This is a genomic window from Paenibacillus sp. DMB20, from assembly GCF_000987955.1.
Lineage (GTDB): Bacteria > Bacillota > Bacilli > Paenibacillales > Paenibacillaceae > Paenibacillus_AQ.
This window is the reverse complement of record NZ_LAZU01000032.1, coordinates 346,030-403,394: the sequence shown is the minus strand read 5'-3', so window position 1 is coordinate 403,394 and position 57,365 is coordinate 346,030. Positions and strand designations below refer to the sequence as shown.

Here is a 57,365-nt window from a genome sequence, read left to right as displayed (position 1 = left end):
AAAGAGGAGAACTTCTCCTTGCCGGACGGGTCGGTTAAAAAGGTACCCATGATGCGCATCGAAGAGGGATTCGGATATAAGGAAAGCAAGGAGTGGCAGGCCGTTAGGCTACCGTACGGGGATGGGAGAATGCATATGCTCGTGATTTTGCCCCGAGAATCGTCGTCTCTTGAACAGGTGCACAAGAAGCTGTGGAAGGACCCTTCCGTGTGGATGGACGATTATTCCTTTGAAACGGTAAAGCTGGGCCTGCCGAAGTTTAAGGCCGAAACCGACTTGAAACTGGAGAAAGTTCTTGAAGGTTTGGGCATGAAATCGGCCGTGGATCCCCAAAGGGCTGATTTTTCCGGCATGATCGACGGCCTGCCCCTGTTCATAGGGGAGGTTAAACATAAAGCGATTGTGGATGTGGACGAGAAAGGAACGAAGGCTGCCGCGGTCACGGCCGTCGGCATGCCGACCAGCGCGGCAGTGCCTATGGAGCCCGTGGAGATGACGGTAAACCGTCCATTTTTCTTTGCCATTGAAGATCGGGACACGGGTACGTGGATATTTATGGGGTCGGTCAATCGTCCGTAGCATATACTAAACCGAAACCATCAAATATTTCCCATAAAATTAGGTAACTTTGTTATAATGGTCCAATAATGAGTTCGAAAAATTAGAGTAACCATTTGAACAACAAGGGGAGTATGCGATGTGCCTATGTCCATACCGAAGCCGAATTTATTCATTGGTTCATCCCGGGAAGCCATCAAATATGCCCGAGCCGTTCATGAGCAGCTGAAGCGCGCCGCTCAAGTCACCCCGTGGTACGGCGGCACCTTCGGGGCCAATATGTACACGATGGAGGCACTGGAGCGGCAGCTTGCGCGAAGCGATTTCGGGGTATTCGTATTCTCGCCCGATGACGTGGCGCTCATTCGCGGAAAGCATGTATTTGTCACTAGGGACAATACGCTGTTTGAGATGGGACTGTTCTGGGGCAAGCTAGGCAGGCGAAGAGTATTCTGCATCATACCGGACCAGGTGGAGCCTGACGACAAGCTGGTCCAGGATATCACGGTGAAAGAATACCACCTGCTGTCCGATCTTCAAGGACTGACGCTGCTGGAATACGAGCTGCGCAGCGACGGAGATTTCAAATCGGCGGTGGATGTCGCCTGCGGCCACATCTTGCACGCGGTTGAAACGGAATCTCTTTTTGAGCATCCCGTCGATATTATCGAGCAGAAGGAGCTGGAGCTGAGGCGCAAACAAAGCGTGCTCCACTTTTTTTTGGGAATACAACCGGAACGTTCATGTGACGGATCAGGCCGAAAAATACCATGCGCTTAGCGAGGCGGTCCGCAATTCCCTGCTCCCGCCGGGACGGGGGGGATTTCAGGGTGACCGGTGCGGCATTTTGGGCAAACACCGGAAAAGATGGAATGGCTCAAATCGGGGGTAATGTAGGGAAGGGGCGTTTTTTTCCGTTTCAAGGAGGCAAAACCGGGAGTACACAGTCCATTTACGTAATCGATGTCTATAACAGCGGAAAATGGGCATTTTATCACGAAGAGGAAGTTGCAGAGGTATACGTGTTCTGTTATCCTTTAGGTGAGAAGCATGTGTTATCCGTACACTTAACGGGACATGTGATTTTGTCCGACGAAGAGCTGGCAGAAGTCGTGGAGCATAACAGCGAGCTGCTTAGAACCATCAGACATTTGGTTGGAGGGGATACCCCATGAACAGGAGTAGTAAGAAAAAGAGTACGGGAAACCTTGGTTCTACCAGCGGTCATTGGGTGATCCGCGGAAACGTGCCGCAGACAGGGAGTTTAAAATCGCGTGAGCGCCGGGTTAAACGCCAGACTAAATCAAGCATTTTTATCGGCCCTTCCGTGGAGGGAACCGACAAGAAATACGTGAAAGTCATCAGCGGCTCGGTGGATGACAAGAAGCCCTCATTTGCATGATTTTTAATTGAACCTATAAGGGAAACCCGCCGAACTAGGCGGTCCTATCCTAGAATTAAGCCGTTCGGCACGTTGCCGGGCGGTTTTTGTTTAAGTGAGGTAATTTTGGCGCAATATTTTGGGAGGTCGGCATGGATACATTAACTTTTTGGGGAACCGGGGATGCGATGGGGGTACCCCGCGTCTATTGTGATTGTAAAGTATGCACGGAAGCGAGAACGACGGGCAGGAACCGCCGATTGCGATCGTCGGTCATGGTTAGCCGCGGAGAGGAGCGCTTTCTGATCGACTGCGGTCCGGATTGGCGTCCGATGATGGAGTCTGCCGGTATCCGCCATATCCGGGACATGCTCGTGACGCATGCCCATTTCGACCATATCGGCGGCCTGCCGGAGTGGGCGGATGCTTGCCGGTGGCTTGGCCGAAATGGGCGGCTGTTTGCCCCGCGGGAGGTGCTGGAACGGATCTCAAGGCAGTACCCCTGGCTTCCCAACCATATGGAGATGAAGGAGGCCGATGATGGCATCCGGCTGTGCGGATGGGATATCGCCTGCTGGAAGGTCAATCACGGCAAAAACGGATACTCTTATGCTTACCGTTTTGAAAAACACGGGTTTGCCTGGGTATACAACTCGGACTCCATCAATCTGAATGCCGAGGAGAAAAAAGCCCCTGCATAATCTCGATCTTCTCGTGTTGGGGACAAGCTTTGTACATGAGACGGCCGAATTTTCAACCCGTTCGGTGTACGACATGAAGGAGGCCGCAGAACTGGTGGCGGAGGTTAAGCCCGGGCGGACGCTGTACACGCATATGTCCCACGACGTGGATCTAACGCAGCCGCTTGGCCTACCCGCCGGAACGGAAGCTGCGTTGACAGGCATGGAAATCGCGTTGTCCAACTAATCTGATATAACCGGTTCTTGTCAAAGCGGAAGCCGCACGCACGTATTCAAAAAAAGCCCGTCAAGTCCTCCGGACCAGACGGGCTTTGGCGTTCCCAAAGCGAAACTTATAACCCTTTATTCAAAACAAATTTCTCGATCACATGTTTAACGCCGTCTTCATTGTTACTGAACGTGACATAGTCGGCGATTTCCTTCAAAGGCTCGATCGCATTGCCCATGGCCACGCCAAGACCCGCACACTCCAGCATTTCGTGATCGTTCCAGGAGTCGCCGATCGCAATCGTTTGCTCCAGCGCGCAGCCGAAATGGTTCGCAAGGAAGGTGAGGGCATGTCCTTTCGTGCCTTCTTTATGCATAAACTCCAAAAAGTGAGGCTTGGATTTGGTAATGTGCATTTCATCTCCAAGCAGGTCCCTGAACACCGGAATCAGCTCATCGAGATAGGAAGGATCGTCAATAATGAGCATTTTCGGCGTCGGTTGGTTCACCATTTTGATGAAATCCGGTTCGATGTAATAAGGAGTGCGGTTCAGGGCGCAATAGTCGATCAGCTTCTGGTTTTCCTCGCGAGCATACAGCTTATCGTCAATGTAGGTTTGCAGGTGCAGGTTATGCTCCACGCAGTATTCAAACAGTTTTTTTTGCCGCATCCAGCGCAACATAGCGCTCATACAGGACCTTTTCGTCCAACAGGTTTTTGATCAGTGCCCCCTGATAGGTAATGATCGGCACGTTCAATCCGGTCTGGCGGGCAATCTTCTGTGCGGACGCGTAAGCCCGGCCGGTAGCCAGGGTGACGACGACATCTTGGGCTACGGCTTGTTCCAGCGCACGCTGCACGCCGGGAGTGACCTCTTTATCGTCATTGATCAGGGTATCGTCAATGTCGATGGCAATCAGTTTGTAAGTAGTCATGGTTTGATTATCTCTCCTTCTCTCTATCGCTCTAATTCTATTGTACCGTCTGCGGTGCCGATTTCAATTCGGCAATGACCATTCCCGCCAAAATAAGCAGGCATCCGAAACCTCCCGGCAAGCCGAGCGTTTCACCGGCAAACATCATTCCCGTCAGTGCGGCGAATACCGGTTCGGTTGCGAAGATAATCGCCACCCGGGAAGGCGTCGTATATTTCTGGCAAACGGTTTGAATCCAGTAGGCAAACGCGCTGGTCGGACCGATCGAAATTAGCAGGGCGGTCAGCACTTCCGGTACCGTCAAGCTCTCGTACAGAACGGAAAGGCTGCCGACACTTTCGGTAAACAAGGAGGCCGTTACGCTGAGAATCCCCACAACGCCCATCTGAAGCGACGCCAGCGGCAGGGAAGGATAGCGGGATGCGTATTTCCCCATGTAGCCGATGTGCAGGGCAAAACCGACGGCACAGAAAAACACGAGCATGTCCCCTTTGTTCCAGTTCACTTCGGATCCTGCAAAGGCAAGGAAGTAAAGCCCCGCTGCCGCAAGCAAAGCGCTGATCCATGTAAAGCGGGATATGGGGTGTTTTAACAGGAAGCAGGAAAGGAACGGCACGATAACGACCGACAGACCGGTAATAAAACCGGTATTTGACGTCGTGGTGTAGAGCAGGCCGACGGTCTGGAAACCAAAGCCGATAAATAAAAAAAAGGCCGAGCAGGCTGCCGTGAAGCAGCATTTTTCCGGATATTTCGCGCCATTGCCTGCGGTAAAACAAGGTGATAATCAGGGCAAGCAGCAGTGCGGCTCCTAGAAAACGGATGCCGTTGAACGCCATGGGCGGAAGTACGCGCACGGCGTGCTGGACGATCAAAAAGGTGCAGCCCCACATCATGGCGACCAGAAGCAGGCTGAGGTCCGCAATACGGGAGCGGGTCAAGTCTTATCCTCCTTTTCTAACATGTACATAAATCACGCAAGTGATCAAATTGTATCCCATTACGCCCCGGCCGACAATAGAAATCGAAAGGCCCAAAGACCTGAGCGGATCCAATCTCAGTGGAAGGGGTAGACAAAAAGAGGTTTTTTTTTGCTATACTTGAATGCCGAACGTATATTCCCATTTTTGTGTTATGAAGGAATGTTTCGGCTTTGACAAGGCACCTTGAGAATGAAAGGAAGAAAGAATCATGATGGGAAGAGCCCACTTGGTAATCGGAACCGGCGTTTCTTTGTCGGTCTTGGGGCTGGCCGGAGTTCCCGTTACCCTCCCCGCGGCGGCGGTTGCCGTTGTCAGCTCGCTGCTGCCGGATATCGACGAGCCGAATTCGATCCTCGTCAGAACGGCAATCCCCTCGGGGCTGCTTCGTATTTTGCAGCTGATCCTGGTTACGGGAGCCGTATTTATTTATTATTACGGACAAGATTACGCACCCTGGAATCTGGCGCTCGCCGGTTTGATTGCGGTCGTGTCGTTTTTGCCCGGAAGGACGCTGCGTCACATCGTCATGTTTATGATCGGTCTGGGATTGCTCCAATTTGCACAAAATTTAAGCCCATGGAATACGATTGCCGGCTGTATCCTGATGATATCGTCCCTCGTGTCCCATCGCGGCCTGACGCACAGCGTTTATGCTGCGGCCGGGTGGGCCGGCCTGCTTTATTACGGCACCAAGGGCTTGCCAGGCAGCGAAAGCGTTTGGCTGGCCGGAGGCCTTTCCTATACGCTTCACCTGGTGGCCGACATGCTGACGAACAGGGGAATCAAACCGCTGCCTCCTTTAAAGTTCCGACTTAAGCTCAGCCTCATGAGCACCGGAACCAAATGGGGGAACCTGGTGGAGAATATCTGCATGGGGCTGACGTTCGTGCTTGTCTGGTACGTGTTTATCGCTTCGAAATAGCCGGGGAGCTTTGAAAGTCAATGGCAGTAAAAAGGCCAACCGGTAACCCGGTTGACCTAATCATGCGAAAGTCGGTCGCCGATATTCTTTTGGGCAGACTTATATTTTGAATTCCTCAAGAAACTACTCTTCAAGAAAGACAAGTCCGACAAGGTCGTCCATTTCCAGGTTGCCGAAATAATGCTTAACGTCGATACTCGACAGAGCTTTTCTTACCTCGGCTTCCTCGTACCGTTTGCCTCTCAACGCATCTTCTATGTCAGCGACATCGCCTACGCCGAAAAAGTCGCCGTAAATTTTAATGTCGGCGATATGCCCGTCTTTCAAATTCATCCGGATGTCGATGATGCCGACCGGGAATTTTTTTCGCGTGTTTCACGTTGCTTTCCGGGGAGAGCCCGTAATTCCAGTCCCAGTTCTGGTAGCGCTCCTTGGAAATTTCATGGATGACCTTCCAGTCCTTGTCCTCCAGGACGTACTGCGGAACCTGATCCGGCTCCATGCCGAAGATCGAGCGCAACAGCTCCGCCCGGAATTGTTCAATCGTCATGTCGGTGCCGAGCAGTTCCTTGATGTTCGCAACCCGGCTGCGGACCGATTTCGTGCTCTTGGATTTGAACTTCTCGGGATTCGCGTTAAGCGAAGCCTGCACGTTGTCCAGGTCAAGGTCGAACATGAGCGTGCCGTGACTGAACATGCGCCCGCGCGTGGAAAACTGGGCGTTCCCCGAAATCTTTTTCTCCCCGACCTGTAGGTCGTTGCGGCCGCTCAGCTCCGCGGGCACTCCCATTTTTTGCAGGAAATCGATGACCGGCTGCGTGAACTTCAGGAAGTTATGAAAGGACTGTCCGTCGTCTCTGGTAATGAAGCTGAAGTTGAGGTTGCCGAGGTCGTGATACACGGCTCCTCCTCCGGACAATCGCCGAACCACTTGAATGTCGTGATTACGGACATACTCCTGATTGATTTCTTCGATCGTATTCTGGTGCTTGCCGATGATGATCGAGGGCCGGTTGATGTAAAAAAGCAGGTAGCTGTCATCCATAGGAAGATGCTTCAGCGCATATTCCTCGATGGCTAGGTTGATGGCGGGATCATGAATTCCCTGGTTATCAATAAACAGCATATGTACGCCTCCGTATGGTTCATTCTGTATCGTAGTGCCTATGATCCATTGTAAACCATGTTCGCCGGGAAGGGCAAAGCCAAGGAATGCAAAAATCGCTCATCTCAAAGCCTGCGTAAGCAAAGGCGCAATGAATTGGCGGAACACATTGGCGGGATGCCGTTCCCTCTTGCGTTTATCGTCGGTGAGGACAACAACGGTCTCCAGGATGGGAACGACATAAATAAATTGCCCTGCGTACCCCCTGGCGTAATAATAGCCGAAAGCAGGCGAGCCAGGGCCGTCTCCATCCGCCTCCGCTTCGTAAGTATCCGTCCACCAATGCCAGCCGTAAAAGCCGCGGTTCGGCGCATTCGCTGGAATGGCGGGCTGCACGGAACGTATGACCCGTTCCTTGGAAATAAGCTGCTCCTGTTCCCAGCGTCCCAGCTGCAGGTAGAGCCGCCCGAACTTGAGCATATCCGCAGGGCGAAGCCACAACCCGTACCCCCCGGTATGTATCCCTTGCGGATCGGCTTCCCACTTATAGTCTTCAATGCCCAGCGGGCCAAACAGTTCCGTTTCGGCAAAACGGGCCGTCTTTACACCTGCGGCTTGTACCAGGATGGCGGACAACAGCTGCGATACTCCCGAGTTGTACTCCATCCGGGTTCCCGGCATTTCGGACATGGGTTGATCCAATACGAAATCGATCCAATGGGGGGATCGGGTCATGCGGGGAAACGATTTTTGTCCTCCGAATTCGGTCCATTGGAAACCGGCGGTCATCGTCAGCAGGTGCTCCAGCGTGATCTCCCGTTTGCGGGGATCGGGGTCTGCGGCAAGCCGCGGAAAAAATTCGGCGATCCGCGTCTTCGGCCCCGGCAGAATCCCCTGATCCATCGCGATGCAAATCAGCGCGGACAGGAAGCTTTTGGTGCAGGAGTTCACTTTGGCGGTTTCCTCAGGCACATGCCGATTCCGGTAATGCTCAAATATAAGCCGGCCGTTCCGGCTGATCAAGCAGCTTCTCAAATCCACCGGTGCGATGGTTGAAGACAATGAAGATAAATCCATCAGAACCTTCCTTTACGTTGGTAGGATAAGTTGAAAACGGGAGGTCCCGTGCATTCCGAATCAATCATACTCATTAGAATACATGATCTAAACCAGAGGTTACAACAAAGGAGGATGCCATGAGCCGGGGAGGACAAGTTTGGCGATCTTCCTTGGCAGCGAATATAATAGAGAGGGATTGTCATGAGAATGGAGGAATCGATGTGTATCCGACCCGATTGCAGTTAGAAAATTATGCCGAGCTTGCCGTCAAGGTGGGGGTGAACGTTCAACCGGGACAAACGGTTGTTGTAATGGCACCGATCGCTGCGGCGGACCTTGTCCGTTTGATCACGCTGAAAGCATATGAAGCGGGCGCGCGTAATGTGCATGTGGAGTACAATGATGAGCAGCTGTCCAAGATCAAATACCTGCATGCTCCGGAAGAAGCATTCTCGGAATACCCGCAGTGGCGGGCCAAGGCAATGGAAGAATACGCGGAGAACGGAGCCGCGTTCATCCAGATTTATTCTCCGGACCCGGATCTGCTGAACGGGGTGGACCCGTCGCGGATTGCGACCGCGGCTAAAACGGCTGCCGCCGCGTTGAACAAGTATCGCAGCTACCTGATGGCGCACGCCAATGCCTGGACGCTGATCTCTTACGCGACGCCCGAGTGGGCTGCGAAAGTATTTCCGGACGACGCGGAGGAAGCGGCGCTGGAGAAGCTGTGGGAGCGCATTATCGACGCTACGCGGATCAACCGGGAGAATCCGGTTGAAGCATGGAGAGAGCATAATGAAAAACTAAGCGAAATCGTGAAAGTCCTGAACGATAAACGGTACGGCAAGCTTCAATATGAAGGGCCCGGCACATCGCTGACCATTGAGCTTCCCAAGGGCCACCTATGGCTGGGAGGCGCAAAATACAACGCCAAAGGGGTTTTATTTAATCCCAATATTCCGACCGAGGAAGTATACACGCTTCCAAGCAAGGACGGCGTTAACGGAACCGTCCGCAGCACGAAACCGCTCAACAACAACGGGGTTGTCATCGACGGATTCCAGCTGACCTTCAAGGACGGCAAGGTCGTGGATTTCACGGCCGAGAAAGGAGCGGAGGCGCTTAGGAAGCTGCTGGATACGGATGACGGCGCCCGTGCTCTTGGAGAGGTTGCGCTGGTTCCCCATGATTCTCCGATTTCCAATGCCGACGTAATTTTTTACAATACGTTGTTTGACGAGAATGCCTCCTGCCACTTGGCGCTTGGTCAAGCCTATCCGGTCAACCTGGAGGGCGGCAAGGATATGGATGATCAGGAGCTGGCAAAGCATGGGGTCAACAAAAGCTTGATTCACGTCGACTTTATGATCGGTTCCGATCAGCTGTCCATTGACGGAATCACCGAGGACGGACGCAGGGAAGCGATCTTCCGCAGCGGCAATTGGGCCATTTTATAAAACAATTCGCAGCATTTAAAAAACATCAAAAGACAGCGATTCGAATGAGTCGCTGTCTTTTTTGAAAATATAAGAGAGTATAAGCTTCCATTTATATTCGGCTTATATTTCTTGCAGAAATGCTATCGTCCATAAGAAGGCCGCCGAAGTCGTTTCTACTTACGCCGGTTATTTGGCCGCAAGGTTAATATGATCCAGCTCCGTGCTGCTGTTGAAAATAAACTCGAGTTTATAGTCCCCGCGGATGTAAGTCAATTTGGTCTGCGTCGTTTTCCCGTTTTTGAACGTGGTCGTGGAGCTCGGTTTGAACCAGTTCCGTTTCAGCATGTTCATCGTAATGCCGCCGATGTTCGTTTGGCGTTCCACATTGGTGCCGAAGTAGCGCATTTCGCGGATTTTGCCAAGTTTATAATGAAAGGCGTAACCCGGATTCCCCATATTCGCGCCATACAGGTCGAAATCGTCGGCATCCTTTCCGGGCATTTCCGGCTGGCCGATCTTTTGAATGACATCCTGCTTGGTGCTGCGCCCAATCGTGAGGCCGCTCACCGCTCCGGGGAACTGGCCTTTCAGCGCGGGTTTATAAAAGCTGTTCAGCGTCTTGAGGGCCAGCTTGGAAGCATAGTCGTCGTTAGGTGCCGATGCCGCGGCGTCAGCGTGATGCACAGGAAAAGCAATATGGCTCCAAACGCGCCAAGGCCCATAACGCCTGCCATAGCCAAGGCGATCGCCGCTTTTTTTGCCGGTTGTTTTATATTCATGTCATATCCTCTCCTTGTAACATGTATTTACCACATGTTTTCTTCATCCAACCCATACGTGTCATGTTTCTTCTAAATCATAGTAGAATGGGAGAGCGATTGGGTTACGTATCCATGAAGAGGATATGTCAATTTTGACATCGAGGTGGTTTCATCGTTAGCTTAGGGTCATCGTTTCCATTTGTCCGGGCAGAATCCTGGATTCGCCGAGCACAACCGTTCCGTAAATTGAGGCTGGAGCTTGGAAAGCTCGGCGAAATAGCTTGAAATCACATGGTTCGCGCCTAGCGATCCGTTCTGGAATGGCCGGGACGACAAGGTCCGGACATGACTGTAATAGTATCTTTTTTCCCGCTTGGGCAGCTTGTAAACGGAGGGCGGGGCATGCGTAACGACGTCAAACGGATTGGCGGTGCGGCAGCTGTTCGGGACATGCTTGGCAAACGCCTTTGCGAATGCCGGATCGCCTACGCGAGGCGACCCGAACGTAAACAGGAACGGAAAGCGAAAAGAGGTGTTGGCCGCAATATCGATGGCGCACAACGTGGCTAGAGCAGCACCGAGACTGTGACCCGTAATGAATAATGCCTTATCGGGGGACAACTTGGCCAGCGCGGAAATCATTTGGCCGCGAGCGGAATCATAGATGTTTGTAAAGCCCCGGTGCGTAAGGCAGTCTTCCTTGATGTACTTGAATTTTTTCTGGGATGCGATGATGTCGGAAATCCAGTTCGTCGTTGAGCTGGTCCCTCGGAAGGCAATGATGATCTCCTGCGCGGACTCAAGAATAAATCCGAAGCGTTCCCATACGCCGATAATGGATCGCGCTTCTATGGTATCATGGAGCGAATAACGGGCCGGAACGACAAACGAGCCGTCCGCGTTTTCGAATTGCGTGTAGGTCTGTCCACAGATGGCCGCAAGAAAAATGGCCCGTTTCTCCAGATCATCCACCGTGCTCACGTGTATCCCGCCTTTCTCTCCTACACTATATTAGGGGGATGAAGGCGAGGTGCCTGGAGAACAGGCATAATCTCGGTGCATTTTCCGTCACAACCTCAACTTGCGTGTCTGGACCGGTTGCCCCGATAAACAATAACCCGCAAGAGGGTAACTTTTTTCAAAGTTTCCTTCTTACGGGTCACGGTTCAATGAACCTGCAGAGCATCCTTTTTCAAGTTAAAACGTTCGTCATGGAATTACTTTACAGGGACGGTCATTTCCAGTTCTTCAATGTAGTTTTTGACGACTTCACCGTTGTTGTCGACCTTGAATGCGCCGTGTTTTGCATTCGGCTCTTCAAATTCGGGGGTAAACGGCTTGATTGTAATCGACGTGGCGTCCTTATCCAGAGCGGCAACAATGAAGTCGTAGTAAAAGTCGCCGTTGGCGTTGTTCTCGTCGGTGCCGATTCCTGTTATTTGGTCAAGCATGTTTCCTTGATCATCGACAAATTCATAGAGGATGGTTGAATCCTCGTTTTGGCCCTTCAGAACCATTTGCAACCTTGTGGAGGAGGAGGTCATCTTCACGTTTTTCAGCGTCATGCCGAGGCCGTTCCATTTTTTCGTAAGGTTAGGCTGTAAGGCAACCGCTTTGTCCGCTGTTTTTTGGACCGGAATCTCGAGGTTATATGGTTTATCTACGCCTTCCAGGCTGATTTTGGCCGTAACCTTGAACTTGTCGGGGAAAGTCTCGAGTTTGCCCCCAAGCTGGGAAGCATCGCTCAGAATGATAAACGCATGATTCGCGTCAGCGCCCGGTGTCATGCTTAAGCTTGGTCTTTGTGCCATACGATCCCCGTACTCGTATAAGGATTTGCCGTTGATAAAGACGTCCATCTTATGGATCATGCCTTTCTCCTGAACGAACTCGTTGGCCTTATCATCCCATTTCCCTCCGATCATGCCGCCAATAAGCCCCTTGCCGCTCCGCTCCATTTGAATGCTGACACAGTTTCCGTCATATAACGCCTTGGACAATCCCAATGTGATGCCGTCTTGAGTAACGCTGGCCGTCTTGGATTTGCTCTGCGTCGAGCCGCTCGCGGTTACCTTATCTTTAGTCGCGGATGGGCTGGCCGCTTGAGCGGTCCCCAAAGCCGCACCTCCCAAAATCATGGCAGCCAGCGTCATCGTGCTCATAACTTTATATATTTTTTTCATGTCCATGTCTCCTTGTCATTTTTACTTTATCGGCCTTGATCTGTTCGGAACTGCTGGATCCGCATCTTTTGGTCAATTCTTTATTGATGACTGTCGTACAGCTTTTCCAAGCTTGCGCGATCCACCGGAATGGTGATTTCCAAGTCTTTCAGGTACTTCTTGACAATATCCCCGTTGCCGTCGACTGCATATAGGCCGCCATTGGCAGAAGGATCCTGAAATACGGGCAGGAATGGCTTAAGCGTAATGGAGCTCGTCGTTTCTTCAAATCGCTCAAAAATCAATTCCGTCCGCTGTTCTCGTTGCGAATCGTCCTTGTATATTCCCATGCCAGTCACCAAACCGAGTATCCTGCCCCGGTCATCCCGCACCTCGTAAAGCAAATCTTTATGATTGCCGTCTTCCGGGTTGCCGATTTGCTCGGCATGAATGATGAGATCGGTCGTGATCGGAGTGAATTTAAGCTGCTCCAACGTTAATTTAAGGCCGCCCCACTCTCTTGTCTCACCGGATTTTACGACGATTTGGTTTGAGCTTTTGCGAACGGGAACATCGATGATATATGGCTCTTCAATTCCTTCAAGCGTGATTTTTGCCGTTAACAGAAATTGATCGGGCAGCATCGGAGCTCCTTCGCCCAGATGGGAATAGCCGGTTAATTGGTACAGAACCACATTGGGGTCCGATGTCGGATTCCCGATCAGCCCGGGCCTTTTCCCTCCGTTATAGTCATAAATGGAAGTGCCGTCAATGAACATCTCAACCTCCGTTATGGCGCCTCTTGGGTATATATGATTGGTAGAATCGCCTTCCTGTACCACCTCATAATCCGATATGCCGCCAATAAGTCCTTCGCCCTCCCGCTTAACGGCCAGGGATAGACGGGTTCCGTCATATACGACCTCGGGTATGCGGAGGGTCACCCCTTCGTGGGTGGCACCGACGTTCGGTTCAGCCACCAGCCCGCGCTCCTCGGCTGTCTGAAGCCCCAGGTCGTCCGCCAGCTTGAAGATGCTGCCAATCACTGGAATGCTCTTTAGGGACTCCGCCATAATCGGTGACACATAGGCACTGCTCATCACGCCGATGAAGGCGGCTGCGGCTGCGGCTCCCGCATATCCGCGTATTTTTTTTGGAGCTGTGTGTTCGCCCGGTTCGGGTCTGCATCGGGAGGTCGGATAATGAAGCATAGACCTCATCCTGACGCTGACGGATCATATCCGGAAGCTCGGCCGCCAGCTTCCTCCCGGTCTCCCGGAGTTCTTTATCCAAGTCAAAAGGATTCATACGCCAGCTTCCCCTCCCGTGTTTGCTTTACTTGGTCCGACAGTATCCCGCGTGCTCTGTGGAGGCGGGCCCTGACGGCACCTTCCGAGATTTCCAGCACGCCGGAGATTTGTTTGATGGGCAAATCTTGATAATAAAATAAATGAATGACGATACGAAGCGATTCATCCAAGTTTTCTACCGCTTCACGAAGGTCAAGCTTGCGGCTGTCTTCGTAATAATGGGCGGACCTTGCCGTTTCCGGCACTTCAGCCATGGCCACGGTTCTTTCGCGGGTTCGAAGCAGCTGATTGCATTCATTGATCAAGATCCGAATCACCCAGGTTTTAAAGTATTGGGGTTTTTTCAATGTCGACATTGCTTTATATGCCTTGAGCGTTGTTTCCTGAAAGACATCCGCACAATCTTCATCGCGTCTCACAATGGACTTCGCCAAGCCGTACAGCTCGGGCTCCAGCCTCCGGAAGAGCCGGATAAACGCTTCGCGATCTCCCCGCTGCGCTCTCTTGACTTCGAGTTCCATATCCTGCACGAAATTTCATCTCCTTTTGAGGGCCCTCTATAAGATTAGATGGACGAGTATGCCAAAATGTTATATTACACGATAAAAAAAACAAATTGCCCGATTCCATGAAGAATCGGCTGCTTATCCGATGTACGTACATGCGTCACCGAGACATTTAGTTGTAAGCCAAGGAGATATCTCATATAATCGTCAACAGAGAGGCAAGCTTGAAAACATACCATATCTTACTCGCGAGGTCCCGACTGCGAAGCCGATTTACGGCAGCCATTCGGGTTAAAAGGGAAGCCGGTGCAAGTCCGGCACGGTCCCGCCACTGTAAAACAGGGATATCCTCCACACTGCCACTGGCCTGGTCACAGGCACGGGAAGGCGGAGGTTTCGTCACAACCTGTAAGTCAGGAGACCTGCTTCGCGTGATGATCTGACGGTCCTTCGAGGAGAGGATTGCGTTTGGAGAAACCCTGACGTGAAGCCCGAAATTTGCGGCTTGCTGGTCCAAGGGTTGTCGGTTATCCCATAACGTAGCCCCTGATTCTTCTTGTTGAGAGTCGGGGGCTTTTTTTTAGGGAGACATGGCCGTCAGATGCCGGTTTATGGAGTACTGAAGACAAGCCGTGTTCTCAATTTAGGGTTAGGAGAGAAATCGAGATGAAGAATTGGATGAAGTCCTGGTCTGCTCTGCTGGCCATGCTTCTGTTGGTCCTGTCACTGGCTGCTTGCGGCGGAGATGCGACACCGAAGCAAAGCGCGCCGGCACCTACCGATCAGGGGCAAAAGTCTGAAACGCCCGATGTCGCCGATAACGCCAAAACCGCTTACCCGCTGACGGTTAAAGACGCCACCGGCGAAGAAATGACGTTTGAGAAGGCCCCGGCGAAGGTCGTGTCCCTGTCGCCATCCGAAACGGAAAAATTGTTCGCGCTCGGTCTGGACGAGCAAATCGTCGGCGTTTCCGAAGTCGACGACTATCCGGAAGCCGCGAAAGCGAAACCGAAGATGGGCGGTTATGAAATGGACGTGGAGGCGATCATCGCTTCGGGGGCGGACGTGGTATTCACCGCGGCCATGAACGAGCAAAACATTCAAAAACTCCGCGGGCTGGGCGTAAAGCTGTTCGTCAACGATCCGAAAACGATTGCGGAAGTGATGGATAATATCAAGCTGGTCGGCGAAATCACCGACCGTCAGGCCGAAGCCCAAGGCATCGTGGATCAAATGCAGAAAGAGCTCGATTCGGTGAAACAAGCCGTGAAATCCGTAAGGGCCGAGGAGAAAAAGAAAGTCTATGTGGAATTCTCCCCGGGCTGGACGGTGGGAAAAGGAACGTATATGGACGAAATGCTGAATCTCAGCAATGCGGTTAACGTTGCCGCCGACACCGAGGGCTGGTTTGAAGTGAGCGAAGAAAAAATCATCGCCGAAAATCCGGATGTCATTCTTTATTCCGGCAACGTTGTGGATGAATCCACGAAAAAAAACGCTGGACCAGTTGATCAAAGAGCGCAGCGGCTGGGATCAGATCGAGGCCGTGAAAAACGATAAGCTTGCGAAGCTTGACGACAACCTGATCAGCCGTCCGGGTCCCCGCGTGACAAAAGGGCTTATCGAAGTCGCGAAAGCCGTCTATCCGGAATTGATGGCTCCATGAGCAAAAAGCTTGCAGGGTACGGTGCGGCGGGGCTTGCGCTTTTACTGCTGACGGTTGTCGCGAGTCTCGGCATCGGCTCCGTCCATCTGCCGGTCAATCAGATTGGAGCCATGCTGCTTCATAAGCTGCCTTGGCTAGGAGATTCCATTGTACCGAATTGGGAGACGGCCTCGGAGCAAATCATTATGAAGGTTCGGTTGCCGCGGATTCTGCTCGGCATGTTGGTAGGAGCCTCGCTCTCGGTGGCGGGAGCCGCTTATCAAGGGGTGCTGCGGAATCCGTTAGCCGATCCTTTTACGCTTGGCGTGGCTTCGGGGTCTTCCCTCGGGGCTGCTTTGTTGATTTTTTACGGGCTCCAGTTCTCCTTTGCCGGCGTATGGACATTGCCGCTCGTCGCTTTTTTTGACGGGAGCGGTTACCCTCTGGATTGTGCTGACCTTGGCGCGGGACAATGGAAAGCTGCCCACGCACGGGCTGATTCTGGCCGGCGTGGTGATGCAGTCCTTTTTGGGGGCGGCCGTTTCCTTTTTGACGGTCATGTCGAAAGATACGCTGACCGACATCTTGTTCTGGACGATGGGCAGCTTCAGCCTGCGCGGCTGGTCCTATATTGCCGTTTTGCTGCCTTATTTTGCGGTCGGTTTTATTTATCTGTGGAGCCGTTCGCGCGCTTTAAACCTGCTGTCGCTCGGTGAGCGGCAGGCGGCCCATATGGGGCTTCACGTCGACCGGTTGAAGACGAGCGTTCTGGTGGTGGCGACCCTGCTTACCGCGGCGGCGGTATCGGTGTCCGGCGTCATCGGCTTTGTCGGGCTTGTCGTGCCGCATATGATCCGGCTGGTGACGGGCTCCGACTACCGCATCATTATCCCTCTGTCCGCGCTGGGAGGCGCGATATTCATGGTATGGTCCGATACGGCCGCAAGAACCCTGCTATCGCCAACCGAAATTCCGATCGGGGTGGTCACGGCGTTTGTAGGGGCTCCGTTCTTTGCCTTTTTACTCTATCGGAACAAGAAGAAACGCTGGGAGGGGAGCCTATGATTTCGCTTCAAGGCGTGAGCAAGCGGTTTGACCGGGTCGACGCTCTTGCCGGGATTGATTGGGAGATTCAAGGAGGGGAATGGTGGGGCATTATCGGCCCTAACGGCAGCGGCAAATCAACGCTGCTTCAGATGTTGTCCGGAGTGGAGGCCCCGACTGCCGGCAAGGTGACGATCCACGGCAGGGACGTAAGGGATTACGGCCGGAAGGAGTTGGCCCGAACCTTGGCCGTTCTGCAGCAGGAGGGGCTGGGCCCGACGGATTTTACCGTGCGCGAAGTGCTGGAAATGGGACGCTACCCGTTCCAGAACTGGTTTGGCCGGGAACCAAGCGACGCCGGGCCCCTGCTTGATTCGATCATGGAGAGGCTGGAGCTGAAAAGTCTCGAATACCGGCGCCTGGATCAGCTGAGCGGGGGGCAGCGGCAGCGGGCCGCCCTTGGCAAGGTCATGGCCCAAGAGCCCTCGATTCTTCTGCTGGATGAGCCGACCACGTATCTGGATATCCGCTATCAGCTGCAATTCATGGATATGGTGGCGGATTGGCGCAGAGATACGGGGATTACGGTAATCAGCGTGCTCCATGACCTCAATCTGGCAGCCCAGTTCTGCGATCGGCTGCTCGTTCTGCACGAAGGGAGAATGGCAGGAAAGGGTTCTCCGGAAGACATGCTGACGGAGAACAACATCCGGCGGATTTTCCGGGTGGATACGTCGGTGGTGGCCCATCCCGCAAACGGCTCGCCTCAGGTGCTGTTAACGGCTGGTGCAGGGAAGTCCGAAGAAGGACGGGAAGAGGCATACGCCGGCGCCGAACAATGATCATGCAGGCAAACGCCAGTTGTTTTTGCAACCCATAAACTTAGGATTTGGACGGCTAATAAGCCGTCTTTTTTTATGTAATTTTTTTAACTATTGTAAGCCGGAAGGATATCTCTTATAATCTTAAACACAGCGGAAAACTTGGAATAAAGCTTTATGCAGCACTCACGCAGTCCGTCAAAGCAGTTGAAAAGGACTCACGTCCGATTTTATAGGAATGCCGTTTTTATCTATTAGAGACGATGCTTGGCTTCGAAGTGGATATGCAGGGTAATGTTTAAAGTGGGGAATAATTGGAATGAATACGTAGTAGTGCACTTATTAAATATAGAGGAGGTTTTAGGGATGGAAACATTTTTAATCATTGTGAATGTCCTGATTCTGGCTTTGCTCATCGGCGTTTTGTACTGGATGCAGAAAAAGCACTATTCGTTCACGAAGCGGGTGTTCGCGGGGCTTGGGGCTCGGGGTGCTATTTGGGGCAGTGCTGCAGTATGTGTATACAGCGAACTCCGATGTGATATCCAAGTCTACGGACTGGTTCAATCTTGTCGGTTACGGCTATGTCCGGCTGCTGCAAATGATGGTCATTCCGCTCATTATGGTTTCGATTATTTCCGCAATCATGAATTTGAAGGGCGGGCGCAATCTCGGCAAAATGAGCGGGCTGATCATCGCCGTACTCATTTTGACGACGGGGGGTGGCCGCGTCTGTCGGCATCGCGACGGCGCTGACGTTTGACCTTTCGGCGGAACATATCCAAGCGGGAGCCGCGGAACACGAGCAGGGTGCTTTGCTGGAGGAGAGGCTGGGTGACGTCGAGGATTTGACGCTGCCTCAGCAAATTCTGGAGTTCGTTCCGGCGAATCCTTTTGCGGATATGACGGGAGCCCGAAAATCTTCTACCATTGCGGTCGTAATTTTTTTCGGCTTTCATAGGCGTTGCCGTTCTCGGCCTTGACCGGAAGCATCCGGAACAAGCGGAGACCTTCCGCGGCATGATCCGCGCGCTTTACGGAATCGTGATGCGAATCGTCACGCTTATTCTCCGTCTGACGCCTTACGGCATTTTGGCCTTGATGGCGAAAACGATTGCGGGGACGGACCTGCAGGTCATCCTTGACTTGATTGATTTTGTGCTGGCCTCGTATGTGGCGCTGATCGTCATGTTTATCATCCACCTGATACTGCTGTCCTTGTTCGGATTTAATCCGGTTACTTACCTCCGCAAGGTGGTGCCGGTGTTGACATTTGCTTTCACGTCGCGTTCTAGTGCGGCCACGATCCCGCTGAACGTGCAGACGCAGAACAAAAGACTGGGCGTACCGGAAGGGATCGCGAACCTGTCCGCTTCGTTTGGAGCCACGATGGGGCAGAACGGCTGCGCCGGCATTTATCCGGCAATGCTTGCGGTAATGATTGCGCCAACGGCTGGCATCGACCCGACCGACTGGTCGTTTATCCTGATGCTCGTTGTCGTGGTCATGATCAGCTCCTTTGGAGTAGCCGGTGTCGGCGGGGGCGCTACCTTTGCTTCATTGATCGTTCTGTCGACCATGAATCTCCCGGTGGCGCTGGCCGGCCTGCTCATTTCCGTGGAGCCGCTGATCGATATGGGCCGGACGGCGCTCAATGTCAACGATTCCATGACCGCCGGCTTGATAACCGGGAAAGTCATGAATGAAGTGGACACTTCGGTGTACAAGAACCGGAATCAGGACATTGATGTGATGCAGGCATAAAGGACGTTTAAAGCAAGTAATGGTACAGCTAGGGTTGAATAAAGAAGGTAGTGCCCCAGGTCAATTGACCTGGGGCACTACCTGTTTAGATAAGCGGAAAGCTTGATCATGGTCTCAGAATAACAATAGCATTTAATTTTGTATTCGTGGACTAGCAGCCGATAACCGTAAGCTGTTTAGGGAAAGAAGTGAGCACCTCCGCACCAACATCCGTAACCAGCACGTCGTCTTCGATCCGTACCCCGCCCAGACCGGGCACGTAAATGCCGGGTTCAATGGTAAAAACCGCGCCGGGCTGCAGCAGATCGCCATTCAAGCCGTGGACCGACGGATATTCATGCACATCCATGCCGAGACCATGGCCCAACCGGTGCACAAATGCCTCTCCGTAGCCGGCCCGTTCTATGACGGAGCGAGCGGCCTTATCGATGGACCCGTAAGTAACCCCCGGTTTGACGGCACGAATGCCTGCTTCATTTGCCGCGAGTACCGTGTTGTAGATTTTTTCCGCTTCGGGACCGATGCCGCCTACGGCAAAGGTTCGGGTGATGTCCGAGGCGTAACCGCCTGAGAAGACGCCGAGGTCAAACATAAGGAGATCGCCTTCCCGGATTCGGCGCGATCCCGGCACGCCATGAGGCAGCGCGGTATTCGGACCGGCCAGCACCATCGTCTCGAAGGAAGGCCCGTCGGCGCCCAATTTTTTCATCAGGTATTCAAGCTCGGCGACAAGCTCGATTTCCTGAACCCCCGCCTTGACCTGTTTTAGTCCCTCGGAGAGGACTTGCTCAACAAGAACGGCGGCCTGCTTCATCGCCCGGATTTCATCTGCGGACTTGCGAACGCGCATCTCCCGGAGGATTTCACCGGCGTCCACGTACCCGCGTGCCGAAAAATGATGCTGAAGCTGCTCGTACCGGGATACGGTGAGCTGGTCCTTTTCCAATGCCAGGGTACCGATGGAACCCGGTATATGTTTGCGCAAAAGCTCGTAAGGCTGATCGGTATCCTGATGCGTCGCGATATTCGTTACCGAAGAGGCTGCGGCGGCAGCTTCTGCATCGAGAGCGGGAACCATCAGCAGCGGCTCTTCTCCCCGGAATAGCGCAAGACCTAGAAAACGTTCATGAGGGTCGCAGGCAAAGCCCGTTAAATAGTACACATGCTTGGGATCGGTAATTAAAAGCAAATCCCAGCCGCGGCTGTTCATGGCTTCGGTTATATGTTGAAGTCTGTCATTCATCATGCTCCATCCTTTCGCATCAAAATACGATTTTTTCCATAAGTTTAGGTTAGCTCTTTCCGGAAATGAAGTAAAGAAAGTCTTTTTTTTCGGGGGTTGTCTTGTTATATAATGGCTCAGATACAATAAATACATAATATGGAATTGAAAGGAGTTTCTTCATGGATTCAAATCCAATGCACGGAAGTCCGGCTCCGCAAGGACAACCCTCGACGAGATACAAGAGATTGGAGGGGCTGGGCGGCTGGTTGATCCTTGTCCAGGTTTCCGTTTACTTATCTCTTATTTCTGTCGCTATCATGCTGTTCAATAACGTCATTCCCGCCTTTAAACCGGAATTTTGGAATGTCCTTACCGCCCCGTCTTCGCCCGTATACGATCCTTTGTGGAAACCGATGCTCATCTTCGAAGCTGTGGGCAACTCGGTGCTGTTGCTTTTCTTGATTGTCATTCTTGCTCTTTTGTACGGCAAAAAGAGAGCATTTCCCAAAACCATGATAACGCTCATGATTGCAAGCCTCCTGCTGGCCGCTGTGGATTACGCGATGGCTAACCAAATTAAGTTTATCGCCGAAATGGAAGGCGTGAACACGCCGAGGGAAATCGTGCGGTCGATCGTTTACTGCTGCATCTGGATTCCCTATTTCCTGCGATCGGAGCGTGTACGCAACACATTCGTGAAGTAAGGCAGCCGAAAGCACAAACCGTAAAAAATAAAGCGTTTCGGATCATCCTCCGTTAAAATAGAGCTAACCCGGAAAACACATCATCGGAGGAATAGCCATGGCACAATATGAACAAATCGAATTTGCCCGGAAAGAAGATTTGCAAGCGATTGTAGATATTTACAACTCTACCGTCTCCGGAAGAATGGTGACCGCCGATCTGGAGCCGGTTACTTTGGAAAGCCGGATAACGTGGTTCGAGGAGCATGATCCGGATCGCCGGCCTTTATGGGTGTTGCGGGACGGCGGGGAAATTGCGGCCTGGATGAGCTTTCAATCGTTTTATGGCCGTCCGGCATACGATGGCACCGTAGAGATCAGCATTTATGTCCACGAAAAATACCGCGGCGCCGGCGTAGGCGGCGTGATGATCGAGAAGGCTCTGGCGGAATGCCCGCGTCTTGGGGTGAGCAATCTGGTCGGCTTCGTGTTCGGACATAACGAGCCGAGCCTGAGGCTGCTGCGAAAGTTCGGCTTTCAGCAGTGGGGGCTTCTGCCGGGCGTTGCCGAGATGGACGGCGTCAAGCGCGATCTCGTCATTGTCGGCCGGGCGGTATGACCGGCGAATAAAGCAGCAGTTCCGTTATTCGACTTCTTCAAGCCAGCAGGATGCCAGCAGCCGAATTCCGTCATCGATATCCTTCTCCTGAATGCCGCCGAATCCGACGATAAATTCTCTTATACCGGAGCCTTTGGAGGAATCCTGGCTATGGAAACGGGTATAGGCAGCAGAATGAATCCGGATTCCTTGTTTCTCCGCCCTCAATTCAAGCTCGGCCTCGGATAAGGGATGACGGAGCGATAACATAAGATGAAAGCCTGCCCCCGTCCCGGATACGAAAGCCCTTTTTCCAAAATGCCGCCCAGCGGAGGCCATTAGTTGATCGTGCTTTTTCCGTAGAATCGCCCTCATCTTCCGGAGATGCCGATCGACGTACCCTTCGCGCATGAAACGCTCCAACGTATGCTGGTGCAGCCGGGAAGCGGTGCATTCAAGAAACAGCTGATGTTTCAGATGATGATAATCCTCAAGCAGCACGGACGGCAAGATCATGTATTGGATGCCCAGCGCGGGCGAAAGCACCTGCGAAAATCCTCCCAGATAAATGACCCGGCTATCGGGTATCAAACCCTGCATGCAGGGAATCGGCCGTCCGTAGTATCGGAATTCCCCGTCGTAATCATCCTCGATCAGAAAGCCGCCGGATTCCTGAATCCACTGGAGCAGGGCAAGCCGTTTGGAAAAAGGCATAACCATGCCTGCAGGAAACTGGTGCGACGGAGATACGACGGCCAGTCCGGCATGGCTTCCGCGCAAAAGGTCCAGGTCGATCCCGTCCTCCTTTAGCGGGACGGGAATCACTTGATATCCGTTCCGGCGAAAAACCTCGGGGTATTGAGGATAGCCGGGGTCTTCCACCGCAATAACATTGCCGTAGGGGCGAAGCAGCCGGCATATGATATCCAGAAGAGGATAAGGGTCCGAGGCGATGACCACCTGTTCCGGGGAGCAGGAGACGCCCCGCACGCTTCTTGCATATTTGGCAATTTCGTAACGAAGTCCCTTTTCGCCCTGCGGATCCCCGAAAAACAGCAGCTCGGCCGCGTTTTCATGCCGGAGGGTGCGGTTATACGCTTTTCTCCATTCTGCAATCGGAAAATACCCGTATTCATTTTTGGACATGTGAAAATCGTACCGGAAGGAATGGTGCCGTCGGAGCAACTGCCTTTCGGTGCTTCCGGCTCGGGCGGGAGGGGAATGGGGGGAATCCGCCAGCTTCCGGACAAAATAGCCGCTTCGCGGGCGGCTAAGAATAAAAGCCTTCGGCCAGCAGCTGCTGATAGCACATCTCGATCGGAGTTGTGCTGACGCCCAGAAGCTCGGCAAGCTTGCGCACGGAGGGAAGACGGGCCTCGGCCTTCCAGCGGCCGCAGGCGATTTCCTTTTTCATGTACTGGTACAGCTGAACGTATAAAGGAACGGAGGGATCGGCCAAAGCCGGGCTGATTCCGTTCAAATGGATGGAAACTTGATTCATGTCAAATCTGTCCTTTTTAAAAGATAAAAACTGCATATTTGTAGATGGTCAATTTCTTGCTATAGTATAGGGGATTTGATGGAGATTTAAAACAGGAGGTAACGATGAGCACAACATTATGGAACCCGAAACCGGTACGTTTTTTAGAAGGGGAACGGATCTATTTAAGACCGGTGGGGCAGGAGGATGCCGAAGGGTATTTTCGGATGCTGTTCAATCCTGAAATGCGGCGACTGACGGGAACCCGGCAAGCTTTAACATTGGAAGGAATCCGGCGTTACATTGACGGGAAAACGGGCGATGCTTCGACCGTGCTGCTCTTGATCGCATTGCGCGACAGCGACGAGGTGATCGGAGACATTGCCCTTCAGGATATCGATCCGGCAAACCGGAATGCGAACATCCGGATTGCCATCGATTCGGAGGAGCATCTGGGCAAGGGCTTCGGCCCGGAGTCGATGCGGCTTCTGCTGGAATACGGCTTCGGCATTCTTAATCTGCACCGGATCGAGCTGCAGGTATTCGGTTATAACGTGCGGGCGATCAAGGCTTATGAAAAGGTGGGCTTCAAGCGGGAAGGGGTGCAGCGGGATGCGCTTTACTATAATCACCGGTACCATGATTCGGTCATCATGAGCATGCTGGAAGACGAGTTTAGGGCGCTTTATCATCAACAAGCGGAATGACTTTTTTCTTGAACGCAAGTATCATTATGTAGACCGTGGCCATAGACCGCGGACTGTTCACTTTGACCCGGCAGCTTCGCCTCTTGGCATGAGCTCCGCATCGATAGGAATGTAACCATCTGGAATAACCCGAAGAACCCACCTTTGCCAAAGGCGGGTTCTTATGTTATTACGGCTGCTTTTCAGGTTCGCTTGCCGCTTGCTTGAGAATAACGGGTATCCATATTTCGCTTTTGAAAGTGGGGGAGGTGACGTCTTTTATTCTCGTTCCACAGCATTTCCGGACCTTCGACCTGTTGATAGTTTGAGGAGGGAAACCACTCGGAATAGATGCGTCCCCACACATCCTGCAGCGCGTCCGGAAACGGCCCCTTGGCTTCGAACACGGCCCAAGCGGAGGCGGGAACTTCAAGCTGCACCAGGTTATCCGGGCATGTTTTTGTGGTTGCCGCGCCAATGTAATGATCCAGTTCCCCTTTTTCTTCCATTCTGCCCTCGGAAAAATTCGTGGATGCGCTGATCAGCCCTTTGGGCTCGACATTCGAGAGAGCCTTTAGCTTTTGAATCGTTTCAAGATCCAAACTTTCCCACATCGAAGCGATTTCCGGATTAACGCCATTAAAAATAATGGGCACTCTTTTCTTGATCCCCACGATTCGGAAAGCTTCTTTTTCTTCGATTCGGTAATTCATTTCGCTTCCTCCTTTGATGGATAGCTGGAAGGTCATTCGCGGATAAGCTTTAAGCGGGCGGCCGCCCGCTCTGGCTTCGGACGGCGTGATCCCATGCAATTGCTGAAAGGCCCGCGTGAAAGAATCGGGCGAGTTATACCCGTATTTCACCGCAAGGTCAATGATCAGGAGATTGCCGTCTCTAAGCTCAAATGCTGCGAGCGTTAGCCGTCTGCGGCGAACGTATTCTGAAAGCGAAATGCCCGCAAGAAACGAAAACATTCGTTTAAAATGATATTCGGAGCAGAACGCCAGCCTTGCCGCTTCCTTATAGTCAATATCGTTCGCAAGGTTTTCTTCGATGTACTCCAAAGCTCCATTCATATGTTTAAGCAAATCCACTATATGACCTCCCTTTACCGATAGCATAGCATGGACCAAACGGATTCACCCGACATTTCGTGCACGATTATGCAGGGTCGACGGTGACCTTAAACAACGGGAAAGCGGGTGCCTATAAGTTTATAGCCAGCGAGTCTTGGACGGATGCCAAGAAAATGCGTTACGATGGAAACGGTTCGTTGAATATGTTCCAAGGTGGCTTGTTAAATATGATATCTTCCTTTTTGTCAACGCTGTACAGCGTATTTTTGCCGATTTCGCTTCCGGTGATCGGAGGCGGCTTGTTGAAGCGGTTCAAAGGATTGGAGACCAAGCCGTTATCCGCGCTTTCATTATATGTCATGAGTCCGGCGCTTATTTTTGAGACGCTTGAACGGGCTTCCATTACTTCAGGCGACATCGCGGTGACCGTGGCTTTCTGCCTTCTGAATATGCTGATCCTCTGGCTGCTGTGCGGCTTCGCGGGGAAAATGCTTAAGCTGTCTCAGCCGGAACGCTCGGGCCTTGCTTTAACGACACTGTTTACGAACAGCGTTAATTACGGCTTGCCGCTTGTTCTTCTCGCATTCGGGCAGGCCGGTCTCGACAAGGCTTCCGTTTACGTCATCGTCCAGATTATGATCATCAACACGCTTGGCGTTTATCTGGCGGCCCGTTCCCACTTCTCGGCGGCAAAGGCGGTAAAATCGGTATTTACGCTTCCGTCCGTGTATGCCGCCGCTCTTGCCGTGCTGATCCGGATGACCGGAGCGGCCCTGCCTGGAGCCCTGGAAACCGGAATCAGCATGCTTTCGGCCGCTTACGCACCGCTTGCGTTGGTTATTCTGGGCGCGCAAATGGTAGGGGTTAGGGACGGCCGCGAGGCCTCGCCCGTCACCCGGCGCGGGTTTTGGTCAGGCATGGCGATGCGTTTGGCTGTCGCTCCTTTGATCGCCTGGGCGATTTTGGCGGCATTATCCGTGGAGGGGACATTGTTTGCGGTCATTCTGATTTTGTCCTCCATGCCGGCCGCCGTTAATGCGGTGATTCTGGCCGAGCAATATGACGCGGCTCCAAGGCTCGTATCCATGTGTATCCTCTGGACGACGCTCGCCTCCTTTGTGTTTCTTCCGGTTCTGATCGGCATACTGTGAATAGTGCCGACGGGTTTGCCGATGATCGTATGGTTCAACCGTTCCGGTTGCGTGTATAGATAAACAAGCAGCGGATACCCGCCGCCTGCAGCCGCAGGCCAGAAAAGGGAGGTGGAGCATATGAATTCCCGTCGGCGCCACGACAATGTCGAGGTTGAAACGCGCAACGTAGAGGAGCGGAATGACTCCAGTCTCGTTGCGTCGACGCTGATCAAGTATGTTGCCTATCTGATTATCTTTTTCGGATTTCTTTATTTTCTGATCAGGTATGTGTTCCCGATGTTTTAAAGCATGCAGAATAACGATGAAGGCCGGACCCTTGTCCGGTCTTTTTTAATGTGGGGAAACGCGCTTAAAGGCTTTAAATTGAACGGATATGCCAAACGGATAAACCAGAAAGTTCGAATAAGGCGGGAAGCAACATTTTAATATATTGACTTTCTTTTTCTCTGTAACTATAATAATTATATAAAACGAATTCTATGGTATATGCCAAAGTGAATGAAACGTGCGTGTGGATAGAATAATGAATGGATATCAATGAAGGAGTGAACAACATGTCAGCAGTGCTGCATCCGTCTACAGAGCTTGGACAGGTTTCTCTGCGAATCCGCGATTTGGCGGAATCCGTACGATTTTATACAGAGGTTGTCGGTTTGAAGGTACTTCGGCAGCAAGGAAGGACAGCGGAGTTAACGGCAGACGGCAATAATGCGCTGCTCGTTCTTGAAGAAGTGGAAGGACTGATTCGGCAGCGGGAACGGTCTGCCGCCGGATTGTACCATTTTGCGATTCTGGTACCGGACCGGCCAAGCCTCGGGCTTGTCGTCCGCAATCTTGCCGCGTTTAATGTTCCGGTCGGCCAGGGAGACCATTTGGTCAGCGAGGCTCTTTATATCAGCGATCCGGACAATAACGGCATAGAAATATACGCCGATCGGCCCCGGGATACATGGAAGCGGGATGCGAGCGGAGAAATCATGATGACGACCGATCCGGTGGATGTGGAAAGCCTGCTTGCGGTATCGGAAGGAGTGGAGTGGAACGGTCTTCCTGCCGGGACGGTGATCGGCCACGTGCATTTTCACGTGTCCGATCTTCAGGCAGCCAAGCGCTTTTACTGCGACATTATCGGCTTTGAACTGACGGCCCATTACGGCAGCGCCGCTTTGTTTATTTCGGCCGGAGGGTATCATCACCATATCGGGTTGAACGTATGGGCTGGCGTCGGCGTACCGAACACTCCCCGCAATGCCGCAGGCATGAATTATTTTACCGTCGTGCTGCCGGATAAGGAAGAGCTTGCCGCCGTAAGCGACAGGGTCCGAAGCGCCGGCTTGACGGTGCAAGAGCGGGACGGAGCTTCTTACGTGCTGGATCCTTCGGACATTGAAGTCCGGCTGGTTACCGCAAGCCGCTGAAGCAAGACGGCGTAATGACGGCTTCCCAAAATGCGCAGGAGTGAATAACGATACGGGTGGTTAGACATCCGTAAAACTCAGGAACCCTTGTCCTCTTTGAATACTTGAGGCACAAGGGTTCTTTCTCGTCGTCATCCTCTTAAATTCGCGCCAGCTCTTCAAGCGTGCGGATCACGTGATCCACCAGACTCGGAAGATCCGACATGTTGTTTTCATTGATCTTGTGAGGAAATTTCAGCTCGATCCTGTTGCTGAGAACAGCCGGATGATCCCCGAAAACATAACTAAGGGTTTGAATCGGCGGTACCTGGGGCTCCCAGATGACGTTCATCAGCTCTCTAATCGCATTGCAGGCGCTCTGGCCCTCGTCCACTTCCGTATAAAATCGCAGGGATAAGGCGCAGCCCGGAACATCTCCGGGCGTTTCCAAAATTTCCGCAGACAAGTCTTTCAAAAAAGCTTCCAAACGGATTTCCGCGGTAACGCCGGTTGCCGGAACCAGATCAAACCGGATGTTAAACTCCCTCGACATCACGGCCATATCCAGCCGGTCGCTTCTCCCGGTGACTAACACTTTTCCATCCAAATTATCCAGATCATAAATGATATTTTCCAAAGCAACCTTCAAATTTTCAAAAATCGTGGGATCGAACATCGGACCACTTCCTTCTTACCGTGATCAACACAGACTCGTGCATAAATATACCATACCCGCACCGGGGGATGGAACATGCATGGACATCGCTTGTATCCTAAAACGAATCGCATGAAAATTCAACCAAGTTTTGCGGAGATGCATTTGACTTGAACCAAGGAGTTTGATACAATCTTCCGCAACAGTAAAAATAATTTTACCGGTAAAATAATGTGAGGTGAAGGTATGGATATTACGGGAGTCTACAGGATCCAAACGCATGAGCAGTTGAAGGCCATCGCCGATCCCCTCCGGACCAAAATCCTGATGAATTTGGTAAAGAAAGAATACACAGGGCAACAGCTGGCCGAATTGCTGGATATTACGCGCAACAACATCTATTTCCATCTGAAGGAGCTTGAAAAGCATCAGGTCATTCATGTCGTGCGGAAAGAAGAGAAGAATGGAATCGTGCAAAAATACTACCGGGCGGTGGCGAGCCGGTTTATCCCGGACGAGCATCTGCTTCCAAGCGAGGATTTGATCGAGACGTCCAGGCAGGTATTCATGGAAACGGTTGAGGCGACAAGGTCGAAGATTCTGAAGGCGCCTGCCGAGTCTTTTGCGCTGAGCCGTTCGAATGAGCTTTTAAGAAAAAACATAGCAGCCGCCTACGCCTTGCAGGGCGACGAAGAAAATTTTACGGCGTTTCTTCAGGATTTCAAAGACCTGCTGCATAAACACTTCGGCAGCCTGAAGGAATCTCCCGAGGCGAGCGGACGGACAAAAAGCTATTACATCTCGCTTATCGGCTTTCAGGATAACGATGAGGACATTACATTTTCCAAATAAACGGAGGGGATTCCCAAATGAACGAGCTTCATGTGATCATCGACGATCCTTGGTTTACGGTAACCCAAATTGATGCGGACACGTTCGCGATCAGCGAATTCGGCCACTGGGAGAAGGTTCATTCCTTTCTGCTCATCGGTCATGAAAAAGCGGCGCTGATTGATACGGGCCTCGGCATCGACCGGATCAAGCGCATGTCGGACCGCCTTACGAACCTCCCGATTCTGGTCCTGACTACGCATGTCCATTGGGATCATATCGGAAGCCACGGCCAATTCGAGCAGATCTATGTGCACGAAGCCGAAGAGGACTGGCTTGTCAGCGGTATTAAAGGCCTGGGGATAGAGCAGATACGGAAGGATATTTCCAGAGACATCACGAGACCGGTTCCGGACACCTTCAATCCGCTGAACTATACGCCTTATCAAGGCAAACCGGCGGGACTGCTGCGTGACGGGGACGTGATTGAATTGGGGGGCCGGAGTCTGAAAGTTTATCATACGCCGGGACATTCTCCGGGTCATATCGCGTTGTTTGATACCGGCAGGGGATACTTGTTCACCGGCGATCTGCTTTACGACGAAACGCCGGTTTACGCTTATTATCCGACGACGGACCCCGTGGACTTGGTGAATTCGCTGGAGAGAATATCAAACATCGCCGGGGTGAAACGGATTTTCGGCAGCCATAACAGCATCGGGCTGGATCCGGCCTGGCTTCGGGTCGCGCGGAGCGCGGTCAAGGAACTGCGCGAAAAGGATGTTATCCGCCACGGCACGGGCATACATACCTTCGAAGGCTTGCGCATTCAATTTTAGGCGGGGAAAGCATAACAAAAGGGCGATTTGATCCCTGCCGCCACCCCAACAAGATGTTTTGGATGCGTCGAGGTTCCGTAACGAACGGCATGCTGTCACAGATCATGAACAAGCCCGCTTCCCTTGAATATCAGGAGAGGCGGGCTTCATTCGTTAACTCCGGTCGATGTTTTTGCCGTAATAAATTTCGTCCATTTCGAGCTTCAGACGCTCGGTGATTTCCTGCTGTTCCCGGGCAGACAGCTTGTCTTTCGTGTAACCGAACAGATAGTTATCCAAATCAAACTCTTTCAGCTTGCATTTGGTATGGAAAATATTTTCCTGATACACGTTGACGTCAATCATATGGTACAGCTCCTGCACCTCGTCCGGGATGTAGTTTTGAATGGAGCCGATCTCGTGGTCGATAAACAGCTTATGCCCGTTAATGTCCCGCGTAAAGCCGCGTATCCGGTAATCGATCGTCATAATGTCCGTATCGAACGAATGGATAAGATAGTTGAGCGCCTTTAGCGGCGAGATTTCCCCGCAGGTGGACACGTCGATATCGGCCCGGAAGGTGCTGATTCCTTCATCCGGGTGATATTCGGGATAGGTGTGGACGGTGATATGGCTTTTGTCCAGCTGGAGAACGACGCTGTCCGGCAGCGGTCCCGGCGATTCGTCGTATGATTCGTCCGGAACCTCGACGATCGGCCCTTCGGAAACGAGCACCGTGACGCTGGCCCCTTGCGGGACGTAATCCTGCTTGGCGATATTCAGGACATGTGCGCCGATAATATCGGATACGTTTTTTAAGATGCTCGTCAGCCGGTCGGCGTTGTACTGCCCGTCGATGTATTCGATGTAAGCTTCGCGTTCTTCCCTGGTTTTGGTGTAACAGATGTCATACATATTGAAGCTTAAGGTCTTCGTAAGATTGTTGAACCCGTGCAGGGTGATCCGCTCTTCCGATGCTGGTTTCATATGCGATTTCCCCTTATGATCTGGTTTGGATGACGACCGGATGCCCCTATGTTTTCCAATAGATCGCATTCTTAGTCGAAAATAGACGGTGTGAGGTTTCCGTCACCTTCTTCTTGTTCCTTACCCGTTTCACCGGAAAGGTTAACACGAGGGTTAGAGCTCCTGCTCTGCACGGAAAAAGCCGTCTCGCATTTTAATGCGGACGGCCTATATAGATATGCTTGTAACATGATTGCTGTGCTTGTGATGCGCCAACCATGCGGAAGAACCGGTCTACAGCTCTTTAGCGCCGGCTAGGGCCGTACCATGGATGATAAGCGTTTCGTCAGTCCCGACGTTTTGACGGAAGGATAATTCCATGACGTTGTCTTTGAAGGTGACGGCGGTCGTCATGCGAAACGGCGTTTCAACAAACTGCTGCGTGAGCACTAGCGTATCTTCCGATTCCCATCCGGCGTTGGCGGCGACCTGCTCGGGACTTCCCCTCAGCAAGGAAGTGCGGCTTTCCGCCCAACCGTCGGTTCCGTGGACGAGTACGTGCTCCCCGGTTGCATTTTGCATGGTTTCGGTGATACGGCCGTCAGCCGTTTCGAAGGAAAAAGTCTGCAGTCCAAGCCTATTCTCCTCCAACTGGTACGTGATTCCGGACCACTTCTGCGCCAATGGAGATTCAGGCGCATAACGTGGAAAACAATTACAATGACGAAAAGCTCAATCGTGGACACTGGTTCCGTTCATTTCTGTTGTCGAGCGATTTGAGCTTGTTTCGTGACAACTGCTCCGTGATTAGGGCGTTTAGCTGCCTACAAGCCCCTTTTGAAGCCCAATAGCGGAACCAGTGTCACGTTAACCGGTTAAATCCGCGTTTTTCGGGCATATAGCGGAACTAGTGTCAACATTAGCCGTTTTACGCTGCAGGCCGCTTTCCCTTGACAAAACACGAGGGGCGTCCCGGGTCCAAGGCCCTTTGGGGCCGCCCCCTCTTGCACGGAGAATAGCCGACGGCTCGATTCCCGCTTACTCTTTCACCGCGCCGAGCACGATCCCGTGCACGAAGTATTTTTGAAGAAACGGATAAATCGCCAAAATCGGGATGAGGCTGATGAAGATTTGGGCGGATTTTACGGTCCGTTGGGACAGGTTCTTGATCGTCTCGGGATCCATGTTGCTGAAGTCGGTCTGCACGACAATGGTTTGGAGCAGCGTAGCCAGCGGCAGCTTTTCCACCTCGCGCATGTAGATCAATCCGTCGAAGTAGGAATTCCAGTGTCCCACGATGATGAACAGGGTGATCGTCGCGATGGACGGCAGGGAAATCGGAAGATAAATTTTCAGGAACGTCTGAAAATGGTTGGCCCCGTCGATGACGGCGGCCTCTTCCAGCTCCCGCGGGATGCCCCGGAAGAAATTCAGCATCAGGATGATGTTGTACACGCCGACCAGGCCGGGGAGAATCAGCGCCCACAGCGTATTGGTCAGGCCCAGCTTCGTAATGAGAATGTAGGTCGGAATGATGCCGCCGCTAAACAGCATCGTGAAGATGAAATACCACATATACACGTTGCGTCCCCGAAAAATCTTCTCTTTCGAAAGGGCGTACGCGGCGCAAGTCGTCACGGCCATGCTGAGCGTGGTGCCCAGCACGGTCCGCTGGACGGAGACCCACATGGAGTTCAGAAAGTTTGGATTTTCAAATGTTTTTCGGTAAGCTTCCCAAGTGAAATCCTTGGGCCAGAACGTGACGAGCCCGGCGTTTGCCGGTGCCGGCCCGCTGAAGGAAACCGCCAGCAGGTGGACCAGGGGCAGGATGCACAGCATCGACAGAAGGATCAGAAAAAAGTGATTGAATGATGAAAAGACGCGGTACCCGAATGTTTTATGGTACATGTGGGCGTTAACCTCCTCTAAAAACGGCCTGGTTCAAGTAGATTTCTTATTTCTCAAAAAATGCGGTAATTGGCGAACCGGTAAGCCAGCGTGTAGGAAATGATGATCAGGAACAGGCTGATCACCGATTTCAGCAGGCCGACGGCCGTCGCAAAGCTGTATTGTCCGCTGAGCAGGCCTTCGCGGTAGACGAACGTGTCGATGATATCCGCCTTATCGTATACAAGCGAATTGTACAGGTTGAAGATCTGGTCGAAGTTGGCGTTCAATACGCCGCCCAGAGCCAGCGTGCCCACGACGATCAGAATCGGCATCATCGCCGGAATGGTAACGTACAGCGTCTGTTTCCAGCGGTTTGCGCCGTCCACCTCGGCGGCCTCATACAGGGAAGGGTTCACGCCGGCGAGCGCGGCCAGAAAGACGATGGTGCTGAACCCGAATTCCTTCCACACGTCGCTGACGATAATGACCAGCCTGAACCAGTTCCCTTCACCCAGGAAAAAGATCGGTTTGATTCCCAGCAGCCAGACGAGGAACTGATTGACGATGCCGGTTTGTGACAGCATATCCATCAAGATGCCGGCCAGAACGACCCAAGATAGGAAATGCGGCAGATAAACCATCGTTTGAACGGAGCGTTTGATCAGCGATTTCCGCACCTCGTTCAGCAGCAGGGCAAAGATGAACGGCACCGCAAGGTTCAGTACGATTTTGATGCAGGCGAAGAACAGGGTGTTGCCCACGATTTGTATAAAGTAGTCATTCTGAAGCATATAACGGAAATGCTCCAGCCCCACCCATTCCGATCCGAAAACTCCCCGCTTCGGCTTGTAATTCTGAAATGCCATCAAAATGCCGGACATCGGAAGATAAGCAAAAATAAACGTTAAAATGACCGCCGGCAGCACCATCAGATGCAGCATCCAGGTGTGTTGCTGCAGCGGATTGAGATATTTGCCGCTGCGCTTGCGGCGGGGAGCCGGTGCTGATGGTTCTGCGGACGGAAGAGACTGGCTCATGAGTAATGCCCCCTTTTCGAAGAATACGGTTTCAGATATACTTCATCTTACTAGCAGGCAGGGGCAGTGCCTATATGGCGTTGTTAGTCTGGTAGGGTTTCCTTAGGCACTTGGGAGAAAAGGGGCAAATCCAATGAATTTTCGTGGTAACCTGTTCAGGAAGCTGAATCTCGGCTTGGCGGTTGTGTTTTTGATCATCATGTCGGTTTACGGGATTGCCCACCAGCGCACAACAACGATCCTGCAGGATGAAATCCGCCGTTCCAGCCTGCAGAAGCTGATGCTGCTGACCGGCGAGCTGGACAACAAAGTCCAGCAAATGACGGATTTTCAGTTGATTTTGCTGACGGATTCCTCCGTAAAGCAGTTTGCTTCGGTTTATATGGATCCGATCGATTATGACCGGATCGAGAACCGTTCCGCCATTCTCGACAAAATGGCATATAAAGAAAATACGTTTGCCCAGTGGAAGAGCTCGTACGGCGTCTATTCCGTGCTCAATCAGGAGATGATCGCCCTCGACAGCCGCGTGTTCCAGAAAAATCTGTTTACGGACCGACTGTCCGCCAAATGGGAGCTGATGCCCAGCGGGTTGAAGGAGGGAAAAGGCGGAGGGCGCAGCTTTTACCGGTATGCGCTTGACGGCATTATCCGGGGTGATAAATCCCATCATGCGACAACGATCGTCGGTGCTTCCTTTCCGGAAACCAACATCAGGGAGACGCTCGACCGGGCGACCGAGGCGGACCGCGGCACGATGATTTTGTACGACATGAAGGATCAATATATCGGGGCCAGCGGGGCAAACCCGTCCATGACGGATTTGATGATCGGGCAGTTGAAAAATCGAAACGTCGGAAATTCCTTTCAGTTTACGTTTAAGGCGAAAGACCAAAATTATCTGGTGACCGGGGTCAAATCGAACAGCCTGGAGTGGTACATGATCGATTGCACCCTCCTCAGCGATGCCATGAAGCCGCTGTCCGTCGTGAACCGTTTTTTCTATGCGGTATTCGCCGTCTTGTTCATCCTTTCGATCGTGATGTCCTACATGCTGTACCGCCAGGTGCTGTCGCCGATGAAAAGGCTCATGCGGGGGCTGAAAGGCATTCAATCCGGAAATTACTCCATACAGATCAAAACGGACCGGAAGGATGAATTCAATTTCGTGTTCGGCCGCTTTAACGAGATGAGCAAGCAGATGAAAACGCTGATCGAAAATATACTGATGGAGCAGCTGCGCGCGAAGGATGCCTATCTGAAGCAGCTCCAGGCACAGATCAATCCCCACTTTCTGTACAATTCCCTCGGTTTCATCATCAACATGATCGAAATGAAGCAGGATAAGGCGGCCGTGACCATGGCCCATAATTTGAGCGATTACTACCGGTACATGACCCGAATCGATATTTCGGAGGTTCAGCTGAAACACGAGCTTGCCGTCGTGGGCAGCTATCTGGATATTCAGCGGATGCGGAATCCTCGCCTGCGGGTGGAAACCGACATTCCCGAATCCCTGGAATCGCTGATTGTGCCAAGACTGATTCTTCAACCGCTGGTAGAAAATGCGATCGTTCACGGATTGAGCGGGACCATCCGCCCGGCGTTGATTGCTATCCGGGGCGGAAGGCAGGGCGACTATATATGGCTTGAAGTAGAAGATAACGGCAAAGGAATGACCGGCAAGGAGCTGACGGAGCTGCAGCAGGCGGTCCTGGCGCCGGAAAACCCGCCGGTCGGCTACGGGCTGTGGAACGTCAGGCAGCGGCTTCTGCACCGGTACGCCGAAGGAGCGGACCTAACGATCAATCATGCCGGGGGGCGGCGGCCTGGTCGTCCGAATCACGTGGTGCGGGCAGGCCGCGGAAAGATCCGAGCCGGAAGCGGGCAAAGGAGAGGAAGAAGAATGAGACATCTGATGATTGTGGATGACGAGGCACACTGGGTGGACAACCTGGCGGACCATAAGCCTTGGAACGAGCTCGGGATCGACGTGGTGCATAAAGCGTACTCCCCGTTCGAAGCGCTGGAACTTATCGATATTTACCCGATCGACATTGTCATTACCGATATTTCGATGCCGGAGCTGACGGGCTTGGAGCTGATCGAGGAGATTGCCAAGAAAAGGCCTGAAACCGTATGCCTGCTGCTGTCCGGCTATTCGGAATTCGAATATGCGAAACAGGCCATGAGCCTGAAGGCATTTGACTATTTGCTGAAGCCGGTCAAGGACGAGGAGCTGTTCCGCGTAGTCAACAAGGCGCTGGAGCAGCTGAAGCAGCGGGAAAGCGACCGCCGGGTCGTTCAAAAGCTGCAGTATTCCCTGGGCGAAAGCTTGCCGCTGATCCGAAGCCATCTGCTTCGGTCCGTGCTGACGGGAAGGAGGCTGTCCGGCCCATGGGAGGAGCAGGCGGAGCGGTACGGCATACCTTTCGGCGGGAAGGATTCCGCATGGATGCTGCTTGTCCGCCTGGAGAACGAAATGACCCCAGCCGTGCCGACAGACCAGGACCGCGGCTGGGTGGAGTTTGCCGTACTGAACATTACCGGGGAGTGGATGGCTCCCGAGTTTCACGTCTGGGGCTGCCGGGACGACCGGGGGATATCTCGTCGTTCTGCTGAAGCCGCATGAAGGCGCCTTGGAGACAGAGGATGTGCTGCATCTTCTGGAAAAAGTGCTGCTCGGGCTGCAGCAGAAGCTGAAATCGATCCTGAAGGAGCCGGTGTCGCTGCATCTTACCGAAAGGCTTGCGTTTCCGGATGGCGTCAGCACCGCTTATGAAAAGGCCGTCGCCGCTTTCCGCCAGCAGGTCGGCGACCGCCGGGAGCTGATTCTGTTCGAATCGCCGTCCGCGAGCCCTGCGCCGAAATCGCTGCGGACGCTGCAATACGCGCCGAGCCTTCTGCATCTGTTGGAAATGTCGCAGTGGGAACAGGCGGAACAGCGTCTCTTTGAGCTGTTCGGGGAGCTTGGCAGCCAATGGCCGGAATCGCTTGAGCATCTTCTCGTCGCCGGCATGGAGATCAGCGGGGCTTACATCCAGCTGATTCACCGGAGCGGTTCTTACTTAAGGGATGCGGCCCCCGAGCTCATGGCGGCTCTCGGCGATTTTGTACCGTTTCGTTCCATTGCGGCGCTTCAGCAGTGGTCGATGGATGCGTTCCGCCTGATCCGCGAGTTGCAGAAGATGGAAGTGCAGAGCAGCAGGCAGTCGGTCATCCGCAAGGTGCACTTGTTTATCGAGAAAAACCTGCACATCGATGCTTCGCTTCGGGCGATCGCGGACGAGGTGCATATGCATCCGACCCACCTGTCCAAAATCTACAAACTCGAAACCGGGCAAAGCCTGAGCGAATACATGATGAATGTCCGCATGGAGCGGGCCGGCCGGATGCTGACGGAGACGAATTTGAAAATATACGAGATCTGCGAGGGGATCGGTTATCTCGACCCGGCTTATTTCATCAAGGTGTTCCGCAAGTATTACGGCATGACGCCGCAGGAATACCGTGAACGCCACCAGCCGCAGCCGTAATGAACAACAAACTCTTATCAATCACAACAAACCCTTATGGAAACGTATACACCCGGTTGTTAAGATGAGCCTATCTAATCCATTACCATTAAGGGGAGATCAGGAATGAAGAGAAATCAGTCATGGTTTAAGCTGCTGCTCATTTCCGTGTTGTCCGTCAGCTTGCTGGCGGCGTGCGGTCAGGGTACGGCAGAAGAGCCAGAGACGCCGCAGCAGAGCGAGGAGCAGGCGAAGTCGGCCGAACAGGCCGTCAAGGACGGAAAATACGAAGCCCCGATCGAGATTACGAGCGTCGGGCGCCAGCGCAAGTATACAAACGGGGACACGAAGGAGAACAATGTCCACAGCCGCTGGGCGGAAGAAAAGCTTGGCATCAAGATCAAAAACATCTGGGAGCCGGCGAATACCGACCAGTATAAACAAAAGCTTCAGCTGGCGTTGTCCTCCGGAGAGGAGATCCCGGATTTCGTTCCGTATTATGACGATCCCGTCGTCATCGGACAGCTGATTGATTCGGAAGAGTTTATGGCAATTGACGAGCTGTTTGAGAAGTACGCATCGCCGATCTATAAGGAACATGCCAAGAAGCACCCTGAAATCTGGTATCCGTATGCGAAAGACGGCAAGAAATACGCCCTGCCCATTTTGGAAAATTTGGACAACGACAACACCGTGCTTTGGCTTCGCGAGGATTGGATGAAAAAGCTGAATCTGTCCGCGCCTAAGACGATAGCCGATCTGGAAAACATCATGGAGCAGTTCAAGAACAACAATCCGGACGGCTATCCCCGGACCAGGTGTTCCCTCTAACGGGCGCCATGAAGGTCGGGTACAACAGCTGGATGGGGTCGCTTGAATGGGTGTTTGCCGCTTACGGCGAGGTGCCGGAGCAGTGGAACATGGCCGAGGACGGAACGCTTCAGTACGGCTCCGTTCATCCGGGGACGAAGCAGGCGCTGGCCAAGCTTCGCGAATGGATGGAAAAAGGCTACATTCACCCGGATACGGCGCTTTGGGACGAAGGCAAATCCGCCGAAATATGGACCAAAGGGAATGCGGGCATCCTGCCGGGTGCGCAGTGGGTTCCCGATTGGCCGGCTCCGGATTTGACGAAGAACGTGCCGCATGCGGAATACAAGGCATACCCGATCCTGCGGGACCTGACGGAAAGATCGGAACCAAATGGAGAAGCAGTTCGGGCGCGAACGGCAATATTTTGATCAGCAAGCATGCCAAGCATCCGGAAGCGATTTTCGTATATTACAATTACCTGCTCGAGAATTATGCCAACCCGAAAGAGGGCGGAGAATTCGAGCACGGCTTCGCCAAAGGGTACGACTGGGATATCGTGGACGGAACACCGACAAGCGACCCGGCCAAAGTGAAGGAGTATAACAACGAGTTTATGTTCATTACCGGCTTCAACAACAACCCGGCCGTCATTCCGGACCTGTACATGTCGTCCCTGGTCAAGCTGGCCAATGGGGAGAAGCCTGCGACGCCTTACGAAAAGCTTTTGGCACAGAAGCGGAAGCCCGAGAACTGGTACGCCGCCAAAGTCGTGATGGACCAGAAGGACATCCGCCGCAAAAACTACTTCAACGGCGCGCCGACGCCGACGATGCAGAGCAAGTGGAATCTGCTGAGACAGTCGGAATCGGAAACGTTCAATAAAATCATCTACGGCAAGCTGCCGGCTGACGAGTTTGACAAGTTCGTGGAAAAGTGGAAGCAAAACGGCGGGGAACAGGTCACGAAGGAAGTCAACGAATGGTACCGGTCCGTGTCCGGTAAATAATCCGAAGGAGAGGACGTCTCAAGAAGAGCGTCCTTTTTTCGAAAATTGAACAGGCAGGCATCGACATTATCCATTATTACGCAGCTTAACGTTTTTTTCTCGCGAGAAACGTCTTCGTCCGGAACGGGAAAGATGCGAAGCCGTTTTTGCTCCTCATACGGAATCAAGGAAACGGGTGGGCGCATGAACAAAAAAACGCAAGCTGATGATTTGGCTGTTCGCGGCCCTGTTTGCCGCAGGAGCGGCCACCATGTGCGGAACGGCACCATGGAAAGACGGACGAAATGGAGGAAGAAACATGCTTAATCAACTTCCGGAGACGGTGCAAGGAGGATATTTGAAACCGACGCTGACGGTCCGGGAATCCGGCGAGGAATACATCCCCGTGCAAAATGGAATACCCGTACCCACTTTTGAGCCGCAGCGCAGACGTACCTTGTCGTTGAACGGCGACTGGCGCAAGGAACGGTTTGACAGCGATCATGAGCTGTCCATGTCCCCCCGCAGCAAGGCGTGGGTACAACGCGTGGAGGACGCGGCCGGAGGGCGCACGACGTCAGGCTTTGACGATTCATCCTGGTGGACGGTCAGCCTTCCGCAGCCGGAGAACGGGATGACGGGCGAGGAGAGTCCGTCCGGCGCGGAACGTTACGAGAACGGGGTATGGTACCGCCGCACTTTTGATCTGGATGCGTCTTGGTCCGGTCGATCGGTTACGTTAAAAAGCCTGGGTATCAGCTATGTATGCGACATTTGGGTAAACGGCCGATGGGCGGGTTACCACGAAGGCGGGTTTACCCCGTTTGCCCTTGACGTCACTCCTCTGGTGAAGGAGGGGACCAACACCATGGCCATCCGTGTCGACAATCCGCCGTGGGGTTCGCGAATCGACACGATCCCGGCACTGAAGGATACGGACTTTTTCAACTACACGGGCGTCATTCAGGACATCTATCTGGCAGCCGCGCCGTTAACGCACGTCTCCCGATTGGATATCGTTCCCGTGAACGAACAGGGGCTTCTCCGGTTCAAGGCGGTGGTGGAGAACCGATCCGATCGCGATGCATCCGTTTTTTTGGAAGGACGGCTGTTTGAGGCCGTAACCGAGGAGGACCTGCGGCTGGCTTCTCCTTATGCGGATACGATCAAAGCTTCGGCTGCCGAAGCTGAAGGCTGGGACGCCAGGAAGATGGAACTGAAAGCCTATGGCAAGGCTGCCGTCGTCTGGGATGTCCGGGTCAAAGAGCCGAAGCTGTGGAGCATGGAGGAGCCGAACCTTTACGTGGCCGAGCTTACGCTGTCGAATGATGAAGGGGAAGGGCATTCCGATTCGCTGTCGGCCCAGTTCGGCATTCGCACGGTTCGCACGTCCGGCAGCCAAATCCATCTGAACGGCAAGCCGGTATTCCTACGGGGGATCGCCCGCCATGAGGAGTGGCCCGGATACGGGCGGACGGCGGAATGGGGGCGGGATTCTATCGGATCTGCGGCAGGTCCGGGAATTGAACGCGAACATGGTGCGCACCGGCCACTACCCTAACCATATTTATACGTATATCCTGACAGACCGGCTGGGCCTGGCGGCCATGAGCGAGATTCCGCTGTGGCAGTTTGAGACGATCCATTACGAGACGCAGGAGAAGAAGGGCTTGTCCGATCAAATGTGGCGGGAAATGATTTTTTCCCAATACAACCGCCCCTCCGTGCTCATGTGGAGCACGCAGAACGAAAGCAAGGAAGTCAAGCTGCGCAAGGCTTACAACGAGCGTCTTGTCGGGGATGTGAGGGAGCGCTATAACGACGGGCGGCTGATTACGCAAAGCGCGGCGGCAGACCAGCCGGGCGCCCATGACGAGTCGATGGAACCGCTCGACGTGGCGGCGTGGACGATGTATTTCGGCATTTTCCACGGCGGCGAGCCGTACGAAGGAACGAAGCGCTTCCTGGAGGAAGCGCACCGCCTATGGCCGGACAAACCGCTGCTAAACACCGAATATGGGTACTGGAGCAGGGAAGATAATGGCGAGGTCGACATCCAAGAGCATATGTACAAGGAAACGTTCAGAGCGCTGACAGAAAAATCCGCGATCACCCCGGAAGCCGATGAGCGTCCGGACGGCTATCTCGCCGGGATCGACTATTGGCCGATGTACAACTGGTACGTGAATCACGGCCAGTGGGTGCAGACGATGGGGCTGTACCATATGGACCGTTCGCTTGAAAAACCGGTGAAGGAGCGTTTGAAGCGGGATTACGGGGCCATGGCCGGCCGTTGACGAAGGTAAGCGGCGTGCCGGCCTTTTCGCCATCCTCAAGAATCAGATGATTCAAGAAAAGGACGGAGAACCTGCGAATTCGGGAATCGCAAACAAAGTTGGGGAACTGTTTAATGTTAAATAAACGGTGATATGGATGGGGCTGATTTACCGACTGAATTTTCAATAAAGAGCCAGCGCTTCTCCGTCTAGGGGAAGCGCTGGCTTCGTCTGATGCACGGTAGACTGCCAGGCGCATATCATCAGCTGTCCCAGTATGCCCTTAAGTCATTTTTCGCCAGCTGATATCCGCTTAGAACCGGGTTGCTTTCTCCATATCGGTACGTTGATGGAGATAACGCAAAAATTCGCCATAGAGATTCCTCCTTACTGGCAGCACAGAATGCCTTCGCCGGCTTCCATGCTGGATTTCAGGCTGCCCAGCATCTGCTCCCAGGCTTCCACATGCCAAGCCCTAGCTTGTTCGAAGTCCGCGGAGTCCCCCCAGCCGCTATGGCGCAGCCGGACGGCCGTGCCGCCGTCCAGCTTTTCCAAGACAACCTCAACCACCGTCAGGTTCCCCGCCTCATTCATCACTGCGGCGAAGGGGTCCGGCCCTTTCCACTCGAATGCCAACGTTTCAGGCGCATTCAGCCTTATGAATTTGCAGCCCTTGGTGCTCATGACGTCTTTATTGCCGGGGTTGAAATACAGCTCGAAAGCCCCTCCGACCTCGGGCTGAATGTGCGCCTCCGGCGCGAACCACTGCGTAATCCTTTCGCTCTCCGTCCATGCTTTCCATACAAGCTTGCGGTCGGCGGCAATTCGGATTTCCTTCACGATATCCATGCAGCATCCTCCTGTTTTCGCAAAATGATAAACGAAGTCAAGCCTTTAGCCGGATTATAACGCGTAAACGGATACGGAAATTCTTCTGCTTTGCGCTTTTATTTCCGGTTCTTCTTCTCAAACAACAGGAGGGGAAGATTGATGACGATAGGGGGATCGAAGGGAAGCGGCTCCCGGAGGGTCAGGCTGAACTGAAGGTCCGTTCCCGAATCGACCTGAATGGGCTTATCGTGTTTGGCGCGGAGAGTCTTGTCCAGCAGGTAATAATCCTTCGGATTCAGGCTCCAAGGGATACCGGCGGCAAGCAGGTAATACGTGCCGTGAGGAACGTCCGAAAAGGTGCATGTCCGGTTCTGCATGTTCAGCGCGCTTCCCGCCGCCGGCCTCCGGTCCGGAATGGGCCTTGGGAACAGGCCGACAAAAATGATGCCGCGAAATGACGGCGGGGCCTCGATACGGCAGCGGATCCTGGGGAGGGCTTCCGCATCCCCCTGTTCCGGAAAGGAAAGGGGGATGTCCTCATATTGGTTGACGTAACCGTGAAGGGTTCGTGACAGGGAGCGAAACTTTTTCGGGGGCAATCCCACGTAATCCTTAAACCGGGTCTGGAACGAGCCGATGCTGCTGAAGCCGATCCGCCGGAGCACCTTAACCATCAGGGACTGTTCTTGCAGAATCCGGATTTTTCCGGCTTCGATCCGCAGGGCGGAAAGGTATTGGCGCACCGATATTCCGGTAACGGCTTTAAACACCCTTGTAAAATGATATGGGCTGTAGCCTGCGTGTGCGGCTAATTGCGCGGTTGTGACAGGCTCCTCCATGTGTTTTTTCATGTACTCGATTACCCGTTCCACGGCAACCCGGTGATCCTCGTTTAGGGAAGGGGATGACGGAAGCTGCCGGTCATGGGGAGCGCCCGCGTCCCCCTGTTCCGTTGGGTTGAAACTTTTATCGTCCATAGTATCTCTCCGCCAAGAAATGTTTTCCAATTAACTATATCATACGCAGGCGGAGCGGACCATTCATCATTGCTAAATCATTCTTCTTGGTTGCCCGTCGCCGCAAAGCCCGGTAAACTTAAAGGATAAAGGTTTATGCCGACAAAAGTGTCCCCAAAGCGCCTTTAAGGCTGATATAAGGAGTTTTTGAATTGATGAATGTGGAAGAAAACCGCCGGAAGCCGATGGATTTGAATACGGCAAGGGAATATCTGCAAAAATTTTACGGTTATCCCGATTTTCGCGAGGGCCAGAAAAAGATCGTCGCCAGTTTATTGGAAGGCCGCGATACGCTCGGCATTATGCCAACGGGCGGGGGGAAATCGATTTGCTACCAAATCCCTGCCCTGATGTTTCCGGGATTAACGCTTGTCGTTTCCCCGCTCATCTCGCTGATGAAGGACCAGGTAGACGCGCTGCTGAGCGCGGGGCTTTCCGCGGCGTACATTAACAGCACGTTGACCGGCAAGGAAGTCAATAACGTGATCCGTGCCGCCCAGCGAGGGGAACTCAAGCTTCTGTATGTAGCTCCGGAACGGCTGGAACTGGATTGGTTCCGGGAGGAGATGGCCCAGCTGAATATCTCGTGCGTTGCGGTGGATGAAGCGCACTGCGTGTCCCAGTGGGGACACGACTTTCGCACAAGCTATTTGTCGGTTGCCCCGTTCGTGAAGGGACTGCCGGAGCGTCCGATTCTGGCCGCCTTTACGGCTACGGCCACGCCGGAGGTCATGGAGGACATGCAGCGCCTGCTGCGGCTTGAAGACCCGCAGGTGTTCGTAACCGGCCTTGGACGGGACAATTTGCACATGTCTGTTCTCCGCGGGGAGAACAAGCGCGAGTACGTGCTGGATTATGCGGCTTCCCATACCCACGAGTCCGGCATTATTTATGCCGCCACCCGCAAGGAGGTCGACGACTTGTGCCAGCGTTTGCAGCTGAGAGGGCTGGCCGCAGGGCGCTACCATGCGGGAATGAGCGACGAGGAGCGAGCATCCAGCCAGGAAGCGTTTCTGTATGACGATATCCGTGTTATCGTCGCAACCAATGCCTTCGGCATGGGGATCGACAAATCCAACGTGCGCTACGTCATCCATTACAATATGCCGAAAAACATGGAATCTTACGTCCAGGAAGCCGGCCGCGCCGGCCGCGACGGGGAGCCGAGCCAGTGCATCCTGCTGTTCAGCGCCCAGGACATTATGACCCAAAAATTCCTGATCGAGCAAAATCCGCAGGACGAAGGCCGCAAGCTGAACGAGTACCGGAAGCTGCAGCAGATGATCGACTACTGCTACACGACCCGGTGCCTGCGCAGCGCCATGCTGGACTATTTCGGGGAATCGCACGAGGACAGGCCTTGCGGGACATGCAGCTCCTGCACGGATGACCGTGAGCTGGTCGATATTACGGTGGATGCCCAGAAAATTTTCTCCTGTATTCACCGGATGCGCGAACGCTTCGGGGTCTCCATGGTATCGTCCGTGCTAAAAGGCTCAAGAGCCAAGAAAGTGTTGGAATACGGCTTTGACCGGCTGCCGACATACGGCGTCATGTCGGGCCGTACCGAGAAGGAAATCGCCGAGACGATCAACGTGCTGATCTCGGAAGGGTATTTGGCCCTGACGGAAGGGCAGTATCCCGTGGTCAGGTTGCAGAGCGCGGCAGGCGAGGTTCTGCGGGGCCAGCGGGAAGTGACCCAGCGGGTGCCCCGTCCGTCCAAGGCTTCAGGGGGACAGCGCCGGAGCGGAAGCCGGGATGCCTCGCCGTCGGCCGTTAATGAAACGGTGTTCGAGCAGCTGCGGCTTATCCGCCGGGAGCTGGCTAGCCGGGAGCATGTGCCGTCTTATATCATTTTTAACGATGCGACCTTGCGGGAAATGAGTGTTGTATGCCCGCAGTCCGAAGACGAAATGCTGAACGTCAAAGGGGTCGGGGAAGTGAAATTCCGCAAATACGGAAAGCCGTTTCTGGAGTTCTTCCAGAATCAGTCCGGCGGGATGGAACATGGCGATTCTGCCTACGATTACGAATAAAAGGATAAGCTGAGGATAGAGCAGCAACCGGAATAAACTAGCGAAGGTCGTGAACCATGAAAGTCATTTTGTCCACATTAAACGCCAAGTACATCCATACATCGCTGGCGATCCGCTGTCTGAAGGCCTACAGCGACAAGGATTTCGATATTGAACTGGCCGAGTATACGATCAAGGATCCCGTCATGAATATCGTCTCCGACCTGTTTCAGCGGAAACCCGACGTGATCGGTTTCTCCTGTTATATCTGGAATATCGAAGAGACGATCAAAGTTATTGATATCGTTAAAAAGGTAATGCCCGAGGTAACGGTTATTTTGGGCGGACCCGAGGTGTCCTACGATACGGAATATTGGATGAATCGTCTCCGAAATGTCGATTTCATCATCATGGGCGAAGGGGAAGAAACGCTCAATCACCTGCTCAAGGAAATCGAAGGCGACCGGAAATATCATTTCGTTTACGGTGCCGCTTACCGCAAAGGGAATGAAGTGATCATCAATCCTCCGCGGCCTAAGGCTGATCTGAAAGATCTTCCTTCTCCGTACCGATTTGCGGAGGATATACCGAGTCTCGGCAACCGCGTGGTCTACTTCGAGACGAGCCGGGGCTGTCCCTTCAACTGCCAGTTCTGCCTGTCGAGCATCGAGGTGGGCGTCCGGTATTTCGATATCGAGCGGACAAAGTCCGACATTCTCTACCTGATCGACAACGGTGCCAAGCTGATCAAATTCGTGGACCGCACGTTTAACATCAAACGAGACTATGCGCTTGAGATGTTCCGTTTTTTTGATCGAAAACCACCGGGGTTGCGTTTTCCAATTCGAAATTACGGCTGACATCATGCGTCCTGAAGTATTGGATTATTTGGCGGAAAATGCGCCTCCGGGCATATTCCGTTTCGAGATCGGCGTCCAATCGACCAACGATCCGACGAACGAGTTGGTGAAGCGCAGACAGAATTTTTCCAAGCTGACGCGCACCGTGACCAAAATCAAGGAAAGCGGCAAAATCGACCAGCATTTGGATCTGATCGCGGGCCTGCCGCTCGAAGACTACGACACGTTCCGCAAAACGTTCAATGACGTGTTTGCCTTGGGGCCGGAGGAGCTGCAGCTGGGCTTTCTGAAAATGCTGCGCGGAACCGGACTGCGGATCGATGCGCCGAAATACCATTACACCTATATGGATCATGCGCCGTATGAAATCCTCAGCAGCGACGTCTTGCCGTTTTCGGACATCGTGCGGCTGAAGAGGCTCGAAGACGTGCTGGAAAAATACTGGAATGCACATCGTATGGATTACACGCTGAAATACTTGATGACGCATGAATTTCCTTCACCGTTCGACTTTTTTCCAGGAGTTCGGAGATTACTGGGAAGCCCGGGGCTGGCAAAAAATCGGACATCAGCTGGAGGATTTGTTCACTCGTCTAACTTCCTTCCTTGAGGATAGGAAGACGCCGCGTATGGACGTCATTTCCGGCTTGATGAAATTCGATTATTTCCTGGGACATAAATATAAGCCTCGTAAAATCTGGTGGGATTTTACTTTGGATAAAGACGAATGGGCCAATCATTTGAAGATTGTTGTCGATCAGGCGGAGGACTTTACCGCAGGTTTCGCCAAGCTGGAAGTCAGCGAGCGGGAACTGCAAAAGCATGCGATGATCGAAGTCCTGCCTTTTGATTTGGACGCCGTTATACACCGGAACAGTTCGGGTACCGAAAATGACGGACAACAGGGGAACGCACGCCGCACGATGCTGGTCGTTCTGTATCAGCAGTCGGAAGACGGACGCCCTCAATATTTTACAAAGGCGGTTTAAAATGGACCTTCATCCGGAACTCTAAGGTAAAGAGGAGGGATGATGATGCGTTCGAACAAGCCGAAACCGTCGATGCAGGAAGAACCCAAGGCGGCACCGGGAATGGGGCCGAATGAGGTTCTTCAGGAAGAAGCGACCGAAGAAGAAGTGAAGCGCGGCGACTATACGCAGGTGATCCGGCTGGCGTTGGATCATACGCCGGAGGATTAGGGAGTGGAAGGCCGCAGGAAATCTTGCGTGAAGTTTAAACATCGTCATACCGCATAAAAAACGGCTGGGTAGTCCATTCCGGACTCCCAGCCGTTTTTCCGTATTTAAAGTACATATGTGATTACATCGCGGGTTTTGCTTCAGGAGGCTTCCCGCCAGCCTGGGGCGTGTGCCGTTCAAGCCAGTCCAGCACATGCTCGGCGACCTCGTCCCGGTTGATCTCGTGCAGCATTTCATGCCTTCCGCCGGGGTATAGGCGATATTCAAGGTCCTGGACGCCCAGCTCCCGATAGAGGTCAATGAGCTTGCGCACGCCTGTTCCGCGCATGCCTACCGGATCCTCATCTCCGGAGAAAATGTAAACCGGCTTGTTTTTGGCCAGGTTCTTCAGCAGCTTGGGTTTGTGGATCTGCCGCAGCAGCCCGAAAAAATCCCGAAAGAAGCGGGCGGTGCACACCTCGCCGCAGTACGGATCGTTCACGTAACGATCGACTTCCTCTTCATCCCTGGACAGCCAATCGAAAGGAGTCCGGATCAGACCGAAGCCTTTGCTATACGGGCCGAAGACGATCGTATTCAGCATGAGGCTGCGGTGGGTTTCTCCTTGAATCTTGGCCTGAAAGGCTGCAAGGCCCTGGCCGAAGGAGAGCAGGCCGCGCGGACCGTTGGAGCCTGACAGCATAAAGCCGTGAAATTTTTCCCCATGCTTACACATGATCTTTTGGGTAAGAAAAGAGCCCATGCTGTGGCCAAGCAAGTAATGGGGAAGCCCGGGATGCTTCTCCCGGATGACTCCTGAGAGAAGGATCAGATCCTCAATCATGCCTTCAAAACCGTTCTCGCCCACGTCTCCCAGCGCCTCCGGCTTTCCTGCCGTCCTGCCGTGTCCGCGGTGATCATTCACGTAGACGGCATAACCGTGTCCCGTCAGCAGGGAAGCCAACTCGGCATAGCGCTCCCCGGTTTCGCACATGCCGTGAGCAATCTGGACGACGGCCTTGAACTCCTTGTCGGCTTCCGGCAGCCATTTATACACGAAAATGTTCATTCCCGAATCGTTTAACATCGTAAAGGTTTCGGTCTGCATCGCGATTTGGCACCTCCACAAATGGTTGGATAGGGTTCCTTACGTTACAGAATGCCGTCGCTCTATTAAGGCAAATAAGAACGGAGGACGGTTGCGTTTCCTTCAAGCGTGTAAGACCCGAGGTTCGCCGGGAGCAGGAAGCACTGGCCGGAAGTGAAGGGTTGGGACCCGCCATTCCATTTCAGTGAGCCTTCACCGTCGCAGGTCACGAGAATCGTAAAGCTGTCCTGGGTCGTCTTGAGGTTCCACGGGCCGCTCACGATCCCTTTTTCAACGATAAAATAAGGAGACTCTGCCAGCTTCAGCCATTCGCCCGGCACCGCGCTGTCGGTGCTCATTTTGGTAGCTCCCGACCCTTCATAAGCGGTTACGTTCAGGGAATCCTCAATGTGCAGCTCGCGGGGCTTGCCATCCAGTCCCGGACGGTTGTAATCGTAAATCCGGTACGTCGTGTCGGAGTTTTGCTGGATTTCGGCTACCACGACGCCGGCGCAAAGGGCGTGCACGGTACCAGCAGGTATGTAGAACGTATCGCCGGCTTTTACGGGCACTTCCTGAAGGGAATCCATGACCGTGCCGTTTTCCAAAGCGGTTTTTAAATCCTCGCGGGTTACGCCATCCTTCAGGCCGTAAATGATTTTGGCATCGGGCTTCGCGTCAAGCACGTACCACATTTCGGTTTTCCCGAGCTCCCCCTTGGGCAGGCCTGCATAATCGTCGGTCGGGTGGACCTGTACGGAGAGATCGTCATTGCAGTCCAGCAGCTTGATCAGGAGCGGGAAGCGTCCGTTGACTTCGGAAAATCCTTTCGTACCGAACCATTCGCGGCCCAGCTGCTCGCGAACCTGGTCCAAACCCAATCCGGCGAGGTCGCCATTGATGACCGCGGTGGTTCCGTTCGGATGGTCGGCGATCATCCAGCCTTCGCCGATATGGCCTTCGGGCAAGCTCAGGCCGAACTGCTCAAGCGCGCGTCCTCCCCATACACGTTCTTTAAATTCAGGTTGAAATAACAGCGGATACGGTTTCGTCATGTTGTGTTCAACTACCTTTCGCCAAAGTTGTGGTAAATCCATGTGTACATTTGTCCACCGTGAGACTACGCCGGTAGACGCCACCACCTATCATAACGTCTTTTTTTCGTTCCAGCGCAATAAGATAAGGCGCATCGGGACGCTGGATGCCGCGGTACATAACCGCTTGCGCGGAGCGTTGGGGAAGCGAAGAAGCCCATGCCTCCACGGCCGCGGCCTCCAGGCTGCCGCCATCATGGCCCGGATACAGGACAATGGTAATGACGCCCCCCGGCGCCAGCATTTCCAATGCAGCCTCCAGTGCCGGTATCGTGCTGTCCGGAGAGGTGATGACGGTCTTATCCGACGTTTCCGAGGGGAGGTACCCCAGGTTGAACATCACCACGGATGCTTTTCCTTGATATGACGCGGGAATTAAGCTTTTCATGCGGTCATGGCTGCCGTGAAAAAGCGTCACCTCTGCGAGCATGTCCTCCTTGGCCAAGCGCTGGCGTGTAAGCGCCAGCGCTTCCTCCTGAATGTCAAAAGCAAACACTCGGCCCCGGTTCCCAGCCGTCCGGGCCAGGAACAGCGTGTCCGCCCCGGTTCCCGCCGTGGCGTCAATGGCGATGCCGCCGGGCTTGAGGCGTTCTGCGGCGAGCTTATGGGCGAAGCTCAAAACGGAAAGGAAGCCCATCAGGACTCCCTCCACTGCTTGCCTTGCCATGTGTCGCGGCGCTTCAGCTCCGCATCGATGGCATTCAGCACTTCCCATTTTCTCAGGCTCCACATCGGTCCGATCAGAAGGTCGCGCGGCGCGTCGCCCGTCAGGCGATGAACGATCATCTCCGGGGGAAGCATTTCAAGGCTGTCGACGATCAGCTTGACGTATTCATCCTGTTCCAGAAATCGGAGCAGGCCGGCTTCATACTGCTTCACCATCGGCGTTTTGCGCATAAGATGAAGCAGGTGGATTTTGATCCCCTGAACGTCCATGCCGGCGACGGCCCGGCCTGTAGCCAGCATCATTTCATGATCCTCCTGCGGCAGCCCGTAAATGATGTGGGTGCAGACGCGGATGTTATGCTTTCTCAGCTTCTCGACGGCTTTAAGGTAGCATTCGGTGTCATGCGCCCGGTTTATGAGCTCCGAGGTGGAGTCGTGGATCGTTTGCAGCCCCATTTCAATCCACAGGTAGGTGCGCTCGTTCAGTTCGGCCAAATATTCGACGACGTCATCGGGAAGGCAGTCCGGGCGGGTCGCGATCGAAAGGCCTACTACGCCCGGCTGCTGGAGGATGACCTCATAATATTCCCGAAGCTCTTCGACCGGTGCATAGGTATTGGTATAGGCCTGAAAATACCCGATATATTTCGCGTTGGGCCATTTCAGGTGCTGCTTGTCCCGGATCGTGTCGAACTGGGTGACCAGATCGTCGCGCCTGCGTCCGGCAAAGTCGCCCGAGCCTCGGGCGCTGCAGAAGGTGCAGCCTCCCTTGGCGATGGTGCCGTCCCGGTTGGGGCAGGTAAAACCGGCATCAAGCATGACCTTGAACACCTTATCCCGAAACTGGCTGCGCATTTCGTAGTTCCATGTATGAAATCGTTTATCGCCCCATAGCAGCGGGACGGAAGTGAGCGGTGTATTCATGCAGTTCTCCTTTGCGGTCTTGGGATATTTCTCATAGTATCCATTCATTTTACTATGTATTGTATCAAAAAAACGGCTTCGGGCGTCATGCGTCCCAAAACATCCCGAGAACATCTCTTGATCACGGTACGGGATATTGTTAAGATATAGGAAAGCATAAAATCTCGGAGTTCATTATATTGCAGAAAAACATCCGTTAAACGCGGTTCCTACACCGATTGCAAAACTTTTTTATGCAGCAGCCGTTTCATCAAGCCGCATAATGGGTAAACCATATGCAGCGAGTGGAATTCATAATGATGCTTCATCATGGATATACTGATACCGTGAGGTGATTGCAATGAATTCAACGGTTAATACTGAGCCAAAAGAAAGAATTGCTGTGGAGTTTACCCGGGATGAAGCACTGGCGCTGACAGGCGTGGAATTTAACGCCAACCGCGAGGTCAAAGCTTCCGCCCAGCGAAAAATCCGGGCCGCTTTTGAAAAGACATTTGATTTTGCACCCGAAGAAAGGTAGACTAATCACAGTTTAACTATCGCGGAACCCCAATTCCAAATATAAAGAGGGAGGAACCCTTGTTCTCTGTTATTTGCGGAGAAAAGGCGTTCCTCTTTCTTTTGAAACAGGGGTGGGTAAAATCCGGGGGCATGCCCTGACTCGGCCAGTATTTTCAGGAGAAACGCCGTTCTCCTTTGAGAAGGACGACGTCGTTTTTACTTGGCTCTTTACTTTTGCGGACAAGTTCGTCACAATATTTCAGTATAAGTTAATTCATAGCGAAGTTTCGGAGGTATAACATGCGTCTACGCGGAAGAAAAGGCATCCGGGAAAATCTGGAGCAGCAGCAGGATCTGGTCGTTCTTGACCCCCGGCAATATAAAGGGAAGTGGGCTTCCCTGTTTGGCAACGACAAGCCGATTCATGTGGAATTCGGAATGGGCAAAGGACAGTTTATCAGTCAGATGAGTTACAAACACCGCGATTTCAACTTTATCGGTGTCGATATGTACGACGAGCTCATCCGCCGGGCAAGCGAGAAAGGCCGCAATGCCTGGTCCGAAGAGGATGTGGAGACACCTCCGAACCTGAAGCTTGCCCTGATGAACATCGAGAACGTGGAGGAGGTGTTCGAGCCGGGGGAGATCGAAAGGATTTACTTGAATTTCAGCGATCCCTGGCCAAAGGCGAAGCATGGCCGCCGTCGGTTAACCCACCCGAGGTTCCTCGATAAATATAAAATGATATTGAATAAGCGCGGCCAGATTCATTTTAAGACCGATTCGGTCAGTCTGTTCGAATTTTCGTTGAATTCCTTTGCGGATTACGGCCTGCAGATGACCAATATTTCCCTGGACCTGCACAGGGACGGGATTAACGAGGAATTCGTGATGACGGAATATGAAACGAAGTTTGTCGGGCAGGGGATGAATATCCACCGTTGCGAGGTTATTGTCGGTCCGGAGGCGCTTGCGGAATACCGGAAGGATCGCTTGAAAAAATATGGAATCTAAAATCCTGAGGCTTAACATCCCGCCGGGGCTATGATAGCGTTTGCGCGATCTATTTATTTATAGAAGATAAATATTCAAGAGCGAAGCCAGGCAAGACTGCGGCTGCCGTTCGGCAATTCGATAACAAAAAACGTCTATCGACGTACTTTCTGAGAAGACAGACCGCATTTAGCGGAAGTTTTTCTTGCGAGATAAGGATGGCAAACCCCTGAAGTTTATACTTTCTTATCTCTTAAAAAAGCTGTCGAAAATTCGACAGCTCCGGTGCACTCCCTCTTAGGGGTGCACCTTTTCATTATCGAGCATCTCGAGTATGCTCCGGGCGCTCTGCATCGGATGGTAACGCTGGATATTGTTCAGATTGTGTTCCCGCTGATGGACGATCCGATCATAATCGTTCAGAAGCCTGTTCATCCATTTGCCGAGTACCTCGAGCGAAGAGATCGCTTCGCCCAAGCCTTGGGCCGTGAAATATTGGAAGTTCTCTTCTTCCTGACCCGGCAGGGGATGGTGGAACAGCATGGGGATTCCTTTGGCGAGACCTTCGGTGCAGGTCATTCCTCCCGGTTTCGTAACGAGAAGGTCGGAAACCTCCATTAGCTTATCGACTTCCCGGGTAAAGCCCAGAATGCGGATATTCGGGTGACGATAGCGGGGATTGGACTCCATCTCCATCCGTGCTTTATCATTATTGCCGAAACAAAAAATCACCTGGATTTCATCACGCCATCTCGTCAAGTACTCATGAACGACTTGGTCGTTCATGAGCCCCCAGCCTCCCCCCATCACAAGGACGGTGGGCATCGCCGACAGGCCGAACTTCTCCCGGATTTCTTCTTTGCCGGGATGCTCCCAGAAATCCGGGTGGATCGGAATGCCGGTCACCTGGATTTTGGCCTGGGATACACCGCGGTTCAGCAGCTTCCGCTTGACCTCGGGGGTGGAGACGAAATAACGGTCCACCTCGGGGCTGATCCAGGTATCGTGGGCGTCATAGTCGGTAATGACAGTGCATAAGGGAACGTCAGTTCCAAGGCGCTTTAGGCGGGAAATGACGGCGCTGGGTATGAAATGCGTGCACACGATGATGTCGGGCCTCAGCTGCCTCACGACATTTTTGGTGCTTGTATAGAAAATCCGGTGCAGCGCCAAGGCGGTGAACCGGCTAAAGGATTTCTGATGCCGGTACATATAACCGATCAGCCGCGGCTGGGACGTCAGGGTCTTGCGGTAGGCCGAAATGATCAAAGGAGCCACTTTGGGATTGAGAAAACTGCCGAGTTCCATCACCCGGGGCTGGATGTTTGGAGACAATTGGCGCAAACTGCTGGAGAGCGCGTAAGCGGCCTGCGTATGACCGGCCCCGAAGCCCTCGGATAACAGCAAAACTCGTTTCTTAGCCACTCTTTTTCACCCGTTCCTGCAGCGTTATTTCAATATCCCTAACATAATGTCTTTGAGAGTAGAATGCAACCGCTTACGCCGGGTTTTGTCAATAAAAAATTTTGTGTCCGGGATGTCCAATAGCCCCGTTTTTCATTTCGTAAAATGCCAATTAGTGTAAATAAATTGGTGTTATTGACAACAGGGACTTTCGTCCCGATATAACAGGCCGGCCGCCGGGGAGGCGGAAATGGAGATTTTCCGAGTATAACGAAGAGTGGCTCCCGGACGCGGAATTTGGCGGAAAGAAGGGTCTGTGGTCTTTTGACTTGTGTCGAGGTTATAGCTACAATGATTCAAACGAGCCGTAAAAGTTTATAAAAATTTGAAGCCCTGACTTAAACTTTTTATGGTTTCAAAACGTCTTTAATTTAGGGTCGGACAAACTTTCCGAAGAAAATTAGGCAGACGGAGAAATAAAAAGCAAGAAAACGGATGAAAATAAGAACTAATGCCGTTTAATCGAAGCTTGCTGCCACGCTGTAAGCAAGTGAAGCTCTTTTTAACAGGATTTTTCCGAATTAGAGCTTTTCGCGCTTTTGACAAATGATCTTAAAGTGTGGAAAATCGATATGACGTGCGAAACGGCCCCGTGACACCGGGACGGGAAAGATGCTAAAGAGAGAAGACGTCACCGTTAAAGAGCAGCGCAGAAAGACAGCTAAATCAAAAAAGACGGCAAAGCAAGAAAGACTGTAACAAGGGTCATGTAGAGACAAAAGCAATCTAGAGAGATAATCAGCATTACATTCTCGGGGTATAAAAGGGGGTAACGGAGAATCATGATAGACGCCATTTTCATCGCGCTGCAAATTTTCTTGGGCGCGGTTGGTGTGTACCAGTTTGTGTTCTCTTTGTTTGGACTGTACAAGAAAAAGAAAAAGAAGCATTACGAACCGGTCAAATCTTTTGCCGTACTCGTTGCGGCTCACAATGAAGAACAGGTTGTCGGGGCTCTCATGGAGAACCTCAAGCAGCTTAATTATCCAAAAGAGCTATACGAAGTATTTGTTATTTGCGATAACTGTACGGACCGGACGGCGGATATCGTCCGCGAGCACGGCATGAACGCCTGCGTCCGCACGAATCAGAATTTGCGCGGCAAAGGCTATGCGATCGAATGGATGCTTAAAGAGCTTTGGGCGATGCCCCGTCAATTCGATGCCGTCGTCATGTTCGATGCCGATAATCTGGCCCATCCGGATTTCCTGATCGAAATGAACAACGATCTTTGCTCCGGAGCGAAGGTAATCCAAGGATACATCGATACCAAAAATCCTGAGGATTCATGGATTACTGCCGCTTACGGCGTGTCCTACTGGTACATTAACCGCCTGTGGCAGCTGTCCCGCCATAACCTGAACATGGCGAATTTCCTCGGCGGAACGGGAATGTGCTTTGAAACCAATCTGCTGAAGGAAATCGGCTGGGGCGCCACAAGCCTGGTCGAGGACCTGGAATTTACGATGCGCAGTGTCATGCGCGGCGTGTATCCGAAGTTTAACTACGACGCCAAGGTGTTTGACGAAAAGCCGCTGACCTTCAAGGCTTCGGCCAGACAGCGTCTCCGCTGGATGCAAGGACACTTTACGGTTGCGCGCCGATATTTCTTCCCGCTGCTGTGGCGAGCCATAAAAGAACGCAGCATCGTGAAGCTGGACTTGGCTCTGTACGGGGTCAACGTATACATCGTGCTGCTGACCTTTATTTTGACGGCCGTCATATGGGTCGACAACTCATTCTTTGACGGGCCGAATATCTCTAATCTTTATGGCCATCTGCCGTTCTGGCTAAGCTTTACGGTCATTGGGGCCAATATCTTTACGTTCATGATCGCCATGGTCTTGGAGAAGGTCACGTTTAAAAAGGTGTACGCATACCTTGTGCTGTTTCCGGTTTACCTGGTGTCCTGGTATCCGATCACCGTTTATGCGTTCTTTACGCAAAACAACAAACAGTGGAGCCATACGAAGCATACGCGTGTCGTGCGGCTTGAGGAAGTTCAGAGCAAGCAGGGCTAGGATAAGAAAATTTTTAGACAAGGCTATTGACACTTGGATAATCGCATGCTAAACTATTTTAGACTGTTGAACTTAATACTGATTGCAAGCAGAAGCGCCGCTTCTCACCTGTCCGACACAAGTTGGCTGGTTTGATCACGTAACTAATGAATGAATTCACTTCATTTTTTAAGATGTGTATCAATTGGGATGCCGGTGATTAAACCGTCATCCCTTTATTTTTGTCTTATGACAGTTTCCCTGAAGCGGTCTGCTTTCCTAGGGTACATCATTAACGTTATATTATATCGGAGGTGGAGAACTATCAGTAAGGAACATATGATCAATGAGGAAATTCGGGCGAAGGAAGTGCGTTTGGTCGGCGCGGAAGGCGAGCAAATCGGAATCAAGCCGATTCGCGAAGCGCTGCAAATGGCCATCGATCTTAATCTTGACCTTGTCAACGTGGCACCTCAGGCTAAACCGCCGGTTTGCCGCATCATGGACTACGGCAAGTTCCGCTATGAACAGCAGAAGAAAGAGAAGGAAGCCCGCAAGAACCAGAAGATCGTTGATATCAAGGAAGTATGGTTCCGTGCGAACATCGAGGAGCACGATTACCAAACGAAGCTTCGCAATGTCGTGAAGTTTCTGAAAGACGGCGACAAGGTGAAATGCTCCGTCCGTTTCCGCGGCCGCGAAATCACTCATGCCAACATCGGCCAAAAGATTTTGGAGCGCGTGAAGACGGAAGTTGCCGATCTTTGCATTGTGGAACGCCAGCCTAAGCTGGAAGGCCGCAGCATGATTATGATCTTGGCTCCCAAAGCCTAAGAGACATTTAGAGGAGGAAGTAGTACAATGCCTAAAATGAAAACACACAGCAGCCTGAAAGGCCGCTTCAAAATTACCGGTACCGGTAAAGTGAAACGTTACAAAGCTTACAAAAACCATTTGCTTTCCCACAAATCCAAGCGTGCGAAGCGTGTCCTCGGGACCAGCCCTGTAATGGCACCTGGAGATGTTAAGCGTTTGAAGCAAGGCTTGGCTAACTTGAAATAGTAAACAACATTTATTGGGAGGTCTTTTGATATGGCACGAGTTAAAGGCGGATTTGTGGTTCGTCGTAGACATAAAAAAAGTATTGAAGCTTGCGAAAGGTTATTTCGGTTCCAAACACCGTATTTTTAAAACAGCTAACGAGCAGGTCATGAAGTCCCTGGTATATGCATACCGTGACCGTCGTCAAACGAAACGCAATTTCCGTAAATTGTGGATCGTTCGTATCAACGCGGCTGCTCGCATGAACGGCCTGTCCTACAGCAAAATGATGCACGGCCTGAAGCT

General features: G+C 52.7%; 50 protein-coding genes, 12 pseudogenes and 1 riboswitch (2 of these 63 only partly in view). Of the genes and pseudogenes, 35 read left to right on the top strand and 27 right to left on the bottom strand.

Translation table 11 applies throughout. The features are described from left to right. The 5 genes and pseudogenes from XI25_RS17640 to XI25_RS17625 form a co-directional block, all read left to right on the top strand. Positions 1-579, top strand: partial view of a serpin family protein gene (locus tag XI25_RS17640; protein WP_046679539.1) — the 3' portion only. It extends 699 nt beyond the left edge of the window; the window shows 579 of its 1,278 coding nt (coding positions 700-1,278); its start codon lies off the left edge, out of view; it ends in the stop codon at positions 577-579. 126 nt (positions 580-705) lie between these two features. Then, positions 706-1,338 carry a nucleotide-binding protein gene (locus XI25_RS36360; protein ID WP_327204800.1) on the top strand — a complete coding sequence of 211 codons (633 nt, stop codon included), beginning with the start codon at positions 706-708 and terminating at the stop codon, positions 1,336-1,338. Between the two features lie 92 nt (positions 1,339-1,430). Beyond that, complete coding sequence (locus tag XI25_RS36355; RefSeq protein ID WP_327204799.1) at positions 1,431-1,733, top strand: hypothetical protein; 303 nt, start codon at positions 1,431-1,433, stop codon at positions 1,731-1,733. Further along, on the top strand, positions 1,730-1,960 hold the full coding sequence (locus XI25_RS17630) for a hypothetical protein (RefSeq protein WP_046678597.1): 231 nt from the start codon (positions 1,730-1,732) through the stop codon (positions 1,958-1,960). Before XI25_RS36355 ends, XI25_RS17630 begins: the two co-directional genes overlap by 4 nt. A 131-nt stretch (positions 1,961-2,091) precedes the next feature. Then, positions 2,092-2,866: pseudogene (locus XI25_RS17625) on the top strand (MBL fold metallo-hydrolase). A gap of 106 nt (positions 2,867-2,972) precedes the next feature. On the opposite strand, the pseudogene XI25_RS17620 reads toward XI25_RS17625, so the two are convergent. The 4 genes and pseudogenes from XI25_RS17620 to XI25_RS36340 form a co-directional block, all read right to left on the bottom strand. Then, positions 2,973-3,783, bottom strand: a pseudogene (locus XI25_RS17620) (Cof-type HAD-IIB family hydrolase). Positions 3,784-3,820: 37 nt separating this feature from the next. Continuing rightward, positions 3,821-4,288: a DMT family transporter gene (locus tag XI25_RS36350; protein ID WP_327204798.1), complete on the bottom strand. Its 468-nt coding sequence runs from the start codon at positions 4,286-4,288 to the stop codon at positions 3,821-3,823. A gap of 75 nt (positions 4,289-4,363) precedes the next feature. Next, a pseudogene (locus XI25_RS36345) lies at positions 4,364-4,483 on the bottom strand (EamA/RhaT family transporter); the annotation flags it as partial. Between the two features lie 46 nt (positions 4,484-4,529). Next, positions 4,530-4,676 (bottom strand): annotated as a pseudogene (locus tag XI25_RS36340) (EamA family transporter); the annotation flags it as partial. A gap of 298 nt (positions 4,677-4,974) precedes the next feature. Here XI25_RS36340 and XI25_RS17610 point away from each other — a divergent pair. Next, complete coding sequence (locus XI25_RS17610) at positions 4,975-5,688, top strand: metal-dependent hydrolase (protein WP_046678601.1); 714 nt, start codon at positions 4,975-4,977, stop codon at positions 5,686-5,688. A gap of 123 nt (positions 5,689-5,811) precedes the next feature. Here the strand turns inward: XI25_RS17610 and XI25_RS17605 are convergent. Then, positions 5,812-6,814, bottom strand: a pseudogene (locus XI25_RS17605) (lipoate--protein ligase). 99 nt (positions 6,815-6,913) lie between these two features. Further along, a complete protein-coding gene (locus XI25_RS17600; RefSeq protein WP_046678603.1) occupies positions 6,914-7,870 on the bottom strand; it encodes a serine hydrolase domain-containing protein in 957 nt (318 codons plus the stop codon). Positions 7,871-7,989: 119 nt separating this feature from the next. Between XI25_RS17600 and XI25_RS17595 the strand changes: the two genes are divergently transcribed. After that, positions 7,990-9,309, top strand: coding sequence for an aminopeptidase (locus XI25_RS17595; protein WP_082112323.1), 1,320 nt, complete (start codon positions 7,990-7,992; stop codon positions 9,307-9,309). 168 nt (positions 9,310-9,477) lie between these two features. Here the strand turns inward: XI25_RS17595 and XI25_RS17590 are convergent, their stop codons facing one another. From XI25_RS17590 to XI25_RS17570, 5 genes are all read right to left on the bottom strand, one after another. Then, positions 9,478-9,975, bottom strand: a complete 498-nt coding sequence (locus tag XI25_RS17590; protein WP_235439819.1) for a YjgB family protein — start codon at positions 9,973-9,975, stop codon at positions 9,478-9,480. A 263-nt stretch (positions 9,976-10,238) separates the two neighbouring features. Further along, positions 10,239-11,033, bottom strand: a complete 795-nt coding sequence (locus XI25_RS17585; protein ID WP_152669117.1) for a lipase family protein — start codon at positions 11,031-11,033, stop codon at positions 10,239-10,241. Positions 11,034-11,269: 236 nt separating this feature from the next. Continuing rightward, positions 11,270-12,235 (bottom strand): DUF5643 domain-containing protein, encoded by a 966-nt coding sequence (locus XI25_RS17580; protein ID WP_046678606.1) that lies wholly within the window; start codon positions 12,233-12,235, stop codon positions 11,270-11,272. An 80-nt stretch (positions 12,236-12,315) separates the two neighbouring features. Further along, a complete protein-coding gene (locus tag XI25_RS17575) occupies positions 12,316-13,425 on the bottom strand; it encodes a DUF4179 domain-containing protein (RefSeq protein ID WP_046679538.1) in 1,110 nt (369 codons plus the stop codon). 83 nt (positions 13,426-13,508) lie between these two features. Continuing rightward, entirely contained in the window at positions 13,509-14,045 is a 537-nt protein-coding gene (locus XI25_RS17570; RefSeq protein WP_046678888.1) for a sigma-70 family RNA polymerase sigma factor, read from the bottom strand. Positions 14,046-14,264: 219 nt separating this feature from the next. Further along, positions 14,265-14,474: riboswitch (cobalamin riboswitch) on the top strand. 222 nt (positions 14,475-14,696) lie between these two features. On the opposite strand from XI25_RS17570, the pseudogene XI25_RS17565 reads away from it, so the two are divergent. The 4 genes and pseudogenes from XI25_RS17565 to XI25_RS17550 all read left to right on the top strand — a co-directional run bounded on the left by XI25_RS17565 (position 14,697) and on the right by XI25_RS17550 (position 19,304). Then, positions 14,697-15,696: pseudogene (locus XI25_RS17565) on the top strand (ABC transporter substrate-binding protein). Then, a pseudogene (locus tag XI25_RS17560) lies at positions 15,693-16,740 on the top strand (FecCD family ABC transporter permease). Before XI25_RS17565 ends, XI25_RS17560 begins: the two co-directional pseudogenes overlap by 4 nt. After that, a complete protein-coding gene (locus XI25_RS17555) occupies positions 16,737-17,561 on the top strand; it encodes an ABC transporter ATP-binding protein (RefSeq protein WP_046678610.1) in 825 nt (274 codons plus the stop codon). Before XI25_RS17560 ends, XI25_RS17555 begins: the two are co-directional and overlap by 4 nt. Before the next feature lie 345 nt (positions 17,562-17,906). After that, positions 17,907-19,304: pseudogene (locus XI25_RS17550) on the top strand (L-cystine transporter). A gap of 151 nt (positions 19,305-19,455) precedes the next feature. Here the strand turns inward: XI25_RS17550 and XI25_RS17545 are convergent. After that, positions 19,456-20,547, bottom strand: coding sequence for a M24 family metallopeptidase (locus XI25_RS17545; RefSeq protein WP_046678889.1), 1,092 nt, complete (start codon positions 20,545-20,547; stop codon positions 19,456-19,458). A 161-nt stretch (positions 20,548-20,708) separates the two neighbouring features. Between XI25_RS17545 and XI25_RS17540 the strand changes: the two genes are divergently transcribed. Together XI25_RS17540 and XI25_RS17535 are read left to right on the top strand one after the other, a co-directional pair. Further along, a complete protein-coding gene (locus XI25_RS17540; RefSeq protein ID WP_046678612.1) occupies positions 20,709-21,233 on the top strand; it encodes a DUF2569 domain-containing protein in 525 nt (174 codons plus the stop codon). 97 nt (positions 21,234-21,330) lie between these two features. Continuing rightward, positions 21,331-21,831, top strand: a complete 501-nt coding sequence (locus XI25_RS17535) for a GNAT family N-acetyltransferase (protein ID WP_046678613.1) — start codon at positions 21,331-21,333, stop codon at positions 21,829-21,831. A gap of 24 nt (positions 21,832-21,855) precedes the next feature. Here XI25_RS17535 and pdxR read toward each other — a convergent pair whose 3' ends face one another. Together pdxR and XI25_RS36335 are read right to left on the bottom strand one after the other, a co-directional pair. After that, positions 21,856-23,160 carry a MocR-like pyridoxine biosynthesis transcription factor PdxR gene (gene pdxR / locus XI25_RS17530; protein ID WP_442950408.1) on the bottom strand — a complete coding sequence of 435 codons (1,305 nt, stop codon included), beginning with the start codon at positions 23,158-23,160 and terminating at the stop codon, positions 21,856-21,858. Then, a complete protein-coding gene (locus tag XI25_RS36335; protein WP_327204795.1) occupies positions 23,081-23,311 on the bottom strand; it encodes a winged helix-turn-helix domain-containing protein in 231 nt (76 codons plus the stop codon). The genes pdxR and XI25_RS36335 overlap by 80 nt, the downstream gene beginning before the upstream one ends. A 104-nt stretch (positions 23,312-23,415) precedes the next feature. Between XI25_RS36335 and XI25_RS17525 the strand changes: the two genes are divergently transcribed. Beyond that, positions 23,416-23,997, top strand: coding sequence for a GNAT family N-acetyltransferase (locus XI25_RS17525; RefSeq protein WP_046678615.1), 582 nt, complete (start codon positions 23,416-23,418; stop codon positions 23,995-23,997). A gap of 169 nt (positions 23,998-24,166) precedes the next feature. Here the strand turns inward: XI25_RS17525 and XI25_RS17520 are convergent. After that, positions 24,167-25,070, bottom strand: a pseudogene (locus tag XI25_RS17520) (AraC family transcriptional regulator). A 209-nt stretch (positions 25,071-25,279) separates the two neighbouring features. Here XI25_RS17520 and XI25_RS17515 point away from each other — a divergent pair. The 3 genes from XI25_RS17515 (at position 25,280) to XI25_RS17510 (ending at position 27,624) form a co-directional block, all read left to right on the top strand. Then, positions 25,280-26,203, top strand: a complete 924-nt coding sequence (locus XI25_RS17515) for an AEC family transporter (RefSeq protein WP_046678890.1) — start codon at positions 25,280-25,282, stop codon at positions 26,201-26,203. Positions 26,204-26,323: 120 nt separating this feature from the next. Next, positions 26,324-26,491, top strand: a complete 168-nt coding sequence (locus XI25_RS33760) for a hypothetical protein (protein ID WP_200901409.1) — start codon at positions 26,324-26,326, stop codon at positions 26,489-26,491. 269 nt (positions 26,492-26,760) lie between these two features. Continuing rightward, the gene (locus tag XI25_RS17510; protein ID WP_046678617.1) at positions 26,761-27,624 is read left to right on the top strand and encodes a VOC family protein; all 864 of its coding nucleotides are present in this window, start codon (positions 26,761-26,763) and stop codon (positions 27,622-27,624) included. A 139-nt stretch (positions 27,625-27,763) separates the two neighbouring features. Here XI25_RS17510 and XI25_RS17505 read toward each other — a convergent pair whose 3' ends face one another. Beyond that, positions 27,764-28,279: a hypothetical protein gene (locus XI25_RS17505; protein ID WP_046678618.1), complete on the bottom strand. Its 516-nt coding sequence runs from the start codon at positions 28,277-28,279 to the stop codon at positions 27,764-27,766. A 225-nt stretch (positions 28,280-28,504) separates the two neighbouring features. On the opposite strand from XI25_RS17505, the gene XI25_RS17500 reads away from it, so the two are divergent. Together XI25_RS17500 and XI25_RS17495 are read left to right on the top strand one after the other, a co-directional pair. Then, on the top strand, positions 28,505-29,110 hold the full coding sequence (locus XI25_RS17500; protein WP_046678619.1) for a winged helix-turn-helix domain-containing protein: 606 nt from the start codon (positions 28,505-28,507) through the stop codon (positions 29,108-29,110). A 17-nt stretch (positions 29,111-29,127) separates the two neighbouring features. Next, positions 29,128-29,928: an MBL fold metallo-hydrolase gene (locus XI25_RS17495; RefSeq protein ID WP_046678620.1), complete on the top strand. Its 801-nt coding sequence runs from the start codon at positions 29,128-29,130 to the stop codon at positions 29,926-29,928. A 153-nt stretch (positions 29,929-30,081) separates the two neighbouring features. On the opposite strand, the gene speD is transcribed toward XI25_RS17495, so the two are convergent. The 4 genes from speD to XI25_RS17475 form a co-directional block, all read right to left on the bottom strand. Beyond that, a complete protein-coding gene (gene speD, locus XI25_RS17490; RefSeq protein WP_046678621.1) occupies positions 30,082-30,894 on the bottom strand; it encodes an adenosylmethionine decarboxylase in 813 nt (270 codons plus the stop codon). A 273-nt stretch (positions 30,895-31,167) separates the two neighbouring features. Beyond that, a complete protein-coding gene (locus XI25_RS17485; protein ID WP_152669118.1) occupies positions 31,168-31,557 on the bottom strand; it encodes a hypothetical protein in 390 nt (129 codons plus the stop codon). Between the two features lie 354 nt (positions 31,558-31,911). Beyond that, complete coding sequence (locus XI25_RS17480; RefSeq protein ID WP_046678623.1) at positions 31,912-32,781, bottom strand: carbohydrate ABC transporter permease; 870 nt, start codon at positions 32,779-32,781, stop codon at positions 31,912-31,914. 53 nt (positions 32,782-32,834) lie between these two features. Next, complete coding sequence (locus XI25_RS17475) at positions 32,835-33,704, bottom strand: ABC transporter permease (protein ID WP_046678891.1); 870 nt, start codon at positions 33,702-33,704, stop codon at positions 32,835-32,837. Between the two features lie 229 nt (positions 33,705-33,933). Between XI25_RS17475 and XI25_RS31435 the strand changes: the two genes are divergently transcribed. The 7 genes from XI25_RS31435 to XI25_RS32975 all read left to right on the top strand — a co-directional run bounded on the left by XI25_RS31435 (position 33,934) and on the right by XI25_RS32975 (position 41,410). Continuing rightward, on the top strand, positions 33,934-36,432 hold the full coding sequence (locus tag XI25_RS31435; RefSeq protein WP_052759656.1) for a histidine kinase: 2,499 nt from the start codon (positions 33,934-33,936) through the stop codon (positions 36,430-36,432). A 22-nt stretch (positions 36,433-36,454) separates the two neighbouring features. Next, positions 36,455-37,336 (top strand): helix-turn-helix transcriptional regulator, encoded by an 882-nt coding sequence (locus XI25_RS31430; RefSeq protein WP_052759655.1) that lies wholly within the window; start codon positions 36,455-36,457, stop codon positions 37,334-37,336. Positions 37,337-37,441: 105 nt separating this feature from the next. Then, positions 37,442-38,146, top strand: coding sequence for an extracellular solute-binding protein (locus tag XI25_RS34905; protein ID WP_235439820.1), 705 nt, complete (start codon positions 37,442-37,444; stop codon positions 38,144-38,146). Positions 38,147-38,154: 8 nt separating this feature from the next. Next, complete coding sequence (locus XI25_RS34900; RefSeq protein WP_235439949.1) at positions 38,155-38,556, top strand: hypothetical protein; 402 nt, start codon at positions 38,155-38,157, stop codon at positions 38,554-38,556. Further along, positions 38,553-39,134, top strand: a complete 582-nt coding sequence (locus XI25_RS34895; protein ID WP_235439948.1) for a hypothetical protein — start codon at positions 38,553-38,555, stop codon at positions 39,132-39,134. The genes XI25_RS34900 and XI25_RS34895 overlap by 4 nt, the downstream gene beginning before the upstream one ends. Positions 39,135-39,432: 298 nt before the next feature. Next, positions 39,433-40,674, top strand: a complete 1,242-nt coding sequence (locus XI25_RS32980) for a glycoside hydrolase family 2 protein (protein ID WP_160308931.1) — start codon at positions 39,433-39,435, stop codon at positions 40,672-40,674. After that, positions 40,637-41,410 (top strand): glycoside hydrolase family 2 TIM barrel-domain containing protein, encoded by a 774-nt coding sequence (locus XI25_RS32975; protein WP_160308930.1) that lies wholly within the window; start codon positions 40,637-40,639, stop codon positions 41,408-41,410. Before XI25_RS32980 ends, XI25_RS32975 begins: the two co-directional genes overlap by 38 nt. A 366-nt stretch (positions 41,411-41,776) precedes the next feature. Here the strand turns inward: XI25_RS32975 and XI25_RS17450 are convergent, their stop codons facing one another. Together XI25_RS17450 and XI25_RS17445 are read right to left on the bottom strand one after the other, a co-directional pair. After that, on the bottom strand, positions 41,777-42,238 hold the full coding sequence (locus XI25_RS17450) for an SRPBCC family protein (RefSeq protein ID WP_046678625.1): 462 nt from the start codon (positions 42,236-42,238) through the stop codon (positions 41,777-41,779). Between the two features lie 98 nt (positions 42,239-42,336). After that, positions 42,337-43,197: a helix-turn-helix domain-containing protein gene (locus XI25_RS17445; protein ID WP_082112326.1), complete on the bottom strand. Its 861-nt coding sequence runs from the start codon at positions 43,195-43,197 to the stop codon at positions 42,337-42,339. Between the two features lie 194 nt (positions 43,198-43,391). Between XI25_RS17445 and recQ the strand changes: the two genes are divergently transcribed. From recQ to XI25_RS33755, 3 genes and pseudogenes are all read left to right on the top strand, one after another. Further along, positions 43,392-45,272, top strand: a complete 1,881-nt coding sequence (gene recQ, locus XI25_RS17440; RefSeq protein ID WP_046678626.1) for a DNA helicase RecQ — start codon at positions 43,392-43,394, stop codon at positions 45,270-45,272. Between the two features lie 56 nt (positions 45,273-45,328). Then, positions 45,329-47,100: pseudogene (locus XI25_RS17435) on the top strand (B12-binding domain-containing radical SAM protein). Between the two features lie 39 nt (positions 47,101-47,139). Further along, positions 47,140-47,310, top strand: a complete 171-nt coding sequence (locus tag XI25_RS33755; protein ID WP_235439825.1) for a hypothetical protein — start codon at positions 47,140-47,142, stop codon at positions 47,308-47,310. Positions 47,311-47,431: 121 nt separating this feature from the next. Here the strand turns inward: XI25_RS33755 and XI25_RS17430 are convergent, their stop codons facing one another. The 4 genes and pseudogenes from XI25_RS17430 to XI25_RS17415 all read right to left on the bottom strand — a co-directional run bounded on the left by XI25_RS17430 (position 47,432) and on the right by XI25_RS17415 (position 51,060). After that, positions 47,432-48,397, bottom strand: coding sequence for an alpha/beta hydrolase (locus XI25_RS17430; RefSeq protein ID WP_046678628.1), 966 nt, complete (start codon positions 48,395-48,397; stop codon positions 47,432-47,434). Between the two features lie 65 nt (positions 48,398-48,462). Continuing rightward, positions 48,463-49,431, bottom strand: coding sequence for a type I phosphomannose isomerase catalytic subunit (locus tag XI25_RS17425; protein ID WP_046678629.1), 969 nt, complete (start codon positions 49,429-49,431; stop codon positions 48,463-48,465). A 103-nt stretch (positions 49,432-49,534) separates the two neighbouring features. After that, positions 49,535-50,107, bottom strand: a pseudogene (locus XI25_RS17420) (class I SAM-dependent methyltransferase); the annotation flags it as partial. Beyond that, positions 50,107-51,060 carry a TIGR01212 family radical SAM protein gene (locus tag XI25_RS17415; protein ID WP_046678631.1) on the bottom strand — a complete coding sequence of 318 codons (954 nt, stop codon included), beginning with the start codon at positions 51,058-51,060 and terminating at the stop codon, positions 50,107-50,109. The pseudogene XI25_RS17420 and the gene XI25_RS17415, both read right to left, overlap by 1 nt. A gap of 340 nt (positions 51,061-51,400) precedes the next feature. Here XI25_RS17415 and XI25_RS17410 point away from each other — a divergent pair, with 340 nt between their 5' ends. Both XI25_RS17410 and trmB read left to right on the top strand, forming a co-directional pair. Beyond that, the gene (locus XI25_RS17410) at positions 51,401-51,580 is read left to right on the top strand and encodes a hypothetical protein (RefSeq protein WP_046678632.1); all 180 of its coding nucleotides are present in this window, start codon (positions 51,401-51,403) and stop codon (positions 51,578-51,580) included. A 281-nt stretch (positions 51,581-51,861) separates the two neighbouring features. Further along, a complete protein-coding gene (gene trmB, locus XI25_RS17400; protein ID WP_046678634.1) occupies positions 51,862-52,575 on the top strand; it encodes a tRNA (guanosine(46)-N7)-methyltransferase TrmB in 714 nt (237 codons plus the stop codon). A 276-nt stretch (positions 52,576-52,851) separates the two neighbouring features. On the opposite strand, the gene XI25_RS17395 is transcribed toward trmB, so the two are convergent. Beyond that, a complete protein-coding gene (locus tag XI25_RS17395) occupies positions 52,852-53,979 on the bottom strand; it encodes a UDP-N-acetylglucosamine--LPS N-acetylglucosamine transferase (RefSeq protein WP_046678635.1) in 1,128 nt (375 codons plus the stop codon). An 821-nt stretch (positions 53,980-54,800) separates the two neighbouring features. On the opposite strand from XI25_RS17395, the gene XI25_RS17390 reads away from it, so the two are divergent. The 4 genes and pseudogenes from XI25_RS17390 to rplT all read left to right on the top strand — a co-directional run. Further along, positions 54,801-56,039, top strand: a complete 1,239-nt coding sequence (locus tag XI25_RS17390) for a glycosyltransferase family 2 protein (RefSeq protein WP_046678636.1) — start codon at positions 54,801-54,803, stop codon at positions 56,037-56,039. Positions 56,040-56,357: 318 nt separating this feature from the next. After that, complete coding sequence (gene infC / locus XI25_RS17385) at positions 56,358-56,852, top strand: translation initiation factor IF-3 (protein WP_046678637.1); 495 nt, start codon at positions 56,358-56,360, stop codon at positions 56,850-56,852. 27 nt (positions 56,853-56,879) lie between these two features. Further along, the gene (rpmI, locus tag XI25_RS17380) at positions 56,880-57,080 is read left to right on the top strand and encodes a 50S ribosomal protein L35 (RefSeq protein ID WP_046678638.1); all 201 of its coding nucleotides are present in this window, start codon (positions 56,880-56,882) and stop codon (positions 57,078-57,080) included. 30 nt (positions 57,081-57,110) lie between these two features. Beyond that, positions 57,111-57,365: pseudogene (gene rplT / locus XI25_RS17375) on the top strand (50S ribosomal protein L20) (it continues 106 nt past the right edge of the window).

Excerpts from the sequence above, each read along its gene's own strand:
- XI25_RS36360 (WP_327204800.1), top strand. The coding sequence starts at position 706 with ATGTCCATACCGAAGCCGAATTTATTCATTGGTTCATCCCGGGAAGCC.
- XI25_RS36355 (WP_327204799.1), top strand. The coding sequence starts at position 1,431 with ATGGCTCAAATCGGGGGTAATGTAGGGAAGGGGCGTTTTTTTCCGTTT.
- XI25_RS17630 (WP_046678597.1), top strand. The coding sequence starts at position 1,730 with ATGAACAGGAGTAGTAAGAAAAAGAGTACGGGAAACCTTGGTTCTACC.
- XI25_RS17610 (WP_046678601.1), top strand. The coding sequence starts at position 4,975 with ATGATGGGAAGAGCCCACTTGGTAATCGGAACCGGCGTTTCTTTGTCG.
- XI25_RS17600 (WP_046678603.1), bottom strand. The coding sequence starts at position 7,870 with ATGGATTTATCTTCATTGTCTTCAACCATCGCACCGGTGGATTTGAGA.
- XI25_RS17595 (WP_082112323.1), top strand. The coding sequence starts at position 7,990 with ATGAGCCGGGGAGGACAAGTTTGGCGATCTTCCTTGGCAGCGAATATA.
- XI25_RS17580 (WP_046678606.1), bottom strand. The coding sequence starts at position 12,235 with ATGAAAAAAATATATAAAGTTATGAGCACGATGACGCTGGCTGCCATG.
- XI25_RS17575 (WP_046679538.1), bottom strand. The coding sequence starts at position 13,425 with ATGCTTCATTATCCGACCTCCCGATGCAGACCCGAACCGGGCGAACAC.
- XI25_RS17570 (WP_046678888.1), bottom strand. The coding sequence starts at position 14,045 with ATGGAACTCGAAGTCAAGAGAGCGCAGCGGGGAGATCGCGAAGCGTTT.
- XI25_RS17555 (WP_046678610.1), top strand. The coding sequence starts at position 16,737 with ATGATTTCGCTTCAAGGCGTGAGCAAGCGGTTTGACCGGGTCGACGCT.
- XI25_RS17545 (WP_046678889.1), bottom strand. The coding sequence starts at position 20,547 with ATGAATGACAGACTTCAACATATAACCGAAGCCATGAACAGCCGCGGC.
- XI25_RS17540 (WP_046678612.1), top strand. The coding sequence starts at position 20,709 with ATGGATTCAAATCCAATGCACGGAAGTCCGGCTCCGCAAGGACAACCC.
- XI25_RS17535 (WP_046678613.1), top strand. The coding sequence starts at position 21,331 with ATGGCACAATATGAACAAATCGAATTTGCCCGGAAAGAAGATTTGCAA.
- XI25_RS36335 (WP_327204795.1), bottom strand. The coding sequence starts at position 23,311 with ATGAATCAAGTTTCCATCCATTTGAACGGAATCAGCCCGGCTTTGGCC.
- XI25_RS17525 (WP_046678615.1), top strand. The coding sequence starts at position 23,416 with ATGAGCACAACATTATGGAACCCGAAACCGGTACGTTTTTTAGAAGGG.
- XI25_RS17515 (WP_046678890.1), top strand. The coding sequence starts at position 25,280 with ATGATATCTTCCTTTTTGTCAACGCTGTACAGCGTATTTTTGCCGATT.
- XI25_RS33760 (WP_200901409.1), top strand. The coding sequence starts at position 26,324 with ATGAATTCCCGTCGGCGCCACGACAATGTCGAGGTTGAAACGCGCAAC.
- XI25_RS17510 (WP_046678617.1), top strand. The coding sequence starts at position 26,761 with ATGTCAGCAGTGCTGCATCCGTCTACAGAGCTTGGACAGGTTTCTCTG.
- XI25_RS17505 (WP_046678618.1), bottom strand. The coding sequence starts at position 28,279 with ATGTTCGATCCCACGATTTTTGAAAATTTGAAGGTTGCTTTGGAAAAT.
- XI25_RS17500 (WP_046678619.1), top strand. The coding sequence starts at position 28,505 with ATGGATATTACGGGAGTCTACAGGATCCAAACGCATGAGCAGTTGAAG.
- XI25_RS17495 (WP_046678620.1), top strand. The coding sequence starts at position 29,128 with ATGAACGAGCTTCATGTGATCATCGACGATCCTTGGTTTACGGTAACC.
- speD (WP_046678621.1), bottom strand. The coding sequence starts at position 30,894 with ATGAAACCAGCATCGGAAGAGCGGATCACCCTGCACGGGTTCAACAAT.
- XI25_RS17480 (WP_046678623.1), bottom strand. The coding sequence starts at position 32,781 with ATGTACCATAAAACATTCGGGTACCGCGTCTTTTCATCATTCAATCAC.
- XI25_RS17475 (WP_046678891.1), bottom strand. The coding sequence starts at position 33,704 with ATGCTGCATCTGATGGTGCTGCCGGCGGTCATTTTAACGTTTATTTTT.
- XI25_RS31435 (WP_052759656.1), top strand. The coding sequence starts at position 33,934 with ATGAATTTTCGTGGTAACCTGTTCAGGAAGCTGAATCTCGGCTTGGCG.
- XI25_RS34905 (WP_235439820.1), top strand. The coding sequence starts at position 37,442 with ATGAAGAGAAATCAGTCATGGTTTAAGCTGCTGCTCATTTCCGTGTTG.
- XI25_RS34900 (WP_235439949.1), top strand. The coding sequence starts at position 38,155 with ATGAAGGTCGGGTACAACAGCTGGATGGGGTCGCTTGAATGGGTGTTT.
- XI25_RS32980 (WP_160308931.1), top strand. The coding sequence starts at position 39,433 with ATGCTTAATCAACTTCCGGAGACGGTGCAAGGAGGATATTTGAAACCG.
- XI25_RS17450 (WP_046678625.1), bottom strand. The coding sequence starts at position 42,238 with ATGGATATCGTGAAGGAAATCCGAATTGCCGCCGACCGCAAGCTTGTA.
- XI25_RS17445 (WP_082112326.1), bottom strand. The coding sequence starts at position 43,197 with ATGGACGATAAAAGTTTCAACCCAACGGAACAGGGGGACGCGGGCGCT.
- recQ (WP_046678626.1), top strand. The coding sequence starts at position 43,392 with ATGAATGTGGAAGAAAACCGCCGGAAGCCGATGGATTTGAATACGGCA.
- XI25_RS33755 (WP_235439825.1), top strand. The coding sequence starts at position 47,140 with ATGATGATGCGTTCGAACAAGCCGAAACCGTCGATGCAGGAAGAACCC.
- XI25_RS17430 (WP_046678628.1), bottom strand. The coding sequence starts at position 48,397 with ATGCAGACCGAAACCTTTACGATGTTAAACGATTCGGGAATGAACATT.
- XI25_RS17425 (WP_046678629.1), bottom strand. The coding sequence starts at position 49,431 with ATGACGAAACCGTATCCGCTGTTATTTCAACCTGAATTTAAAGAACGT.
- XI25_RS17415 (WP_046678631.1), bottom strand. The coding sequence starts at position 51,060 with ATGAATACACCGCTCACTTCCGTCCCGCTGCTATGGGGCGATAAACGA.
- XI25_RS17410 (WP_046678632.1), top strand. The coding sequence starts at position 51,401 with ATGAATTCAACGGTTAATACTGAGCCAAAAGAAAGAATTGCTGTGGAG.
- trmB (WP_046678634.1), top strand. The coding sequence starts at position 51,862 with ATGCGTCTACGCGGAAGAAAAGGCATCCGGGAAAATCTGGAGCAGCAG.
- XI25_RS17390 (WP_046678636.1), top strand. The coding sequence starts at position 54,801 with ATGATAGACGCCATTTTCATCGCGCTGCAAATTTTCTTGGGCGCGGTT.
- infC (WP_046678637.1), top strand. The coding sequence starts at position 56,358 with ATGATCAATGAGGAAATTCGGGCGAAGGAAGTGCGTTTGGTCGGCGCG.
- rpmI (WP_046678638.1), top strand. The coding sequence starts at position 56,880 with ATGCCTAAAATGAAAACACACAGCAGCCTGAAAGGCCGCTTCAAAATT.